General features: G+C 63.6%; 48 protein-coding genes, 1 tRNA gene and 1 pseudogene (1 of these 50 only partly in view). 22 read left to right on the forward strand and 28 right to left on the reverse strand.

From position 1 onward, the window contains the following. Positions 1-127, reverse strand: the 5' portion of a protein-coding gene (locus tag IVA82_RS08065; protein WP_247388995.1) for an acyl-CoA dehydrogenase C-terminal domain-containing protein. Its footprint begins 1,664 nt before the window's first position; the window shows 127 of its 1,791 coding nt (coding positions 1-127); the start codon lies at positions 125-127; its stop codon lies beyond the left edge, outside the window. Positions 128-167: 40 nt separating this feature from the next. Continuing rightward, the gene (locus tag IVA82_RS08070; protein ID WP_247388996.1) at positions 168-551 is read right to left on the reverse strand and encodes a nuclear transport factor 2 family protein; all 384 of its coding nucleotides are present in this window, start codon (positions 549-551) and stop codon (positions 168-170) included. Positions 552-755: 204 nt separating this feature from the next. Between IVA82_RS08070 and IVA82_RS08075 the strand changes: the two genes are divergently transcribed. The 4 genes from IVA82_RS08075 to IVA82_RS08090 all read left to right on the forward strand — a co-directional run bounded on the left by IVA82_RS08075 (position 756) and on the right by IVA82_RS08090 (position 7,289). Next, positions 756-1,346: a PadR family transcriptional regulator gene (locus tag IVA82_RS08075; RefSeq protein ID WP_247388997.1), complete on the forward strand. Its 591-nt coding sequence runs from the start codon at positions 756-758 to the stop codon at positions 1,344-1,346. A gap of 361 nt (positions 1,347-1,707) precedes the next feature. After that, positions 1,708-5,100 carry a tetratricopeptide repeat protein gene (locus tag IVA82_RS08080; protein ID WP_247388998.1) on the forward strand — a complete coding sequence of 1,131 codons (3,393 nt, stop codon included), beginning with the start codon at positions 1,708-1,710 and terminating at the stop codon, positions 5,098-5,100. A 504-nt stretch (positions 5,101-5,604) separates the two neighbouring features. After that, entirely contained in the window at positions 5,605-6,522 is a 918-nt protein-coding gene (locus IVA82_RS08085) for a sulfite exporter TauE/SafE family protein (protein ID WP_247388999.1), read from the forward strand. After that, positions 6,519-7,289 (forward strand): TIGR02186 family protein, encoded by a 771-nt coding sequence (locus IVA82_RS08090; protein WP_247389000.1) that lies wholly within the window; start codon positions 6,519-6,521, stop codon positions 7,287-7,289. The genes IVA82_RS08085 and IVA82_RS08090 overlap by 4 nt, the downstream gene beginning before the upstream one ends. A 213-nt stretch (positions 7,290-7,502) precedes the next feature. Here the strand turns inward: IVA82_RS08090 and IVA82_RS08095 are convergent, their stop codons facing one another. Together IVA82_RS08095 and IVA82_RS08100 are read right to left on the reverse strand one after the other, a co-directional pair. Then, the gene (locus IVA82_RS08095; RefSeq protein WP_247389001.1) at positions 7,503-8,276 is read right to left on the reverse strand and encodes an MBL fold metallo-hydrolase; all 774 of its coding nucleotides are present in this window, start codon (positions 8,274-8,276) and stop codon (positions 7,503-7,505) included. A 12-nt stretch (positions 8,277-8,288) separates the two neighbouring features. Next, a complete protein-coding gene (locus tag IVA82_RS08100) occupies positions 8,289-9,203 on the reverse strand; it encodes a DMT family transporter (protein ID WP_247389002.1) in 915 nt (304 codons plus the stop codon). A 99-nt stretch (positions 9,204-9,302) separates the two neighbouring features. On the opposite strand from IVA82_RS08100, the gene IVA82_RS08105 reads away from it, so the two are divergent. After that, positions 9,303-10,166: a LysR substrate-binding domain-containing protein gene (locus IVA82_RS08105; RefSeq protein ID WP_247389003.1), complete on the forward strand. Its 864-nt coding sequence runs from the start codon at positions 9,303-9,305 to the stop codon at positions 10,164-10,166. Between the two features lie 133 nt (positions 10,167-10,299). Here IVA82_RS08105 and pdeM read toward each other — a convergent pair whose 3' ends face one another. The 4 genes from pdeM to IVA82_RS08125 all read right to left on the reverse strand — a co-directional run bounded on the left by pdeM (position 10,300) and on the right by IVA82_RS08125 (position 16,206). Then, positions 10,300-10,998 carry a ligase-associated DNA damage response endonuclease PdeM gene (pdeM, locus tag IVA82_RS08110; protein ID WP_247389004.1) on the reverse strand — a complete coding sequence of 233 codons (699 nt, stop codon included), beginning with the start codon at positions 10,996-10,998 and terminating at the stop codon, positions 10,300-10,302. Between the two features lie 149 nt (positions 10,999-11,147). Next, on the reverse strand, positions 11,148-13,712 hold the full coding sequence (locus tag IVA82_RS08115; RefSeq protein ID WP_247389005.1) for a ligase-associated DNA damage response DEXH box helicase: 2,565 nt from the start codon (positions 13,710-13,712) through the stop codon (positions 11,148-11,150). A 222-nt stretch (positions 13,713-13,934) separates the two neighbouring features. Continuing rightward, positions 13,935-15,164: an ABC transporter substrate-binding protein gene (locus IVA82_RS08120; RefSeq protein ID WP_247389006.1), complete on the reverse strand. Its 1,230-nt coding sequence runs from the start codon at positions 15,162-15,164 to the stop codon at positions 13,935-13,937. 115 nt (positions 15,165-15,279) lie between these two features. Beyond that, positions 15,280-16,206, reverse strand: a complete 927-nt coding sequence (locus IVA82_RS08125; RefSeq protein ID WP_247389007.1) for a methyltransferase domain-containing protein — start codon at positions 16,204-16,206, stop codon at positions 15,280-15,282. Positions 16,207-16,336: 130 nt separating this feature from the next. Here IVA82_RS08125 and IVA82_RS08130 point away from each other — a divergent pair, with 130 nt between their 5' ends. The 5 genes and pseudogenes from IVA82_RS08130 (at position 16,337) to IVA82_RS08150 (ending at position 22,236) form a co-directional block, all read left to right on the forward strand. Then, positions 16,337-17,374 (forward strand): ligase-associated DNA damage response exonuclease, encoded by a 1,038-nt coding sequence (locus IVA82_RS08130; RefSeq protein WP_247389036.1) that lies wholly within the window; start codon positions 16,337-16,339, stop codon positions 17,372-17,374. Continuing rightward, positions 17,371-19,251, forward strand: coding sequence for a cisplatin damage response ATP-dependent DNA ligase (locus tag IVA82_RS08135; RefSeq protein ID WP_247493233.1), 1,881 nt, complete (start codon positions 17,371-17,373; stop codon positions 19,249-19,251). Before IVA82_RS08130 ends, IVA82_RS08135 begins: the two co-directional genes overlap by 4 nt. A 611-nt stretch (positions 19,252-19,862) precedes the next feature. After that, complete coding sequence (locus IVA82_RS08140) at positions 19,863-20,168, forward strand: DUF6460 domain-containing protein (RefSeq protein ID WP_247389009.1); 306 nt, start codon at positions 19,863-19,865, stop codon at positions 20,166-20,168. Between the two features lie 19 nt (positions 20,169-20,187). Then, positions 20,188-20,922 (forward strand): MBL fold metallo-hydrolase, encoded by a 735-nt coding sequence (locus IVA82_RS08145; protein WP_247389010.1) that lies wholly within the window; start codon positions 20,188-20,190, stop codon positions 20,920-20,922. A gap of 1 nt (position 20,923) precedes the next feature. Next, positions 20,924-22,236: pseudogene (locus IVA82_RS08150) on the forward strand (MATE family efflux transporter). Positions 22,237-22,353: 117 nt separating this feature from the next. Here the strand turns inward: IVA82_RS08150 and IVA82_RS08155 are convergent. Both IVA82_RS08155 and IVA82_RS08160 read right to left on the reverse strand, forming a co-directional pair. Next, positions 22,354-23,451 (reverse strand): quinone-dependent dihydroorotate dehydrogenase, encoded by a 1,098-nt coding sequence (locus tag IVA82_RS08155; RefSeq protein WP_148745466.1) that lies wholly within the window; start codon positions 23,449-23,451, stop codon positions 22,354-22,356. Further along, positions 23,448-23,792, reverse strand: a complete 345-nt coding sequence (locus IVA82_RS08160; RefSeq protein ID WP_247389011.1) for a DUF952 domain-containing protein — start codon at positions 23,790-23,792, stop codon at positions 23,448-23,450. The genes IVA82_RS08155 and IVA82_RS08160 overlap by 4 nt, the downstream gene beginning before the upstream one ends. Positions 23,793-23,996: 204 nt before the next feature. On the opposite strand from IVA82_RS08160, the gene IVA82_RS08165 reads away from it, so the two are divergent. Beyond that, on the forward strand, positions 23,997-24,650 hold the full coding sequence (locus IVA82_RS08165; RefSeq protein WP_247389012.1) for a helix-turn-helix transcriptional regulator: 654 nt from the start codon (positions 23,997-23,999) through the stop codon (positions 24,648-24,650). Positions 24,651-24,797: 147 nt separating this feature from the next. Further along, positions 24,798-25,550, forward strand: coding sequence for a carbonic anhydrase family protein (locus tag IVA82_RS08170; protein WP_247389013.1), 753 nt, complete (start codon positions 24,798-24,800; stop codon positions 25,548-25,550). A gap of 300 nt (positions 25,551-25,850) precedes the next feature. Here the strand turns inward: IVA82_RS08170 and IVA82_RS08175 are convergent, their stop codons facing one another. Both IVA82_RS08175 and IVA82_RS08180 read right to left on the reverse strand, forming a co-directional pair. After that, on the reverse strand, positions 25,851-27,494 hold the full coding sequence (locus IVA82_RS08175) for a lysine--tRNA ligase (protein WP_247389014.1): 1,644 nt from the start codon (positions 27,492-27,494) through the stop codon (positions 25,851-25,853). Positions 27,495-27,678: 184 nt separating this feature from the next. Then, positions 27,679-28,614, reverse strand: a complete 936-nt coding sequence (locus IVA82_RS08180; RefSeq protein WP_148740124.1) for a transporter substrate-binding domain-containing protein — start codon at positions 28,612-28,614, stop codon at positions 27,679-27,681. A 202-nt stretch (positions 28,615-28,816) separates the two neighbouring features. Between IVA82_RS08180 and IVA82_RS08185 the strand changes: the two genes are divergently transcribed. Continuing rightward, a protein-coding gene (locus IVA82_RS08185) for an IS3 family transposase (protein ID WP_247389015.1) occupies positions 28,817-29,994 on the forward strand; the annotation gives its coding sequence in 2 pieces (ribosomal slippage) (positions 28,817-29,128 and positions 29,131-29,994; 1,176 coding nt in all). 147 nt (positions 29,995-30,141) lie between these two features. On the opposite strand, the gene IVA82_RS08190 is transcribed toward IVA82_RS08185, so the two are convergent. From IVA82_RS08190 to IVA82_RS08200, 3 genes are all read right to left on the reverse strand, one after another. Then, positions 30,142-30,732: an SCO family protein gene (locus IVA82_RS08190; protein ID WP_247389016.1), complete on the reverse strand. Its 591-nt coding sequence runs from the start codon at positions 30,730-30,732 to the stop codon at positions 30,142-30,144. Positions 30,733-30,755: 23 nt separating this feature from the next. Further along, a complete protein-coding gene (locus IVA82_RS08195) occupies positions 30,756-30,950 on the reverse strand; it encodes a hypothetical protein (protein ID WP_247389017.1) in 195 nt (64 codons plus the stop codon). Positions 30,951-31,054: 104 nt separating this feature from the next. Continuing rightward, positions 31,055-31,576, reverse strand: a complete 522-nt coding sequence (locus IVA82_RS08200; RefSeq protein WP_247389018.1) for a hypothetical protein — start codon at positions 31,574-31,576, stop codon at positions 31,055-31,057. Between the two features lie 264 nt (positions 31,577-31,840). Here IVA82_RS08200 and IVA82_RS08205 point away from each other — a divergent pair, with 264 nt between their 5' ends. From IVA82_RS08205 to IVA82_RS08220, 4 genes are all read left to right on the forward strand, one after another. After that, on the forward strand, positions 31,841-33,499 hold the full coding sequence (locus IVA82_RS08205) for an FAD-binding dehydrogenase (protein ID WP_247493234.1): 1,659 nt from the start codon (positions 31,841-31,843) through the stop codon (positions 33,497-33,499). A gap of 11 nt (positions 33,500-33,510) precedes the next feature. Next, positions 33,511-34,416: a PHB depolymerase family esterase gene (locus IVA82_RS08210; protein WP_247389020.1), complete on the forward strand. Its 906-nt coding sequence runs from the start codon at positions 33,511-33,513 to the stop codon at positions 34,414-34,416. A 111-nt stretch (positions 34,417-34,527) separates the two neighbouring features. Then, positions 34,528-34,881, forward strand: a complete 354-nt coding sequence (locus IVA82_RS08215) for a RidA family protein (protein ID WP_148740113.1) — start codon at positions 34,528-34,530, stop codon at positions 34,879-34,881. A gap of 227 nt (positions 34,882-35,108) precedes the next feature. After that, positions 35,109-35,474, forward strand: coding sequence for a nuclear transport factor 2 family protein (locus IVA82_RS08220; protein ID WP_247389037.1), 366 nt, complete (start codon positions 35,109-35,111; stop codon positions 35,472-35,474). Positions 35,475-35,675: 201 nt separating this feature from the next. Here the strand turns inward: IVA82_RS08220 and IVA82_RS08225 are convergent, their stop codons facing one another. The 11 genes from IVA82_RS08225 to IVA82_RS08275 form a co-directional block, all read right to left on the reverse strand. After that, positions 35,676-36,524 (reverse strand): amidohydrolase family protein, encoded by an 849-nt coding sequence (locus tag IVA82_RS08225; protein WP_247389021.1) that lies wholly within the window; start codon positions 36,522-36,524, stop codon positions 35,676-35,678. Between the two features lie 3 nt (positions 36,525-36,527). Beyond that, complete coding sequence (locus IVA82_RS08230) at positions 36,528-37,505, reverse strand: aldo/keto reductase (RefSeq protein ID WP_247389022.1); 978 nt, start codon at positions 37,503-37,505, stop codon at positions 36,528-36,530. A gap of 90 nt (positions 37,506-37,595) precedes the next feature. Continuing rightward, positions 37,596-38,528: a sugar-binding protein gene (locus IVA82_RS08235; RefSeq protein WP_148740105.1), complete on the reverse strand. Its 933-nt coding sequence runs from the start codon at positions 38,526-38,528 to the stop codon at positions 37,596-37,598. A 94-nt stretch (positions 38,529-38,622) separates the two neighbouring features. Continuing rightward, complete coding sequence (locus IVA82_RS08240; protein WP_247389023.1) at positions 38,623-39,693, reverse strand: ABC transporter permease; 1,071 nt, start codon at positions 39,691-39,693, stop codon at positions 38,623-38,625. Then, positions 39,693-40,451, reverse strand: coding sequence for an ATP-binding cassette domain-containing protein (locus IVA82_RS08245; RefSeq protein WP_247389024.1), 759 nt, complete (start codon positions 40,449-40,451; stop codon positions 39,693-39,695). Before IVA82_RS08245 ends, IVA82_RS08240 begins: the two co-directional genes overlap by 1 nt. Positions 40,452-40,464: 13 nt before the next feature. Then, positions 40,465-41,787: a xylose isomerase gene (gene xylA, locus IVA82_RS08250; protein WP_247389025.1), complete on the reverse strand. Its 1,323-nt coding sequence runs from the start codon at positions 41,785-41,787 to the stop codon at positions 40,465-40,467. After that, positions 41,788-43,242: a xylulokinase gene (gene xylB, locus IVA82_RS08255; protein ID WP_247389026.1), complete on the reverse strand. Its 1,455-nt coding sequence runs from the start codon at positions 43,240-43,242 to the stop codon at positions 41,788-41,790. It abuts the gene before it with no gap. Between the two features lie 80 nt (positions 43,243-43,322). Next, positions 43,323-44,369: a LacI family DNA-binding transcriptional regulator gene (locus IVA82_RS08260; RefSeq protein WP_247389027.1), complete on the reverse strand. Its 1,047-nt coding sequence runs from the start codon at positions 44,367-44,369 to the stop codon at positions 43,323-43,325. A 96-nt stretch (positions 44,370-44,465) separates the two neighbouring features. Beyond that, positions 44,466-44,930, reverse strand: coding sequence for a GNAT family N-acetyltransferase (locus tag IVA82_RS08265; protein ID WP_247389028.1), 465 nt, complete (start codon positions 44,928-44,930; stop codon positions 44,466-44,468). A gap of 10 nt (positions 44,931-44,940) precedes the next feature. After that, positions 44,941-45,522, reverse strand: coding sequence for an XRE family transcriptional regulator (locus tag IVA82_RS08270; RefSeq protein WP_148740093.1), 582 nt, complete (start codon positions 45,520-45,522; stop codon positions 44,941-44,943). A gap of 235 nt (positions 45,523-45,757) precedes the next feature. Then, positions 45,758-45,831 (reverse strand) — tRNA-Gly (locus tag IVA82_RS08275). 227 nt (positions 45,832-46,058) lie between these two features. Here IVA82_RS08275 and IVA82_RS08280 point away from each other — a divergent pair. From IVA82_RS08280 to IVA82_RS08300, 5 genes are all read left to right on the forward strand, one after another. Next, positions 46,059-46,427, forward strand: a complete 369-nt coding sequence (locus IVA82_RS08280) for a hypothetical protein (protein ID WP_247389030.1) — start codon at positions 46,059-46,061, stop codon at positions 46,425-46,427. Positions 46,428-46,442: 15 nt separating this feature from the next. Then, on the forward strand, positions 46,443-47,396 hold the full coding sequence (locus IVA82_RS08285) for a caspase family protein (protein ID WP_247493235.1): 954 nt from the start codon (positions 46,443-46,445) through the stop codon (positions 47,394-47,396). 14 nt (positions 47,397-47,410) lie between these two features. Then, complete coding sequence (locus tag IVA82_RS08290; RefSeq protein WP_247389032.1) at positions 47,411-47,668, forward strand: hypothetical protein; 258 nt, start codon at positions 47,411-47,413, stop codon at positions 47,666-47,668. A gap of 238 nt (positions 47,669-47,906) precedes the next feature. After that, positions 47,907-48,116 (forward strand): hypothetical protein, encoded by a 210-nt coding sequence (locus tag IVA82_RS08295; protein ID WP_247389033.1) that lies wholly within the window; start codon positions 47,907-47,909, stop codon positions 48,114-48,116. A 139-nt stretch (positions 48,117-48,255) separates the two neighbouring features. Beyond that, positions 48,256-49,593, forward strand: coding sequence for a nuclease-related domain-containing protein (locus IVA82_RS08300; RefSeq protein WP_247389034.1), 1,338 nt, complete (start codon positions 48,256-48,258; stop codon positions 49,591-49,593). Between the two features lie 395 nt (positions 49,594-49,988). Here IVA82_RS08300 and IVA82_RS08305 read toward each other — a convergent pair whose 3' ends face one another. Beyond that, positions 49,989-50,609, reverse strand: coding sequence for a hypothetical protein (locus IVA82_RS08305; RefSeq protein ID WP_247389035.1), 621 nt, complete (start codon positions 50,607-50,609; stop codon positions 49,989-49,991). Positions 50,610-50,935: 326 nt separating this feature from the next. After that, a complete protein-coding gene (locus IVA82_RS48495) occupies positions 50,936-51,058 on the reverse strand; it encodes a hypothetical protein (protein ID WP_256469630.1) in 123 nt (40 codons plus the stop codon). Between the last annotated feature and the right edge of the window lie 1,534 nt (positions 51,059-52,592).

The raw sequence follows: 52,592 nt of genomic DNA on the forward strand, positions 1-52,592 counted from the left end.
CCAAAATCGCCTCGCGCACGTCACTGGAGGCATCGCTGAAGCCGGGCAGATTGTCGTAGCGGTCGATCTGGAAGACGTCGTTGAGCAGGAAGTTCATGTCTTCGACGGGGGCTTTGTAGATCGGCATGGCGTTCTCCCGGCATGGGGCGTTGAAGTAGTGGAAGTTACTACACTTGTGCGGCGAGTTGCTCCGCCATCCGGCGATGCAGCATGTTGATGGCCTTGAGCGGACGCACCATCACCTTGAAATGCGTGATGCGGCCGTCAGTGTCGAAGCTGATGATGTCGACGCCGTTGATCTCGATACCGTCGATCATGGTCTTGAATTCGAGCACGGCGCCGCTCTCGCTGGTCCACTCCCCGACATAGGTGAAGCCCGGGCCACCGAGCACCTTCTCGGCGCTGGATAGATATTTGAAGGTGATGTCGCGGCCGCGCTGGGGCGAGTGCACGACGGGACTTTCGAAGATGGCGTCGGGATGGAGCAGGTCCCAGAGCGCTGCGCGGTCATGAGACCTCATGTAGCCGTACCAGGAATCGAGGCCGGTCATTCTCAGGTGCCTCCCTAACTAAAGGCCTGGACAAAAAGACGCGAAGACAACCCCATGCACAGTAGCGAAAAGGTTGATTTCGCTGGATCTTTGGGACGGGTCTTTGGCCCGCCTCTAAGCCGCTTTATATGCACATTGACGCATATGCGCCGATACGCATAAAGTCAAGCCGATTGTTAACATCCAAGACGAGAGGCCGATGCCATGGCGCTGGGCGACGCGATCCTCGCATGCCTGACCGAACGTCCGATGACGGGCTATGAGCTCGCCAAGACGTTCGACTCCTCGATCGGCTTCTTCTGGAAGGCCGACCACCAGCAGATCTACCGCGAACTCTCCAAGTTGCGCGACCGGGGCTACATCCTGGGGCGCGAAGTCGTGCAATCAGGCAAACCCAATAAACTCGTCTATACGCTCACTCCCGAGGGCCGAACAGCGCTGCGGCACTGGGCCGCGCGGCCGAGCACGCCGCCCTCGATCAAGGACGACCTCCTGGTGCGGCTGCATGCGCTGGACAGCATCGACATCGAGCCGCTGCGCACCGACCTGATGGCCCGGCTCGAGCACCATCGCGACCGCCACGAGAACTACGAGCGCATCCTGAAGAAGCGCTTTCCGGAAGGAACGGCCTCGGGCGTGGTCGACCTTGGTAATTTGCTCCTGCTCCGCCTCGGCGCCCGGCACGAGCAGATGGTGGCGGACTTCTGCGAGGAGGCGCTCGAGGCGCTGTCGGCCATGAGCGGCACGGGCACGGTGGTGCCGCTGGAGGACGGCAAGCGCGAGGGGAAGAGTTGAGGCGTCGCGGTGCTCGTCACCTCTCCCGCTTGCGGGAGAGGTCGCGCCGAAGGCGCGGGTGAGGGCTTTCTCCTCTGGGGGGTCCTCGATTGCAGAAGCACCCTCTCCCCACCCCTCCCCCGCGCGCGGGGGAGGGAGCGCACCGATCACGTGGCGAAAGCTCAAAGCCAAGCCCACCGAGTTCCCGCCGCCCAACTTTAAGACACCGTCAACGCGTTCCTTAACCCGTTATTTACCGTAACAGACAAAAGTCGGTTTTCGAGGCAGACGACCCGCGCCAAATTCGATTGTCTTGCAACCGGCACGCGTGGGGAGGCTGGAGGCGCCGGGTGGGGCGCCGGAGTCGGGACCGGACAGAGTCATGAATTCGCGCGTATCGTGGAGTGTTGACGGCATCGATCCATCCGTCCGGGAGCGGGCCGAAGCTGCTGCGCGTCGCGCCGGGATGTCACTCAACGATTGGCTGAACTCCACGCTTGGCGAAGCTGCCCCGCCGAACTTTCGCGGACCTTACGAGCAGCGTCCGCAAGCAGCCCACGTCCCGAGCCAGGAAAGCCGCGAAGTCGCCGACATCCACCAGCGGCTCGACGCGATCACCCAGCAGATCGAACGGATTTCCAAGCCGGCGCCGCGCCAAAACTCTTCGCGCGAACAAGACTCTTCGCGCGAAAAAGAGGTCTCGCGCGAGCAGGGCGTTGCGCGCCAGCTGAACGATGCGATCTCGCGGCTCGATGCCCGGCTGTCGCAAATCGCAAAGCCGCAACAGCCTCCGCCGCCGCGGCAGGCCCCAGTCGAACCGCGCCAGCGCCAGGCCGATGCGGTCGAGCGCGCGGCCGCGCAGGTTTATCGCAGCTCACCCCCGCTGAGCCCCGCTTCATTCGACGTCGCGGTCGCCGAGATCACCGCACGCCAGAGCGAGCTCGACGCCTTCGTGCCGCGGCAGATGCCGCCGCGCGCGGCGCCATCGATCGCACCCACGGCCACGCCCTTGCCGCCGATGGCGCCGCCCGCATCCGCCTACGCGCCGCCGCCATCGCAGCCGGGACCGGATTTCTCGTCGCTCGAACGGCACCTGCTCAAGATCACCAGCCAGATCGAGGCGCTCCAGCGCCCCGACAATTCCGAGCAGGCGATCAACGCCTTCCGCAGCGAGCTCGCGGAAATCCGCCACGCCATCACCGAGGCGATGCCGCGCCGCGCGATCGAATCGATCGAGAACGAGATCCGCTCGCTGCACCGTCGCATCGACGAAACCCGCTCCACCGGCACCGACGGCCAGGCGCTCGCCGGCGTCGAGCGCGCGCTGTCTGAGATCAAGCAGGTGCTGCGCACGCTGACGCCAGCCGAGCAGCTCACCGGCTATGACGAGGCGATCCGCAATCTCGGCGCCAAGCTCGATTTGATCCTGCGCGCCAATGACGATCCCTCCACGGTACGGCAGCTCGAAGGCGCGATCTCGGCGCTGCGCGGCATCGTCTCCAACGTCGCCTCCAACGAGGCGCTGGCCCGGCTTTCCGACGACGTGCAGCTGCTGTCGTCCAAGATCGACCAGATCACCCGCGCGTCCGGCCCCAGCGACAGCTTTGCCGTGCTGGAGCAGCGCATCGCGGCGCTGACGGCCGCGCTGGAAACGCGCGAGCGGCCGGCACCGTCCGAAAGCACCGAACATCTGGAAAGCGCCATCCGCGCGCTGTCGGACCGTTTCGACCGCATGCAGGTCGGCAGCGACTCGGCCTCGACATTTGCGCATCTGGAACAGCGCGTCTCCTACCTGCTCGAGCGGATCGAAGCCGCCTCCGATCCGCGCGGCGGAAATCTGAGCCGCGTCGAGGACGGGCTGCACGACATCCTGCGGCACCTTGAGCGACAACAGGCGACCTATTCGGCGCTCGCCGAGAGCCGCAATTCGGCGCAGCCTGCCGATTCCGGCGTGGTCGACCTCGTCAAGCGCGAGCTCTCCGACATCCGCTTCAATCAGGCCGAGACCAACCGGAGCACCCAGGATTCGCTGGAGGCCGTGCACAACACGCTAGGCCATGTCGTCGATCGCCTCTCGATGATCGAGGGCGACCTGCGCGCCGTGCGCACCGCGCCACCGGCCCCTGCGCCGCAGCCGATGCCGGCCGCACTCTCCCTGCCGATCGAGCCCGCGCCGATGGCGCGCGAGCAGCGGCCGCCGCAGCCGCAGCCGAAATACGACCCCAAGCCCGAGCTGCCCAATCCCGCCGCCGCGCAAGCGGCGCAGGCCACCTTCGTGGCTGCGCCGCGCGAATTCCATGCGGCCGCACCGCCGCCAATGTCGATGGCGCCCGTTCCGCCGCGCGCGATCAGCGAAATCCTCGAGCCGCATACGGCGCCCGCACGCGCCGCCATTGCGCCCGAGCTGCCGCCGGATCATCCGCTCGAGCCGGGCACACGGCCGGGCGGACGCATTGCCACGCCGTCGGAGCGCATTGCCGCGTCCGAAAGTGCAATCAGCGAAATTCCTGCCGCGCCGAAGGAGCCGGTGTCGTCGTCGAGCTTCATCGCAGCCGCGCGCCGCGCTGCGCAAGCCGCAGCCGCGCAGCCCGAGAAGCCCGGCCGCGGCGCCAAGGCGGCGAGCGCCGGCCGCAAGGACAAAGGCCAGGAAGGCGGCTCGACCATCACCTCGAAGATCCGCTCGCTGCTGGTCGGCGCGAGCGTGGTCGTGATCGTGCTCGGCACCTTCAAGATGGCAATGAATCTCCTCGAAGGCGGCAGTGCGCCGCCGCCGCAGGCGATGGAGAATTCCAGCGAGCCTGCGCCGCAGGCTCCGCCGCCGGTCGAGAACAAGCCCGCCACGCCGGAGCAGGTCACGCCGTCGATGACCTCGCCGACGCCGATGGGCCGGCAATCTCAGAACAATTCTGCGCCGGCTCCCGCCAGCCCCGGTGGTACGGCTTCGGTCGAAATCCCGCCGCCTGCTACTGTGGCACCACCCTCGCCCGCGGGCGGCGATATCACCGGCGCGCTTTCGGGCACGAGCCGCGCGAGGCTCGGTCAGGTCCAGGTGCCGTCGGGCGAGAAGCTGCCTGGCGGCATCGGCGGCCCGGTGCTGCGCGCCGCCGCCATGAAGGGCGATGCGGCCGCGGCCTACGAGATCGGCGTGCGCTTTGCCGAAGGCAAAGGCGCACCTGCGAATTACGACGAAGCCGCCAAATGGTACGACCGCGCGGCGCAGGCCGGCGTGGTGCCCGCGACCTTCCGGCTCGGCACGCTGTACGAAAAGGGACTCGGCGTGCAGAAGGACGCCGACATCGCCCGCCGCTACTACACGCAGGCGGCAGAGCGCGGCAACGCCAAGGCGATGCACAATCTCGCAGTGCTCGATGCCGACGGTGGCGGACGCGGCGCCAACTACAAGAGCGCGGCGCAGTGGTTCCGCAAGGCCGCCGATCGCGGCGTCGCCGATAGCCAGTTCAACCTCGGCATCCTCTACGCCCGCGGCATCGGCGTGGAGCAGAACCTCGCCGAGTCCTACAAATGGTTCACCCTCGCGGCAGCCCAGGGCGACGCGGATGCGGCAGGCAAGCGCGACGACATCGCAAAACGCCTCGACGCGCAGTCACTCGCCGCCGCCAAGCTCGCGATCCAGACCTTCAGCGCCGAGCCGCAGCCCGACGACGCCGTCAATGTGACGGCGCCCGCTGGCGGCTGGGACAGCGCAGCGCAGACGAGCGCAAAGCCCGCACCGAAGCCGGTCGCGACCAAGCGCTCGGCCTCGGCTGCGCGTTAGAGCCCAATAGCTCTAGGTTAAATCGATCTGGCCGCTGGCTCGGTGCACCTCTCCCGCTTGCGGGGGAGGTCGACGCGCGAAGCGCGGCGGGTGGGGGTTCTCTCCACATTGGGATTGTCGATTGAGGAGATACCCCCAGCCCTCACCCGCAAACGCAAACGCAGGGCAATCGCATATGGAGTGCACGATGCGGCGACATCGGCACTGGGCTCCCTCTCCCGCTTGCGGGGGAGGGCTGGGGTGGGGGTGTCTCCGCGTCGGGATTTTTGAGGATTGCGGAGGACATCCCTGCGTGGCGAGAGCCCTCACCCGCCGCGCTCTTCGAGCGCGTCGGCCTCTCCCGCATGCGGGAGAGGCGGAGCAAGCCCGCGGCCTTCGTTCACCACACCCAAAATTCCTAATCCCTCACGGCGGCGAATTCGGCTATTGAGGGGCGCGGCAATCGTTCCGTCTTCCTGCGAGCATTCCGCGAAATCGATCCGTCTCGCCGGAGCGTGGTCCCCGATGCAGCTCTACCTCCCGATCGCCGATCTTCCGGTCAACGTGTTTCTCGTGCTGGCGATGGGCGCCGCGGTCGGCTTCGTCTCCGGCATGTTCGGGATCGGCGGCGGGTTTCTGATGACGCCGCTCCTGATCTTCATCGGGATCACGCCGGCGGTCGCGGTCGCCTCGGTCGCGAGCCACATTGCCGCCTCGTCCTTTTCCGGTGCGCTCTCCTATTGGCGGCGGCGCGCGATCGATCCGGCGCTTGCGAGCGTCTTGCTCTGCGGCGGCGTGACCGGCACCGCGCTCGGCGTGTGGACGTTTACGCAGCTTCGCGCACTCGGGCAGCTCGACCTGATGATCGCGCTGTCCTATGTCGTGCTGCTCAGCACGGTCGGCAGCGTGATGTTCTCCGAGGGCCTGCGCGCCCTGATGCGAACCCGGCGCGGCACTGTCCCACCGCGGCGCACACACAACTGGATCCACGGCCTGCCGCTGAAGATGCGGTTCAAGCGCTCGAAAATCTATCTGTCGGTGATTCCCGTGGTGATCGTCGGCATCCTGATCGGCTTCATCGGCGCTATCATGGGCATCGGCGGCGGCTTCATCCTGGTGCCGATCATGATCTATCTGCTGCGGGTGCCGACCTCGACGGTGATCGGGACCTCGATGATCCTGACGCTGGTCACCATGTTGTTCGCGACCTTGCTGCATGCCGTGACCAATCATCTGGTCGATGCGGTTCTGGCGCTGATCCTGATGGTCGGCGGCGTCACTGGTGCGCAGTTCGGCGCACGCGCGGGCCAGAAGATCCGCGGCGAGCAGTTGCGGCTGCTGCTGGGCCTTTTGATCCTCTCGGTCGGCGTCCGCTTCGCCGTCGAGCTCGTGATCCGGCCGGAGGATCTCTTTACGATCCGCGAGCTGGGAGTGAGCGGATGATGCGCGCACTTGTTGCAGCTCTTCTCGTCCTGTTGCTGAGCGGCGCCGCGCGCGCCGAGCGGCTGATCGTGTCGGTCTCCAACCACCGCGTCACAGTGACGCCGAACTATTCCGGCGAGGAGCTGGTGCTGTTCGGCTCAGTCGAGAAGGACGCCTCGACGCCCGCCGACCGCACGACTTACGATCTGGTGGTGACCGTGATGGGTCCGCGTGCCGACATGGTGACGCGGCGCAAGGAGCACACGTTCGGCATCTGGATCAACACCGACTACCGGCAGTTCCTGCAGGTACCGAGCTATCTGGCGCTGTTCGCCAACCGCTCCTTCGAGGCGATCACCTCGCCCGAGATCGCGCGGCGGCAGCAGATCGGGCTCAACAACGTGCTGTTGATGCAGCGCGTCAGCGGCGACTATGCCGACGTGGTGCCGAACGACGCGTTCCGTTCAGCCTTCATCCGCCTGCGCACCCAGCGCGGGCTCTATCGCGAGGACGCCGCCGCGGTGACGTTCCTGACGCCGACTCTGTTCCGCACCGGCATTCCGTTGCCGGCGGAGGTGCCGATCGGGACCTATGAGGTCGAGATAAAACTGTTCGCGAACGGCGCGTTCATCGGCAAGACCGACACCGCCTTCGAGATCGTCAAGGTCGGCTTTGAACAGTTCGTCGCGACAAATGCTCGACAGAACGGCTTGGTCTACGGCCTCGTCACGGCAGCGATGGCGCTAATGACGGGGTGGATGGCGTCGATCGTGTTTCGCAAGGATTGAGGGGTGCATTCGTTGTTAGCGAAAGCGGACAATCGTTTCTCCGAGTCGTCCTGGCGAAAGCCGGGACCCATTGCCACAGGCCATAGTTGTTACAGAACTCTTTTGGCTACAGCTTGCCGCAACAAGAACCAGTCGGGGTAATGGGTCCTGGCTTTCGCCAGGACGACGTTGGGGAAGCAGCTTGTATTCACTTCTCGCAGCGACAGCTGCCGATCACGGCGCCTCCACCACCGTCGGCACGCCCGGCTCCAGCAGCCGCAACCGCGGCCCGAAGCCCAGCATGTCAAAGGTCTTACGCAGATCCTCGCTGTTCTGTCGGAAATGCGCCCACCCCTCCGTGTGCACGGGAACGATCATCGCATCCGGGAAGGCGCGCGCGGTCTCGATCGCGTCGTTGGTATCCATGGTGAGGTGGAACGGCCCGCGCGTTTGCGCGGCGCCGGCGAACGGCATCACCACGCCGCATTTGAAGCGGCGCGCGACCTCGGCGACGCCGTCGAACCAGGTGGTGTCGCCGCTGATATAGACCGGGCTGGTGTCCTTCCTGCTCGACGACACCACGAAGCCGATGACATCGCCCGACAGCGGCTCGATGCCGGCCGGACCGTGACGCGCAGGTGTCGCGGTGATGGTGAGTGAGTTGCCGTCGCGATCTTTCACATGCGCGGTGCCCCAAGGCGCGAGGCCTTCGACGTGGCCGCCGAGGCGCTTGGCGCCCGCTTCTGTCGTCAGCACGCGCTCCACGCTTTTGAGCAAGTCGCGGCCGGAATTGTCGAGATTGTCCGAATGCTGGTCGTGGCTGAGCAGAACGGCATCGACCGGCCCGATCGCGTCGGCTTTCAAGGCAGGTCCGATCGTCTTCTCGAGCTTCACATGCGGCAATTGGTAGGCGCCAGGTGCATCAAAGGTGGGGTCGGTGAGCAGGCGAAAGCCGTCGATGTCGATCAGCGCGGTGGGGCCGCCGATCAGGGTGATGGAAATGGGCATAGTCAACTCCTCTTACGAAACTGGCTTCGCGGCGGGCCGCGTCACCAGATAAATGCCGAGCGCGACCGGGATGATGCCGAAGAGGTCGCGCGCCTCGACATGCTCGCCGAGCACCAGGAAGGCGAACAGCATGCCGAGCGGCGGCATCAGGAAATGATAGGCACTGGCCGCGGTGGCGCCACACACTTTCAGGAGATGAAACCAGAGCCAGTAGGCGAGAATCGAGCCGCCCAGCACGAGGAACGCGAAGGCGCCGATCAGGCTCGCCGTGACATCGATCGCATGGACGTCGGCGAAAGTGAGCGCAACCGGCGTCAGCACGATGCCGGCGGCGAGATTTTGGACGCCGTTGCCGATCCACAGGCTGCCCTTCGGCGAAAGCAGCTTGAACAGGATCGTGCCGGCGACGATGGAGGCGAGCGAGGCCAGCGTGAACATGATGCCGTGAAATGAGTCGGTGCCGACCGACAGCCGGTGCCAGACGATCGCCGTCACGCCGATGACGCCGAGCAGCAGGCCGCTCGCCTTGCGCCAGGTCATGCCTTCGCCGAGCAGGAGCGCGGCGAGACCCGCCGTGAACACCGGATTTGCCGAGACGATCAGGCCGCCAAGACCGGCGGAGACCGATTGCAGGCCGGTATAGCCAAGCCCGAGATAGAGCGCGTTGTTGGCGATGCCGATCACGGTGAAGATTGCGGCGTCGCGCCAGGACAGCGACCAACCGTCGCCGCGGATCAGCGTGGCGCTGACGATCAATATGCCGGCGAGCGAGAAGCGCGCGGCGAGCAGGATCAGCGGCGGGCAATGGGTGACGCCAATCTTGCCGGCGACGAAGGCATAGCTCCAGAGCAGGCAGAACAGGCCGATAGCGAGCGGCAGCGTGTTGAAGCGGCTGCGGGGAACCGAAATCGAGGGGGCGAGCGACATGGGGGACATTCTCCTTTGCCGTCGATCTAGGGACGTCCCTTGTCATTTGGAAATTAAATGATTAACTTTTGATCAGTGGATTTTCGAATGGAGGCGGCCATGCTCGATCTCGAGCTGCTGCGCAGCTTCGTCTCGGTGGTCGATGCCGGCGGTTTCACCCGTGCCGGCGAGCGCGTCCACCGCACACAATCGACCGTCAGCCAGCAGATCAAGCGGCTCGAGGAGGACGTCGGCCAGGTGCTGCTGCATCGTGACGGCAAGGACGTGCGCCCGACCGAAGCCGGCGAGCGGCTGCTGTCCTACGCGCGGCGGCTTTTGTCGCTCGCCGAGGAGGCGCGCGACGTGCTGCGCCAGCCGGACAGCGAAGGCGCGATCCGGCTCGGCATCCCCGAGGATTTCGCGGCGTACCGGCTGACAAAACTGCTGGCTGCGTTCTCGCGCTCCCATCCCGGCCTGCGGCTCGACGTACGCGCCGACCAGAGCAAGAACCTGGCGCGCGATCTCGAACGCAGCGAGCTTGATCTTGCGCTCTTCAAGCGCGCGGCCGGCGGGAAGGATGCGATTGCGGTGTGGCCGGAGCGGGTGCACTGGGTCACCAGCAAGCGCCATCCGATTGACGCGGACGCCGCTTCCGTTCCGCTGATCGGCTTCCCGCTCGGCTGCCTCTACCGCGCCGGCGCGATCCACGCGCTCGAAAGCGCCGGCCGGCCCTGGCACATGGCCTACACCTCATCGAGCCTCGCCGGCATCCAGGCCGCTGTTGCCGCCGGCATGGGCCTGAGCATCTTGTCGGAGATGGCGATCCAGTCCGATCACCGCGTGCTGACCGCCAAGGACGGCTTTGCGCCGATCGACAAGACCGAGGTCGCGTTGATGGCGTCGCCTGGCGCCAGCCCGGCGACGCTGCGGCTGGCGGATCGGCTCGCCGAGTTCTGCGATGATGTGCAGGCGAAGGCGGCTTAATGAGACTGCGTAGGGTGGGTTAGCTCTGCGGCTGCGCGAAGCACAGTCCGCCGGCGTACCCACCACTGTTTGTCGCCGCGGCAGCAAAAGAGGTGGGTTACGCTTCGCTAACCCACCCTACGAAGTGCGCATCTCAATAGCACCGGGAGGCGGCGATGGCATGGACGCGGCGGTCGCCGAGCAAGTGCGCGACGAAGCCGTTGTTCGGAAAGATCTTTGCGAACGCCGCGTCGCGGATGCTGAGGCCGCCGGCATAGGCGCCGAAGGCGGGCATCACGGCGCGTATCCCGTCGCAGGCGAAGCAGCGGCGCTCCATCGAGCGGCCGCGCGTCGAGACGCGCGCCTTGGGATGCAGATGGCCGGCGATTTCGCCGCGCGCGCCGGTCGGCTCATGGCGGAAGGTGATCGGGCCGATTGCGACTTCGTCTGCGACGGTGCCGCCGAGATCGCGCGGCAGCGCCGGATCATGATTGCCGGAGATCCAGATCCAGTCGCGACCGGACTGCAGCGCGCTGACGGCATCGCGATCATCCGCCGACAGGCGTCCATGCGCGGTGCGATCGTGAAAACTGTCGCCAAGCGCGATGACGATGCGCGGATCATGGCGGGAGATGACCGCAGCGAGCCGGCCGAGCGTTGCGACCGTGTCGTAAGGCGGCAGCAGCACGCCGCGCGTGGCATAACTGGAGCCTTTTTCCAGGTGCAGGTCGGAGACGACGAGCAGGCGCTGCTCTTCCCAGAACAAGGCGCCGGAGAGATCGGCGTGAAGTGAAATACTTGCGACATCGACGCTGCGCGTCGTCGTCACTGAAAAGGCCACGTGCTCCGTCATGGCCGGGCTTGTCCCGGCCATCCACGTTCTTGCCGCGGCAAGAAAGACGTGGATGCCCGGGTCCCGGCTACGCCAAGGCTTCGCCGGGCGAGCAAGCCCGGGCATGACGATGTGGATAGAGTTGCGACCCAAAGAACCATTGTTGCCGTTTACGACATCGCCTCTTTGACGAGCTCGTCGGCAGCTTCCGCCAACAGCTCGTCTCCAGCTTCGCCATAAACTGACTCGCGGCCGATTTCCAGCATCACGGGGACGGCGAGCGGAGAGACGTGGTCGAGTTCCCGATGGGTGATGCGGCCCTGGATACGGGTCAGCATGTCGCTGAGACGGCGCAGATCGAGCAGGCCGGAGGCGGCATCCGCGCGCCCGGCACGCAGCAGGACGTGATCGGCCTGGTGCTTGCGCAGCACATCGTAGACGAGATCGGTCGAGAACAGCACCTGGCGGCGGCTTTTCTCCTCGCCGGTGTGACGGCGCGCGATCAGCCCGGAGATGATTGCGCAGTTGCGGAAGGTGCGCTTCATCAATGCGGATTCGGCGAGCCACGCTTCAAGGTCGTCGCCGAGCATATCAGGGTCGAACAGCGCGTTAAGATCGATCCTGCCGTTGCGGATCATGAAAGACATGTCGCCGAGCGTCCAGACCGCGATCGCATATTCGTTGGCGACGAAGCCGAGCGGCCGGGCGCGGGCACGCTCCAGCCGGCGCGTCAGCAGCATGCCGAGCGTCTGATGCGCGAGGCGCCCTTCGAAGGGATAGCAGACCAGATAATGCTTGTTCGCGCGCGGAAAACTCTCGACCAGCAGCTCGCGCACCGCGGGCACGCGCGAGACATCTTTTTGCTGCGACAGCCAGTCGCGCACCTGCTCGGGCAAGGCACCCCAGGCGCGCCCGTCATCGAGCAGGCGGCGCACGCGTTCGGCGAGATAGGTCGAGAGCGGAAACTTGCCGCCCATGTAGGACGGCACTTTCGGGTCCTTGTCGTTGGCACGCGAGACATAGACCTGGTCCTCCACCAGCGCCTCGTAGCGCACCACCTCGCCGCTGAACACGAAGGTGTCGGCGGGCGCGAGGCCCTCGATGAAGGCTTCCTCGATCTCGCCGAGCAGCCTGCCGCTGCGCGCGATCACCCCCGTCGAGCCCGCACCGCCGCTGCGCGAGCGCACCAGCCGCACCTTCAGCATGTCGTCCGCGACGATGGTGCCGACATTCATGCGGTAGCTCTGCCGCACCTTTGGATTGGCGACACGCCAGCGGCCTTGCTTGTCCTGCTTGATGCGGGCGAAACGCTCGTAGGTCTTCAGCGCGTAGCCGCCGGTGGCGACGAAATCGACGACGTCGTCGAAATCCTGCCGCGTGAGATCGGCGTAGGGCGCGGCGGTGCGGACCTCGTCATAGAGCTCGCCCGAGAGAAACGGCTCGCCGCAGGCGCAGCCGAGCACGTGCTGGGCCAGCACGTCGAGCGCCCCTAGGCGCAGCGACGGCGTGTCCTGCGCATTCTCTGCGATGGCGTCGATTGCGACGCGGCACTCCAGCACCTCGAAACGATTCGCCGGCACCAGCACCGCGCGCGAGGCCTCGTCGAGGCGGTGATTGGCGCGGCCGATTCGCTGCATCAGCCGCGAGGCGCCCTTGGGCGCGCCGATATTGACGACCAGATCGACGTCGCCCCAATCGACGCCGAGGTCGAGCGAAGAAGTACAGACCACGCCGTGCAGTTTTCCTGCGGACATGGCGTCCTCGACCTTGCGGCGCTGCGCGACATCGAGCGAGCCGTGATGCAGCGCGATCGCAAGGTTGTCGTCGTTCATGCGCCAGAGCTGCTGGAACAGCATCTCGGCCTGGCTGCGGGTGTTGACGAAGACCAGCGTCGTCTTGTTCGCCTTGATCAGATCGTAGAGCTCGGGAAGCGCGTGGCGGGCGCTGTGGCCGGCCCAGGGCAGCCGCTCGCGGGTGTCGAGCATCTCGACCAGCGGCGGCGCTGCGCCGCCGGCGACGACGATGTCGGCGGCCTCCGGCTTTTCCTTGGGTTGCGGCACCAGGAAGCGCGCCAGCGATTCCGGCTCGGCCACCGTCGCCGACAGGCCGATCGCGCGCATTTGCGGCGCCAAGCGCCATAGCCGCGCCAGCCCGAGCGACAAGAGATCGCCGCGCTTGGAGGTCACCAGCGCGTGCAGCTCATCGAGCACGATGCGCTTGAGCGATGAGAACAGGAACGGCGCGTCGTCGGACGACAGCAGCAGCGCAAGCTGCTCGGGCGTCGTCAGCAGCACGTCGGGCGGATAGCGCCGCTGCCGCTGCCGCCGCGACACCGGCGTGTCGCCGGTGCGGGTCTCGATCTTGATCGGCAGCCCCATCTCCGCGACCGGCCGTTCCAGATTGCGCGCGATGTCGACGGCGAGCGCCTTCAGCGGCGAGATGTAGAGCGTGTGCAGGCCGCCGCTGCGCTGCAGGCTGCGGCCGGTGGAGACCACCGATTTCGCGGGAGCTGCGGGCGCAGAACTCAGCTCAACCAGCGTCGGCAGAAATCCCGCGAGCGTCTTGCCGGCTCCGGTCGGCGCGATCAGCAGCGCGGAGCGATCTTCGCGCGCCTTTTCCAGCAGCGCCAATTGGTGCGCCCGCGGCGCCCAGCCACGCGCCGCGAACCATTGCTGGAAGCGATCGGGCAGCAATGCGGCCGGCTCGGCCGATGCGGTGAGGATGCGGGGCGGCACGGCATCACAGGTAAGCCGTGGGGGCGGGTTCGTCGAGGGGGTGGCGTGGATGAGCGAGGTGCCGCTGTCCCCTCTCCCCTTGTGGGAGAGGGTGGCTTCGATGCGTAGCATCGAAGACGGGTGAATTTCTCCGCGCGCGTCAATGCTTATCGAATTCGCGGAAAGAATCCCTCATCCGGCGCTTCGCGCCACCTTCTCCCACAAGGGGAGAAGGGAAGAAAGCTACTCCGTCACGGGCTTATCAGAGACCTGCCAGTCCTTGCCATTGAAGGTCGAGATGAACAGCGTCTTCATCGGCGTGTAATCGTCGGGCGTGTAGCTATAGTCGACGCCGTCGAGGAAGAACGGCGAATGGAAGCCGTTGAGGTTTGCGGCCTGCTTGAGCACGTTTTCGCGGGTGAGCTCGCCGCCGCAGCGGCGCAGGATCTCGCCCATGCTCACGGCCTGGCCGTAACCGGCATAGGCGATGGTGTTGTCGGGATCGATGTTCGGCAGATAGTTCTTGCGCAGCGTGTCGAACGCGATCACGTCCTTGTCGTTCTCCCACGGTCCGGGGCCCGAATCCTTGGAATAGCGGATCGCGACGATGCCGGATGCGTTCTCGGATCCGGCGGCACTGAGGATGGACTTTCCGGTCGAGCCGGCGGAGAGCAATTGCAGCGGCTTCCAGCCGAGCTCCGCCACCTTCCGGATCGACTGCGACGACGCCTTGCCGGTGGAGATGTTGTAGAACACGTCGGCGCCCGACTTGGAGAGATTGATGAGCTGGGAATCGACGGTCGGATCGGTCAGATCGTAGGTTTGCTCCATGATCACCTGCGCGGTGCCGCCGGCATCGGCCAGAACCTTCTTGAACGGACCAAGGAAGTCGCGGCCGAAATCGTCGTTCTGGTAGAGGATGCCGATCTTGGCGTTCGGCTTCACGCTGACGACGTGGCGGGCCAGGATGCGCGCCTCGGTCGGATACAGCGGCAGGCCCGCCATGGTCCATTTGAACTCCTTGGGATTATTCCACTTGGATGCGCCGGTGTTGAGCAGGAGCTGCGGCACGCCCTTGGAGTTCAGGTATTTGTGCACGGCGGTCTGCGGCGCGGTGCCGAGCGAGCCGTAGAGCGCAAGCACTTCCTCCTGCTCGACCAGACGCCGCGTCGCCTCGACGCATTTCGGCGCGCTGTAGGCGTCGTCCATAGTCAGGAACTTGACCTTGCGGCCGTTGATGCCGCCCTTCTCGTTCAGCATCTGGAAATAGGCTTCGCCGACGCGGCCGAGCACGCCATAGAGCGAGCCGGGGCCGGAATGCGGCACGGTCTGGCCGATCTTGACCTCGGTGTCGCTGGCGCCTGCATCGTATTTCTTGTCCGCGGCCCAGACATAAGGCGCGGGCAAAGTGGATGAGGCTATGGTGGCGAGCGCGGCGGCGCTGAAATCGCGCCGCGATGGATTCTTCGTCATTATCGTTTTCTCCCTGGTGCGCGCATTGTGCTGGCATTGCTGCACGCCTCGCAAGCGAGAAGTCGCCGCTTTGCGGCGCAAGACGCTCAAATCGGTACGGCCGTAGCGCCTAGACTCAAGTTTTCTCGGCGACCACGACGATACCGCGCACCGGCTCGGTGTTCTCGATCCGCGGCGAGCCGGACGCCAGAGTCAAGAACTTGAGCCCGGCCCGGACGATCGCACCGCGTACATATTCCGCTGCGTGGGCATAGCGCAGGCCTGCGCCAAGAACGACGCCGCCGCTGTCATGCGTCTCCAGTGTGAAGGCGAGCACGCCGCCGGATGCAAGCACGCGCCTGGCTTCGCCCAGCACCGGGACAAGGTCGGAGAGATAGACGAACGCATCCGCCGCCACGACGAGGTTCGCGCCGGCATCGCTCTTGCCGCGCAGGCCCTCGATCATGTCGGCGACTTCGAGCTCGGCGTAGAGATTTGTCGCGCGCGCTTGCTTGATCATGCCGGGCGACAGATCGATCCCGGTGAAATGATCGACCTGCTTGGCGAACGCAGCTGCCGCCAGCCCGGTGCCGCAACCGAGATCGATGGCGCGCTTGAAGAACGCCGGCTTCTTCGCCGCGACGCGCGCGGCCAGCACCGCCTTGAAGATCAGGGACGGGGCGCGATAGCCGAGATCGTTGATCAGCACGTGCTCGAAGCGCGGCGCATATTGATCGAACAAGGCCTGCACATAGGCTTTTGGCATTTCGGACAATTGCTCGTCGCCGAGGCGGATCAGATGCAGGTGCGCGCCATGCTGATCGCTCGGGTCGCACTCCCGCGATTTTCGAAACGCCGCGATGGCCTTGTCGCGCCCGCCGAGCTGGCTGCGGATTTCGCCGAGCGTGAACCAGGCCGAAGTGAAATTCGGAGCGAGCTCGATCGCCTGCTCGATGAGGTCGGCGGCGGCAGGCAGATCGCCCTTGAGCTGGAGGTCGCGCGCGAATTCGAAGCGGCGGTCGGCCATCAGGTCGCCGGAGGAGTGGAATAGGCGCAGGGGCATGGAACTCGGCTCATCATCGCCGGGCGCCCGGCAATCCATCAAAAAAAGCACTGTTTAAGAGGATGGATGCGCGGGTCAAGCCCGCGCATGACGGGTGAATTTTGTGACCGGCACTCCCTATATCACCCAGATGCGTCCGCGCGATATCCTAATGCCTGTGGCCGCCGGCCTGTGCTGCAAGCCCGGCGGCTTCCATATCGACCCCGTACGCCCGGTCGAGCGGGCCGTGATCACCCACGGCCACTCCGACCACGCCCGCGCCGGCCATGGCGCGGTGCTAGCGACGCAGGAAACGCTGGACATGATGCGGCTGCGCTATGGCGAGAATTTCGCCGGCTCGACGCAAGCGATCGGGTACGGCGAGGACATCAGGCTCGGCGACGTCCGCGTGAAATTCCATCCGGCCGGCCATGTGCTCGGCTCAGCGCAAATTGCCGTGACCTGCAAAGATACCTGCATTGTCGCCTCCGGCGACTACAAGGACGCGCCCGATCCGACCTGCGCGCCGTTCGAGCTGGTGCCCTGCGACGTCTTCATCACCGAGGCGACGTTCGGGCTGCCGGTGTTTCGGCATGGCGATGCAGCCGACGAAGTGAGGAAGTTGCTGGCCTCCGTCGCACTGTTTCCGGAACGCGCGCATCTGGTCGGCGCCTATTCGCTCGGCAAGGCGCAGCGCGTGATCGCGCTGCTGCGGCAGGCCGGCTATGACGCGCCGATCTATCTGCATGGCGCGATGGAGAATATCACGCATTACTACCAGAGCCGCGGGATTGCGCTCGGCGAGCTGCGGCCGGTCAAGGGCGTGAAGAAGGCGGCGCGCGCCGGCACCATCACGCTAGCGCCACCGTCGGCGACCTCGGATCTCTGGACCCGGCGGTTTCCAGATCCGGTCACCGCCTTCGCTTCCGGCTGGATGCGGGTGCGCGCCCGCGCGCGACAACGGGGGATCGAGCTGCCGCTGGTGATTTCCGATCACGCCGATTGGGATGGCCTCACAGCCACCATCGCCGCGACCGGCGCCGGCGAGGTCTGGGTCACCCATGGCCAGGAGGATGCGCTGGTGCATTGGTGCAAGAGCTGCGGCCTGCAGGCACAGCCACTCGATCTCGTCGGCTATGGCGACGAGGAGGAGAGCGAGACGCCGCTTGCCGACGAGGCCGAGGCATGAACCGCTTCGCCGAACTTCTGGACCGCCTCGCCTACGAGCCTGGCCGCAACAACAAGCTGCGGTTGATCACCAGCTATTTTCGCGAGGTCGGCGATCCCGACCGCGGCTATGCGCTGGCGGCGCTGACCGGCGCGCTGAGCTTCAAGCACGCCAAGCCCGCGCTGATCCGCGAGCTGATCGCGGCGCGCACCGATCCGGTGCTGTTCGGGTTGTCCTGGGATTATGTCGGCGATCTCTCGGAGACGGTGGCGTTGATGTGGCCGAAGGCGGCCGTGCTAGATAACGAGCAGTCTTTTCCGAGCCACCCCTCTCCCCCGCCCTCCCCCACAAGGGGGGAGGGAGCGCAGCAGAGCGAACGGCAACCGCCGAGCACAACAGCTGATAGCAATTCCCAAGATGATGGACGCGCAGCTTTCTCCTTTCCCTCCCCCCTTGTGGGGGAGGGTCAGGGAGGGGGATGCTCAGGGGAAGATGCCGATGAGTCCTCCCACGCCCGCAACCACAACAACCCACCGCCTCCAACCCTTACCGACGTCGTCACCACACTGCGCACGCTCGGCAAGACCGAGTTGCCAAGACAGCTCGAGCGCTGGCTCGACGAGCTCGACGAGACCGGGCGCTGGGCGCTGTTGAAGCTCGTGACCGGCGCCTTGCGGATCGGCATCTCCGCGCGGCTGGCAAAAACTGCGGCCGCGGCGCTCGGCGACAAGGATCCGCATGACATCGAGCTGATCTGGCCCGGCCTCTCTCCGCCCTATCTCGACCTGTTCGCCTGGCTGGAAGGCCGCGGCGACAAGCCGGTCAACCGCGATCCCGCGCCGTTCCGCCCGGTGATGCTGGCGCATGCGATCGAGGACACGGATTTCCAAAACCTCGATCCCGCCGACTACATCGCCGAGTGGAAATGGGACGGCATCCGCGTGCAGGCGGTCGCCGGCCGCGACGATCGCGGCCACATCACCGCGCGGCTCTATTCGCGCACCGGCGAGGACATCACGGGCAGCTTTCCGGATCTCGTGCCATCGCTGCGCCTGCCCGGCGCGATCGACGGCGAGCTTCTAATCCTGCGCGAGGGCCGCGTGCAGAGCTTCAACGTTCTGCAGCAGCGCCTCAACCGCAAGGTCGTCTCGCCAAAGCTGATCAAGGAGTTTCCGATCCATCTGCGCGCCTATGACCTGCTCGGCGATGACGAGAACGATCTGCGCGAATTACCCTTTGCCGAGCGGCGCGAACGGCTGGAGGCGTTCATCGAGAAGCTCGACGATCCCCGCATCGATCTGTCGCCGACCGTCCCCTTCGCGAATTGGGACGCGCTCACGGCGGCGCGCGCCAATCCGGCCAGCGTCGGTGCGGGTGAGGATGCGGACGCCGTCGAAGGGGTGATGCTGAAGCGGCGCGATGCGCCCTATCTGCCGGGACGGCCGAAGGGGCAGTGGTGGAAGTGGAAGCGCGATCCCCACATCATCGACGCCGTGCTGATGTACGCGCAGCGCGGCCACGGCAAGCGCTCGTCCTATTATTCCGACTACACGTTCGGCGTCTGGACCGAGGGCGAGGCCAGCGACGAGCTGGTGCCGGTCGGAAAGGCCTATTTCGGTTTCACCGACGAGGAGCTGCTGCAGATCGACCGCTTCGTCCGCCGTAACACCACGGAAAAATTCGGTCCTGTCCGGCATGTCGTGCATGAGCCCGACAAGGGGCTGGTGCTGGAAGTTGCCTTCGAGGGTCTGCAGCGCTCGCCGCGGCACAAATCCGGCGTCGCCATGCGCTTTCCCCGCATCAGCCGATTGCGCTGGGACAAGCCGCCGCGGGAGGCGGACCGGCTGGAAACGCTGGAAAAGATGCTGAAGGCGGACGCTGCGGAACTTGAGGCCTGAAAGCATTCGATTGCGGCCAGGAAAGCGGTGCGCCCCCTCTCCCGCTTGCGGGAGAGGACGACGCGCCCAGATCTGAAGCGTGCTGGGATGAGACTCGATTATCGCCAAGGCGGAGGTGCGCTCCCTCGCCCGCTTGCGGGAGAGGGCTGGGGTGAGGGTGTCTCCGCATTGGGATTCCCCAAGAGGATTGGGATTCCCCAAGAGGAGAGAGCCCTCACCCGCGCCTTCGGCGCGACCTCTCCCGCAAGCGGGAGAGGTTAAGCAGCCGGCCACCGACGACGCGCCCAGATCTGAAGCGTGCTGAGATGAGACTCGATTATCGCCAAGGCGGAGGTGCGCTCCCTCGCCCGCTTGCGGGAGAGGGCTGGGGTGAGGGTTTCTCCGCATTGGGATTCCCCAAGAGGAGAGAGCCCTCACCCGCGCCTTCGGCGCGACCCCTCCCGCAAGCGGGAGAGGTTAAGGAGCCGGCCGCCGACGACGCGGTCCCAAATCGAAGCTCTGTCGCGCTGCCCGAATTAAACTCCTGTAAGCGGATTGACGCCCCGTTCCGGGTTCCCCATCTGCCTCGCCGTGCCCTATAATGGGGTCGAATCCGCCCAAGGAGTTTTGCGATGGCCCACGACGTCAGAGATTTGCCGGCCGGCCGCAGTGATGGCCTGAACCGCTTTCTCGGCGGCTCGCCGCTGGCGGTCGCGTTTCGCCTGGTCCTGCTCTCGATCCTGGTCGGCGTCGTGCTGGCGGCGATCGGTTTCGATCCCTGGAACATCATCTACAGCATCCGCCTCCTGTTCCAGCGTCTCTGGGATCTCGGCTTCGACGCGGTGAACTGGCTGTGGCGCTACTTCCTGCTCGGCGCCGTCATCGTGGTCCCGATCTGGCTGTTGATGCGCGTGTTCGGCACGCCGCGCGGCCGCTGAACTCTTTAGGGAGCAGCCGATGCAACTGCGTTTCGTCGGCTGCGGCGACGCCTTCGGCTCGGGCGGCAGGCTCAACACCTGCTTCCACGTTTGGGGAAGCGAGGCCAATTTCCTGATCGATTGCGGCGCGTCGGCTCTGCCCGCGCTGAAGCGGCTCGGTATCGACCCCGACGCGATCGACCTGATCCTGATCACGCACTTCCATGGCGACCATTTTGCCGGCCTGCCGTTCCTCCTGCTCGACGCACAATTCTCGCGGCGGACGCGGCCGCTGACCATCGCGGGCCCGCAAGGTATCGAGACGCGGCTGCGTGAGGTGATGGAGGCGCTGTTCGAGCACTCCTCCAAAACCAAGCCGCGCTTCGACCTCTCCGTCATTGAACTGGCGCCGAAACAGAGCCGCAATTTCGGCGCGGTGACCGTGACGCCCTACCCGGTCGTGCACGGCGAATCCGGCGGGCCGTTCCTGGCCTACCGTGTCGAAGCCGAGGGCCGCACGCTGGCCTACAGCGCCGATACCGAATGGACGGAAACGCTCATTCCGCTGGCGCATGGCGCGGACCTTTTCATCGCCGAGGCCTATATGTACGAGAAAGTGGTCAAGAACCATCTCAGCCTGAAGACCTTGGAACAGCATTTGCCAGCAATCGGGGCAAAACGCCTCGTCCTCACCCATATGAGCGACGACGTTCTGTCGCGCCTGGGCGCCATCCATCATCTCACCGCCGAAGACGGCATGGTGCTCGCGGTCTGACATGCACGCGCCCGTTCATCCCAGGGTCGGCAGCCGCGAGGTGTTCGCCATCGCGGGTCCCGCGATGGTCGCGAACCTCACCACGCCGCTGATCGGCGTGGTCTCGACCACCGCGATTGGGCGGCTTGACGACGCCGCACTGCTCGGCGGCGTCGCGATGGCCTCCGTCATCTTCGACTGCCTGTTCTGGCTGTTCGGCTTTCTGCGCATGAGCACGCTCGCCTTCACCGCGCAGGCGCTGGGCGCGGGCCAGACGCAGGAGTTGAACGCCATTCTCGTGCGCGGCTTCATCGTCGCAGGCCTGATCGGCGCCGCGCTGATCGTGCTGCAATTGCCGCTGGCCGCCGTGCTGTTCGACCTGATGGGCGGCAGCGAGGGGGTCACGCAGGCCGCAAAAACCTATTTCGTGATCCGGATCTGGTCGTCGCCATTCGCCTTCGCCAACTACGTCATCCTCGGCTGGCTGGTCGGACAAGCCCGGGCCAATCCGGCGCTGCTGCTCCAGGTCGCGATCAACCTCATCAACATGGTGGCGACCATCCTGCTCGTGCTGGTCCACGACACCGGGATTGCGGGCGCGGCGGTGGCAGCACTGCTGTCCGAGGCGGTCGGGTTCGCGCTCGGCGCGATCGTCTGCCACCGCTACACCGACGCTGGCTTTGCCGTTGCTCGCGCGCGCCTGTTCGACCGCGAGAAACTGATGCGGCTGCTGGCGGTGAACTCCGACATCATGATCCGCACCGCGGCGCTGATCGCCGTATTTCTGTTCTTCACCGCCAAGGGCGCGCGGGCCGGCGACGTCACGCTCGCCGCGAATTCCGTGCTCAACAACTTTTTGCTGGTCAGCGCCTTCTTCCTCGACGGCCTAGCGAATGCAGCCCAGCAGCTCTGCGGCCGCACCTTTGGCGGGCGCGATGGACGCGGCTTTGCCGATTCGACCCGTGGGGGCTCGGCTTCGCACTTGTCGTCTCGGTGCTGTTCGCGCTGTTCGGCTCAAACCTGATCCACTTCATGACGGCAAGCGAAGACGTCCGCCGGGCAGCGCGCGATTTCCTGCCGTTCATCGTGCTCGCGCCGGTGCCGGGCGTGTTCGCCTTCGGCTTCGACGGCATCTATGTCGGCGCCACCTGGGCGCGCGAAATGCGCAACCTGATGCTGGCCTCGCTCGGGATTTTTCTCGTCACATGGTGGGCGCTGCAAGCGTTCGGCAATGTCGGGCTGTGGTGCGCGCTGATCGCGTTCTACGTCGCACGCGGCGGCTTGCAGGGTGCGCGCTATCCGGCGCTGTTCAGGCTAACGTTTCCGAGATCGTAGCCCGGATTGCGCGCCAGCGTAATCCGGGACGTTCGTATTCGCGGACGGATTCCCGGATTGCGCTGCCTCCATCCGGGTTACGGGGATTCCCGCCCGCGGGGAGAGACGAAGTGCGCCTCACATCCCCGGCCAGTCTTCTGCCGTCAGCGTTGCGGCATCGGCGCCGACGATCTCGGACAGCGAATCCCGGCCCGTGCGGAGCAGCGTCGAGGTGAGGTCGCGCTTGATCTCGTCGACGAGGCCGAGGCCCTTGTAGATCAGCGACGAATAAAGCTGGATCAGGCTCGCGCCGGCACGGATCTTCGTCAACGCTGCGCCGCCCGAATCCACCCCGCCAACGCCGATCAGCGGGAACGCGCCCTCGACGCGCACATAGGTCTCCGCGACCATGCGGGTCGACAGGCGGAACAGCGGCCGTCCGGACAGGCCGCCCTGCTCCTTCGCGCGCATCTCCTCGCGCAGCGTGCTCGGCCGTGCGATGGTCGTGTTCGACACGATCATGCCGTCGACCCGGCGCGAACGGGCGACCTGCACGACGTCGTCGAGCTGGGCGAGGCTCAGGTCCGGCGCGATCTTCAGCAGCACCGGCGTGTCGCCGGCCTTCTGGCGCACCCGCTCGCGCGCATCGATGACTTTTGCGAGGAGGTCGTCGAGCAGCGCGCCCTCCTGCAGATTGCGCAGGCCTGGCGTGTTGGGCGATGACACGTTGACGGTGAAATAGCTCGCCACCGGCGCGAAAGTCTCGATCAGCTTGACGTAATCGGCGACGCGGTCCGGCGAATCCTTGTTGGCGCCGACATTGACGCCGACGATGCCGCCGTGCTGTGCGCGCGCGGCAAGCCGTCGAAGCGCCGTCTCCGCGCCGTCATTGTTGAAGCCCATGCGATTGATGACGGCCTCGTCGCGCTCGAGGCGAAACAGTCGCGGCCGCGGATTGCCAGCTTGCGGCTTCGGCGTCACCGAGCCGATCTCGACAAAGCCGAAGCCGAGCCGCAGCAGTGCATCCGGCACCTCCGCGCTCTTGTCGAAGCCGGCGGCCATGCCGATCGGATTGGGAAAGTTTAGCCCGAAGGCCCGCACCGCGAGCTTGGGATCGTCCGGCCGCGGCTTGCCGGGCGGCAGGAAGCGCAGGCCTTGGATCGCGAGCCGATGCGCGTCCTCCGGGTCGAGCCAGCGCAGCACCGGCAATGAAAAGGCATCGAAAGCCCGGATCACGGCAGAAGCTCCGGAATGTCGTGGCTGCCGTCGGCGCGCATGTTGAGGTTCGTCACGGCGATCACCGCGCCGAGGTCAAGTTCGCCATACAGATGCGGAAACAGCTCGCCATTGCGCGAACGCTCCCAGCGCAAGCCGGCTCCAAGCACCTCGTCATCGACCTCGACCAGGAACAGCGCTCGCTGGCCAAGGAAATGCTTTCGCAGGGTCTCGGGAACCTGGGCCGCGGTCGAGAAATGGATGAACCCATCGCGCGTGTCATCCGCGCTGCCCCGATACACGCCCTGCCGTTCCGCCTCGCGCCAGGCCGAGGCCGGACAGATTTTATAGATCTTGACCACCGCTTGCGGAGCCCTGTTTGCCCGTTGAGTCAGCTCATTGAGTCTTTTGGGGTTTTTCGTCTCTGACGGGTCTTCAAATCCCGCGCGCGACCGTAAAGGCCACACCTCGCGAACTCAAGACTTAGCCACACCCCTTGCGCGAAAAACGGAAAACCGGTTGATTTGAGGACAGTTTTCCTGAGTTGCGACGGGCTGGACCTTTTCATGGTCAGGCAGGCCAAAGCGCAGAGGATGCTAACCCACGATCAGATCTGGGGGGCGCTGGATCGACTGGCGGCGCGCGCCGGCCTGTCGCCGTCCGGACTTGCCAAGCGCGCCGGGCTCGATCCCACCACCTTCAACAAGTCCAAGCGCGTCACCGCCGACGGCCGCGAGCGCTGGCCCTCGACCGAATCGATCGCCAAGGCGCTCGCCGCGGCCGAATCGTCCATTGAGACTTTCGTGAAACTGATCGGCCACGACGCTGGTGAGCGCCGCTGTGTGCCGCTGCTCGCCTTCGCACAGGCCGGCGCGACCGCTTCTTTCGACGAATCCGGCTTTCCCAGCGGCAAGGGCTGGGCCGAGATCGCGCTTCCCGCCGCCGAGAACCGCCACACCTTTGCGCTGGAGATTTCCGGCGATGCGCTACAGCCTGCCTACCGCGACGGCGACGTCATCCTGGTTTCGCCGGGCACGCCGGTCCGCAACGGCGACCGCGTGGTGGTGAAGACCAGAGACGGCGAGGTGACGGTCGCGACGCTGAAGCGCCGCACGGCAAAGGTGCTGGAATTGCAGCCGCTCGATGCGGCGCAGGCCGAGCGGACGATGGCGGCGGGCGATATCGCCTGGATCGCGCGAATCGCGTGGGCGAGCCAGTAGATTCCGGCGCGATAGATTCGCGTTAGATTCGCGTTAGAGTCTTGGCGCAATCGCCATTGCGACACACCCCCCTTTCGCCTAGGTTGCGCCGATATTGAGAAACCAAGCCGATATTGAGAAACCAAAATGCATCTCAGGAGGAATATGATGAATCGCCGTCATGCATTGAAGGTGCTCGCGGGGCTTGCCCTTTGTCCACTGTGTAAGCCGGCCTTCGCCGCCGAAGGCGCGCATTGGAGCTATGAAGGCGTCGGCGGCCCGGCCAAATGGGGCGATCTCGACGCAGCCAACACGGCCTGCGCGGCCGGCCTGCAACAATCGCCGATCGACATTGAGGGGACGATCAAATCGCAACTGCCGACGCTGAAGCTGAACTGGGGCAGGAGCGCTGACACCATCGTCAACAACGGGCATACGATCCAGCTCAATTTCGCGGAGGGAAGCACGCTGACGCTCGGCAACGTCAAGTACAAGCTGCTGCAAGTGCACTTCCACCGGCCGAGCGAGCACATGATCGGCGGCAAGAATTTTCCGATGGAGGCGCACTTCGTCCACCGCAACGATGCCGGCGGGCTCGCCGTGGTCGGCGTGCTGATGGCCGAAGGCAGGCCGAATGCGAGCTTCAACACGATCGTCAAGACCATGCCGGCTGCGGAAGGACCTGCGGTGAAGGCCGACGGCGGCATCCATCCGGGCGCCATGCTGCCGCAAAAGCTCAACTACTTCCGCTATTCCGGCTCGCTGACGACGCCGCCCTGCTCGGAAGTGGTGGAATGGCTGCTGCTCACCGATCCCATCCAGGTGTCGGCCGCAGACATCGCCGCCTTCGCGAAACTTTATCCCATGAACGCGCGGCCGGTACAGAAGGACAATCGGCGTTACGTGTTGCGATCGATTTGAAGCGCGGCACGGCAAAGGCGCTGGAATTGCAGCCAGTCGATGCGGACGATGACGGCGGGCGATATTGCCTGAATGGCACGGATGGTGTTGGCGAGCCAGCGATGAGGTAAGTGCAGTGGTCCCACTCTCGGTGTCGTCCCGGCGAAGGCCGGGACCCATAACCACAGGGAGAAGTTTGGCGGAGGACGAGAGTTACGCTTACTCCGGTACAAAGCCCGCCATTCCTCGATAGATCACGCGGTATGGGTCCCGGCCTTCGCCGGGACGACGATGAGGAAACGTCGCGCTCATGCAGTGTGGTTACGCACTCCGTGCCAGCGCGCCGTCGATCATGTTGATCGCGTTCTGGATGCCGTAGACGGCAACGAAGGAGCCGAAGCGCGGGCCTTTTTCCTGGCCGAGCAGGACCTGGTAGAGCATGTTGAACCAGTCGAGCGTGACGCCGGGGCGGCCGTCCTTGCCCTTCTTGACAGGATCGAGGAACGGCTCGCGGCGGCCGATCTCGTAGACGACGTTCTGGATGTCTTCGGCGGAGGCGTCTTGCGGCAGCTGCGACAGCGCATCGCGCAGATCCTGCAATGCGGCGCGCTCGGTGTCGGTCGGTTCGCGGAACTGCTTGGTCGGCGCCACGAAGTCGCGATAATAGTTGATGGCATAGCCGACCATTGCGTCGAGCTTGGGATGCGTCTGCGGCGACACGCCGGGGCGGTAGCGACCGATGAAGCCCCACAGCGTTTCGGCGTTCTCCGCATTTGACGACGACACCAGCGTCAGCAGCAGCTGGAAGGTGACGGGCATGTCGCCCTTCGGCGGATGGCCGCTGTGGATGTGCCAGACCGGATTGCCGAGCTGCTGCTTTCCATCCTGCTTGGCAAAGCCGTCGATGAACTGCTGGTAGTCGTCGACATTGCGCGGGATGACGTCGAAATACAGCCGCTTCGCCGCCTTCGGCTCGCGGTACATGAACAGCGACAGCGATTCCGGCGAGGCGTAGCGCAGCCATTCGTCGATGGTGAGGCCGTTGCCCTTCGACTTCGAGATCTTCTGGCCTTTCTCGTCGAGAAAGAGCTCGTAATTGAAGCCTTCAGGCGGAGTGCCGCCGAGGGCCTTCGTGATCGCGCCGGACAGCTTCACGGAGTCGATGAGGTCCTTGCCGGCCATCTCGTAGTCGACGCCGAGCGCGACCCAGCGCATCGCCCAGTCGGCCTTCCACTGGCACTTGACGTTGCCGCCGGTGACGGGCGTTTCGACTTCCCGGTTGGTATCGGGATCGACATAGGTGATCGTGCCGGCGGCGACGTCGCGGCGGATCATCGGCACCTGGAGCACGATGCCGGAGGTCTTGCTGATCGGGAGGAACGGCGAATAGGTCGCGCGGCGGTCCGGCCCCAGCGTCGGCAGGATGATGGCCATCACCTGGTCGTAGGCGGCCAGCATCTTCAGCAGCGTCGCGTCGAAGCGGCCTGATTTGTAATAATCAGTCGAGCTCGCGAATTCGTAGTCGAAGCCGAAATGATCGAGGAAGGCGCGCAGGCGTGCGTTGTTGGCGGCGCCGAACGAGGGATGTTCGTTCGAGAACGGGTCCGGCACCGCGGTCAGCGGCTTGCCGAGATATTGCGCCAGCATGTCCTTGTTCGGCACGTTGTCCGGCACCTTGCGCAGGCCGTCCATGTCGTCGGAGAAGGCGAGCAGGCGCGTCTTGATCTTGTCCTCGGTCAGCACGCGGAAGGCGTGGCGCACCATCGAGGTGCGCGCGACCTCGCCGAAGGTGCCGATATGCGGCAGGCCCGAGGGGCCGTAGCCAGTCTCGAACAGCACCTCGTCCTTGGGCGATTTTTTGAGGCGCGCGACAATTGCCTTCGCCTGCTCGAACGGCCAGGCGTTGGATTGTTCGGCGAGCGCACGCAGATCGCTCGGGCTTGCGGCGAGATCGATGACAGACATTAAGGGCCTCCGGGCCGCGGAAAATAGCGATTTCCCGGCAGAATGCAATTTTGTGGGATGATGCCGCCGCACACACCGTCATTGCGAGCGAAGCGAAGCAATCCAGAATCTTTCCGCAGAAGCACTCTGGATTACTTCGTCGCAAGAGCTCCTCGCAATGACGGCGGAGGGAGCAGCGACCGACTCAGAACGGGCTCACCGAAAAATACCGCAGCCACAAATCGGTATAGCGGCCTTTTTCCCAGACGCGGAACATCGCCCAGTTCAGGGCCTGGCGCAGCACATCGTTGCCCTTGCGCACGGCAATGCCGATGCCTTCCCCGAAGAAGCGGCTCTCGACGAAGGGACCGCCGGAGAAGGCGCAGCAATCGCCGGAATCGGTGCCGTTGATCCAGAACGCCAGCGAGATGGCATCACCGAAGATGAAATCGACCTCGCCCTTGCGCAAAGCGCTGCGCATGGCGTCGTCATTGGGATAGGGATGCAGCTCGGCGTCGGTGAACATCGCCTTCAGATACGCCTCATGCGCCGAGCCCGCGATGGCGCCGACCTTCTTGCCTTCGAGGTATTCGGGGCGGATCTCCGGCATCACCGCATCCTTGCGCGAGGCGAAGCGCGCCGGCACACGGTAGTAGGGATCGGTGAAATCGACGCGGGCGCGGAGCTGCGGGCTCACCGCCATCGAGGCGATGATGGCATCGCCCCGGTTGGAGGCGAGCGCGTCGACCAGCGTCTCGAAGCGGCGCATCTGCACCGTGCAGGTGACCTTGATCTCCTCGCACAGCGCGCGAGCGAAATCGACGTTGAATCCGGCCGGATTGCCATCGGCTCCGGTGTAGTTGAACGGCGGATAGTCGGTCTCGGTCAGGAAGCGGATCACGGTCAGGCGCGACAGGTCCGGCCGCTCGGGACGCCGCCGCGGGTCCCAGAAGCCCGGCACCGCCTGGGGGGCGGCTTGAGGACCGACCCGCGGCGTGGCTTGAGGCGCAGCCGGGGCCGGCTTGGCCGGGATCTGGGCCTTCGCGCCTGGCAAACCGGCGAGCAAGCAAGCGCCAGCCGCCAGCCCCAACAGGACCCGGCGCACGATTTGGAGCGATTTTACCTGTCGCGATGCGGCCATCGGCGGGAAATGAACGGATTTCGTTGGGATCGGAGGGCCTTATAGACCATCCCAGCGGGAACGCGAGCGGGGATTGCCGCCGGGACAAAGGTGCGCCCCCTCTCCCGCTTGCGCCCGCTTGCGGGAGAGGGTCGGGGAGAGGGTGAGCCTCCTCCGAATTAGTGGACACCTGTAGTAGGCTCGCAGAGCCAAGAGGTGTCGAATGCAACGAAATGAACGTCGGTCGTTTACGGACGATTATAAGCGGCAAGCGGTCGATCTGGTGGGTTCAAGCGGCCGGTCGATCGGCTCGGTGGCCAAGGAGCTTGGCCTGCGTGATTCCGTATTGCGTCGCTGGGTCCAGCGACGTGGGGCTGGGCGCGAGCCGACGGCAGCGCCGCGGCTCCCCACACAGCAGGCGGTGCTGTCGTCGGCGGACCAGGCTGCGGAGATTGCCCGTTTGCAGCAGGAGAATGAGCGGCTCCGGATGGAACGCGACATTTTAAAAAAGTCGATCGCGATCTTTGCTGGAGTCCGGACATGAGGTTCCGCTTCATCGAAGATCACCGCGCCGATTACCCGGTGAGGATCATGTGCGGCGCGCTCGAGGTCTCGCCCGCCGGCTATTATGCCTGGCGCTCGCGCCCGGAGAGCCGTCGATCCGCCGCCAATCGTGACCTGCTTGATCATATCACGCAGGTTCATCGCGACACCCGCGGACGCTATGGCAGTCCGCGTATCCATGTCGAGCTGAGGGCCCAGGGCCGCGGAGTGAGCCGCGGCCGGATCGAGCGGTTGATGCGCCGGCACGGTATCCGCGCCATCATGGCCCGGCCGCGACGGGTGCGGACCACCGACAGCCGTCACGACCTCCCGATCGCTCCGAATCTGCTCAATCGGAACTTCAGCGCGGCGGCGCCGAACCGGATCTGGCTTACCGATATCACCTATGTGGAAACCGATCAGGGATGGCTATATCTGGCCGCCGTCATGGACCTTTACAGCCGCAGGATCGTCGGCTGGGCGATGGATGATCATTTGCGCACCGAACTGCCATTGGCGGCCCTGAACATGGCCATCTCAACCCGACGGCCTGGCGTCAACCTGATCCACCACTCCGATAGAGGCGTCCAGTACGCATCAGCCGATTACCGCACCGCGCTTCACTCCGCCGGCATGCAGGCCTCGATGAGCCGCAGGGCCGACTGCTACGACAATGCACCGATGGAAAGCTTCTTCCACACGCTCAAAACCGAGCAGGTCCATCACCAGCAATACGCAACTCGCGACCAAGCCAAATCCGATATCTTTGCCTACATCGAAGGCTTCTATAATCGAACACGCCGTCATTCCTCGATCGGATATAACACTCCGATCCAGATCGAGCTAAAAGCAGCTTAACCCTGTCCACTTTTTTGGGGGAAGATCAGGGTGCTTCCACAACGGGGCAATCCCCAAGTGGAGAGAACCCTCACCCGGCGCTTCGCGCCGACCTCTCCCGCAAGCGGGAGAGGTTGCACCGACGCCTGAGGCGCGATCGAGCTCTCCTCAAAGATACCGCTTCAACTCGGTCGCCGCCTCTTCGGGGCTCCGCTTCAGATTGAACGGCGAGACGAAGCGGCCAGCGCGGTCCATCAGATAGACCAGCGCGGTGTGATCCATGGTGTAGTCGCCGTCCTTGGTCGGGACCTTCTTGGCGTAGACCCGGTAGGACGTGATCACCTTGGCGATCTCGGCGGGATCGCCGCTCAAGCCCTCAAGATGCGGGTCGAAGCTCGACAGATAATCCTTCATCGCGGCTTGCGTATCGCGCTCGGGATCGACCGAGATGAAGATGGCGTTGACCTTGTCGGCATCCTTGCCCATCGCGCGCAGCACTTCCGAGATCTCAAACAGCGAGGTCGGGCAGACGTCGGGGCAATGGGTGTAGCCGAAGAAGATCAGGGTCGGCTTGCCCTTGAGGTTCTGGTCGGTGACGACCTTGCCATTCTGGTCGGTGAGTTGGAACGGGCCGCCGATTGCCGCCGGCTGCGCCACCTTGCTCACCCCGCCCATGGCCCAGAACATGATCAGGAGCCCGACAAGGAGGCTTGCTGCGAAGGCGGTCGCAATCACCAGCGGGCGGGTGGCGGAGCTCATGGGCGAAGACTTCCTGTCGCGGATCAGAAGCAGGCGGCAAAGCCGGCCCTGATCATTTCGAAGAACATTTGGGTGCCGTAGTGGAACCACAATGCGAGCGCACCGGTCACGGCAAGCCCACCGATCACAGCAACGGCGAACAGCAGCACGGACGGCGTCCGGCCGGCAGTGGGCGAATTGTCCTGTAGCGGATGGGCGGGGTGCAGAGGTTGAGCCATGACAACGATTGGGCCAAAAGCGCCCGTTCCCTGGCTCTCAAATAGGCATTGACCCGCCGACGGGCAAGCGCCGCGGGCGGGCCAAGATCACGTCGCTGATAGGTTCAGTGCAGCAGCTGCCCGCGGGCCGACTCCAACTCTTCCGCTGGCTGAGCAGATCGGCGCAAAGGCCTGTTGGCCGAGGCCTGCGCGTCGAGGTAGCAGGGCTTGTACATGGCCTGGAGCTGCTTGCCCCGGAGGAAGAGCATGTGCGGGGTGAGGCCGCCGCGCTGCATGATCCAGCGCTTCACCTGCGACGGATACATCGCGTAGAGCATCTGGGTCGCTTCGGCATTGGTGATGGCCCGGCCGTTACTGCCGAAATCCCAGGCGGCGTGGAAGCCGAGCGTGGCGTGCGAGGTCACGCAGATGCGGTCGCGCGGGATGGCGCCGAGGACGATGGTACAGGCGGATGCGCAGAGGCCGTCGATGATGACGGTGTCACCGGATTGCCGCAGGTCCTGGTACCTGTCGACATAAGTTCCAATCCGGCCGCCGCGGTCATCCGCGATCCGAACCACCGCGTGAGAAGCCCCCATGCTCGCGATCAGGAGGGCCGTCGCGAGCAACCCCGTCAGAAACTTCATTGTCCCCCGCCCCAGTCGAGTTCGAATCTGCGTGTCAGGTGGTGATGCACCGCTAGCGTCGGTCGTAACCGTGGTTTTGTCTAGGCACGCCGGCTCGCTCAAAACAAATTCAAGTCCAGTGTTGCGTCCGCGCTGCACTCGGCGGTGTTGGTCGCAAAGGCGTTGGGTCCCAAACTGGAACAAGTTAATGATGTCTTACGCGACAGCCCCTTGATCTCAGTTGCAGCCGCTGGCTTCAATCCGGACAACTACAGGGGGGAACTCATGACTGAGCAGGCGGACGTCATCGTCGTCGGCGGCGGACTATCGGGCCTGGTGGCCGCGACCGAGATTGCCGATGCCGGCAAGCGCGTGATCGTGATCGACCAGGAGGGCGAGCAGTCGCTCGGCGGCCAGGCATTCTGGTCGTTCGGCGGATTGTTCCTGGTCGATTCGCCAGAGCAGCGCCGGCTCGGCATCAAGGACTCCTTCGATCTTGCCATGCAGGACTGGCTCGGCACCGCCGGCTTCGACCGTGACGAGGATTTCTGGCCAAGGCAATGGGCGGAAGCCTATGTGGCGTTTGCCGCCGGCGAAAAGCGCGGCTGGCTGCGCGCGATGGGCCATCGCATCTTCCCCGTGGTCGGCTGGGCCGAGCGCGGCGGCTATGACGCGATGGGCCATGGCAATTCGGTACCACGCTTTCACGTCACCTGGGGCACCGGCCCAGGCATCGTCGAGCCGTTCGAGCGCCGCGCGCGCGAAGCTGTCAACAGCGGCCGGCTGACCTTCAAGTTCCGCCACCGCGTCGATGCGCTCTCCGTCACCAACGGGACGGTGGACGGCGTCAGCGGCGTCATTCTCGCAGCCGATCAGGTCGAACGCGGCAAGAGCTCTTCGCGCGACGTGGTCGGCGAGTTTGCGTTGAAAGCGCAGGCCGTGATCGTCGCCTCCGGCGGCATCGGCGGCAATCACGATCTGGTGCGGCAGAACTGGCCGAAGCGGCTTGGCGAGCCGCCGAAATTCATGATCTCCGGCGTGCCCGAACATGTCGACGGCCGCATGATCGGGATCACGGAGGCGACCGGCGCGCGGCTGATCAACCGCGACCGCATGTGGCATTATGTCGAAGGCATCCAGAACTGGTCGCTGATCTGGCCGCGCCACGGCATACGCATCCTGCCGGGCCCATCCTCGATGTGGCTCGATGCGACCGGCACGCGGTTGCCGGCGCCGCTGTTTCCCGGCTCGGACACGCTCGGCCAGCTCCAATACATCATGTCGACCGGCTACGATTATTCCTGGTTCATCCTGACGCAGAGCATCATCAAGAAGGAATTCGCGCTGTCGGGCTCGGAACAGAATCCCGACCTCACCGGCAAGAGCTGGCGCATGACCTTGCGCCGCGCCACCAACAAGGGCGCACCGGCGCCGGTGGAGGCATTCAAGCGCCACGGTGCTGACTTCATCGTACGCGACAAGCTTGAGGATCTCGTTGCCGCGATGAACAAGCTCGCTGGCAACGACCTGCTCAGGCTTGACGAGGTGAGGATGCAGATCGAGGCGCGCGACCGCGAGATCGCCAACCCTTACGTCAAAGATGCGCAAGTGATGAACATCCACAATGCACGGCGCTACATCGGAGACAGACTGATCCGCACCGCCTCCCCGCACCGCATCCTCGATCCCGCGCACGGGCCACTGATCGCAGTCAAGCTCAACATCCTCACCCGCAAGACGCTCGGCGGCTTCGAGACTGATCTCGACTCGCGCGTGTTCGGCGAGGAGGGCAAGGTCATCCCCGGGCTCTACGCGGTCGGTGAAGCCGCTGGCTTCGGCGGCGGCGGCGTGCATGGCTATCGCTCGTTGGAAGGCACCTTCCTCGGCGGCTGCCTGTTCTCGGGCCGCAATGCGGGCCGCGCCGCGGCGAAAGCGGCGGTCTAGTGCGGACTTGGATGCGCATTGCGGCACTGGTTGCGGTATTGGCTGCCGCCCCGCCTGCATTCGCCGACACGATCGACGTCGGCGGCGTGAAGCGCTCTTACAGCGCGCAACTGCCGGCGCAAAAGCTGGCACCGCTCGTGGTCGTGCTGCACGGCACGACCCAGCGCGGCGCCGATATGGTGGCGCGAACGGCATGGCCGCAGGTCGCAAAGCGCGAAGGCCTGGCCGTGGTGTTTCCGGACGGGCTCAACAATGCCTGGGCCGATGCCAGAACGAAGGCGGGACCTGCGCTGCGCGGACCGCCTCCCGGCACCGACGACATCGCGTTCATCGCCAAGCTCGTCGAAAAGCTGGTGGCCGACGGCACGGCCGATGCCAAGCGCGTCTACGTCACCGGCGTTTCCAATGGCGGCGCCATGGCGATGACGCTCGTTTGCGCCCGCGCCGATCTGTTCGCGGCCGGCGCGAGCGTGATCATGAATCTCACCGACGAAGCCGCCGTTACCTGCCATCCGTCGCGGCCGCTGCCGATGCTGCTCATGAACGGCACGGCAGACCCGCTAATCCCCTACGAGGGTGGACGCGGATCGAGCTACTATGCCGCAGACGGGTTCTGGTCGACCGAAGAGACGCTGGCGTTCTGGCGCAAGCTCAATGGCTGCGAGACCGATGACGCCGGCGCGACCGACCTGCCCGACAAGGCGCCCGCGGACCAGTCCACCGTCACGCGGATTTCCTCGCGCTGTCCCAGCGGGCACGACGTCGTGCTCTATCGCATCAACCATGGCGGCCACCGCATGCCCGGTTCCTCTGCGGATGCCCGTTTCCCGAAGATCGCGGCACGCCTGCTCGGGCCGCAGAACAACGACATCGACGGCGCCGAAACGATCTGGACGTTCTTCAGCCGGTTTCCGTAAAGGCCGCACATGCGTGCCCGGCAACGCATGCGTGCCCGGCAACGCATGCGTGCCCGGGGTGGCACAGCGCATGGCACTGCTAGACAGGGCCGCCATTCAGAGGAGATCCCAATGAGCATTCAACGTCTTGAAACCGGTCCGCGCATGAGCCAGGTCGTCGTTCACGGCAACACCGTCTATCTCGCCGGCGTCGTCGCCAATAACGCCGCCGGCGAAAGCGTGACGAAGCAGACCCAGGACATCCTGGCGACGATCGACGGCCATCTCGCCAAGGCCGGCACCGACAAGTCGAAATTGCTCTCGGCGACCATCTACATCACCGACATGAAGACGTTCCAGGAGATGAACGCGGTGTGGGACGCCTGGGTCTCGCCCGGCAACACCCCGGCGCGCGCCACCGTCGAAGCCAAGCTCGCAGCGCCGCAATACACCGTCGAGATCATGGTCGTCGCGGCGAAATCATAGCCGCGTAAGATTTGCGATCGCCTGAAGCGCGATGAAAGCATCATCGCGCTTCAGTTCTTTGTTGGCACATGATCTCCGCGCAAACGCGTTCCGCGTTTGTCGCGAGGAAAAACCGCTTCACACTTTTCCGGATCATGCGCATGACCTCAGAGGTAATCGATCGGCGCGCGCAAACCTTCGATAGTCAGGGACAGCCGAACGAGACGGCGCCATCGAAGGAGAACACCATGACCGACCACACCGCCATCGCCCGCCGCTATATCGATCTCTGGAACGAGCGCACGGCAAGCCGTCGCCGCGAGCTGCTCAGCGAGAACTGGACGGCGGATGCAAGCTACGTCGATCCCCTGATGCAGGGCGGCGGCCATGACGGCGTCGATGCAATGATCGCCGGCGTGCAGCAGCGTTTCCCCGAATTCAAGTTCAAGCTGATCGGCGAGCCCAACGGCTACGGCGACCACCTTCGTTTTTCGTGGGGGCTTGGTCCTGACGGTGTCGACAGCCCGATCAAAGGCACCGATTTCGCGGTGCTCAGCGACGGCCGCATCATGAGCGTGACAGGATTTCTGGATCAGGTGCCAGCCGGGGCGTGAGAAGCGAGCGCTGCCCGCTATTGTGCCCTCTCCCCTTGTGGGAGAGGGCGGCGACGCCGGTAGACACAGGCTCACTGGGGCCAGGGGTTCTCTCCGCGCATGACCCTCGCGCATTTGAGCTTGCGGAGAGCAACCCCTCATCCGGCGCTTCGCGCCACCTTCTCCCACAAGGGGAGAAGGAAGAAGACAGCGCAGCTATTCTCAACCAATCGAAAGTCGATACGCAGCCTTCGCATTCACCCCAAACGCCTTCTCCCGCACCTGCGGCCCGAGCTTCGCCAGGCACGCTTCCAGCGCGCTCTTGATCTCGCCGTAACTCCCCGCGAGCAAGCACACCGGCCAGTCGGAGCCGAAGATCAGTCGGTCCTCGCCAAAACAGTTCGCGGCGTGCTCGACGAACGGAAACAGCCGCTCCGCGTCCCAGTCGTTCCAAACCGCTTCGGTCGCGAGCCCTGAGATCTTGCACCAGACATTGCCGCAGGCGGCGAGCGCGGCGATGCGGTCGGCCCATTCCGCGCTCCAGCCATCGGCGATCGGCGGCTTGGCGGCGTGATCGAGCACGAAACGCGCGTGCGGAAACGCCTGCGCGGTCGCGATCGCGGCGGGCAGCTCAGGGGTGCGGACCAGGAAATCGTAGGCGAGATCATGGGCGAACACTGCGGTGAGGCCACGCTGGACGTCCTCGCGCAACAGCCAATCAGGATCGGGCTCGTCGTGGACCTGGTGACGGATGCCGATCAGCTTGTTCCCGCCGGGAGAAGCACGCAGACGGTCCAGCGTTTCGCCAAGCCAACCGTCAGTCAGATCAACCCAGCCGACGACGCTAACGACGAAAGGGCTGTCGCGCGCGATGCGTAAAAACTCCTCGGTCTCCTCCAGCGCGGAGCGGCACTGCACCACAATGCTGGCGTCGATACCGTTCGCTTTCAAGAGCGGCGCGAGATCGGCGGGGGCGAAGGCGCGGCGGATCGGCGTCAGCTCAGGCGCGGCCATCCAGGGATAGTCGGCGCGCACGGGATCCCAGAAATGCTGATGAGCGTCGATGATCATGGCTTACGCTCCGTCCGGCAACGGGGCCCGCGCATCGACCAGCTTTCGCGCGCGCAGCTCCTGCCAGAAGGCCGGCGGCACCACGCTCTGTGACATCGCGATGTTGTCGGCCACTTCGGCAGCGTTGCGCGCGCCCAGCACGGCGACTGTCACTGCCGGATGGGCGATGCAGAACTGCAGCGCGGCAGCCTTCAGCTCGGTGCCGTGCTTGCGGCAGAGCTCGTCGAGTTCGCGCGCCCGCGCGATCAGAGTCGCATCGGCGTCCTGATAGTTGAACTTCGCACCGGCACTGGGATTGGCGAGAATGCCGCTGTTGTAGATGCCGCCAAGCAGGATACCGATGTTTTTCGTGGCGCAGACCGGAAACAGCGCATCCAACGCGCCCTGGTCGAGCAGGGTGTAGCGGCCGGCGAGCAAGAAGCAATCGACCGGCACGGCCTCGGCGAACCGCACCAGCAGCTCCGACTGGTTCATGCCGGCGCCGATCGCCTTGACCGCGCCGTCGGAACGCAGGCGCTGGAGTGCACGGAAGGCACCTGCGACAGCGGCGTCGTAGTGATCGTCCGGATCATGCACCAGGAGGACATCGACGCGGTCGAGTCCGAGGCGCACCAGGCTCTCCTCCACCGACCGCATCACGCCGTCATGGCTGAAGTCGAACATCGGCCGCTCGCGCGGCGTGCCCTTGTAATGGTCATCCTCGGCCGCCGGGCCGTCCGGCGCGCGCAGCAGCCGGCCGACCTTGGTGGAGACGGCGTAGGAACCGCGGGGCTGTTGCCGCAGGAACGCGCCGAGCCGCCGCTCGGCCAGGCCAAAACCATAGAGCGGCGCGGTATCATAGAAACGGATTCCGGCCGACCAGGCCCGTTCGATCGTCGCTTCGGCGTCGGCATCGCTGACGGGGGCGAACAGTCCGCCGAGAGGTGCCGTGCCGAGACCGATTGATGTCACTTCAAACGTGCCGAGCCGCGACCGTTTCATTCCCATTCCTTCCAGCTTCCGATTCATCTCTCCCGCTTGCGAAATCCGCAAGCGGGAGAGGTAGGCAGGCGCGCGGGGCTGGCGGCGCTCCTACTTTAACAGTTGAGCGACGTTGTCCTTCGTCACCAGGTCGAGGCCGGTATAGATCACTTCCGGAACCTTCTGGCCCTTCTTGATCGCCAGCAAGGTGTCCATCGACTTCTCGCCCATTTCGAAGGGACGCTGGCCGGTGAGCGCGTTGGAGTAACCGTCACGCAGCAGCTCGAGTTGCATCTTCAGCGTGTCGGCGACGACGAGCGTGAACTTGCCGGCGTCGATATCCTTCTTGTTCTTGTTGACGAAGGCCTTGTAGCCTTCGGGCGCGAACATCGGCCAGCCGCCGATCGGCACGATGGCGCCGAGATCCGGCGTCGCCGTGCGCAGGTCCGACATCTGCTGAATCGCAAGCGCGGAATCGTCGTTGCAGAAGGTCGGCGAACCCTGGACCTCGACCCACTTCGTGCCCTTCAGCGACTCACGGACGCCGTCGACGCGCTCGGCGAGGTTCTTGGCGCCGGGACCGCCGGAAACGATCGCATATTTGCCGCCTTCGGGCCTGAGCTGGGCCAATTGCTTGCCGAGCGCGAGACCGAAGTCCTTGTTGTTGGTGCCGATATAAGCGATGCGCTTGGAGCCCGGCGCATCCGCGTCGAACGTGATCACCGGAATGCCGGCGGCGGTCGCTGCGTCGATCGACTTGGTCATCGCCGCGACGTCGGCAACCGAGATTGCCAACCCATCCACCTTCTGGGTGATGAAGTCCTGGATGATCTGCGCCTGCGTCGCCGGCTCGTGTTCGATCGGCCCCTTATATATGCACTCGACGTTGCCGAGTTCCTTGGCGCGCTTCAGGCAGCCATCACGCGCCACGTCGAAGAACGGGTTGTTCATCGCCTTGGGCACGACGGCGAACTTGTAGGTCTGGGCAAATGCCGGGGTTGCCATCATCGCGATGGTCACGCCGGCCAACAGAAGCTTCTTCATTGCTTTCCCTCCACACTTTGATGCCTATCCATTTGTGATGTGATGCTCCGACAGGCGGATAGACGATCTTTCGTTGTCCTTCCGGAGTAACTCGTTAAGTCATGCGCGAGCGGATGCGGTCCACCAGCACGGCAAGGATGATGATCACGCCCACCAGCGTCTGCTGCCAGTAGGAGTTGACCTGCGCGAGTACGAGACCATTGCGGATCACCTCCAGCAGCACGCAGCCGACGATGGCGCCCAACGGGCCGCCGAGCCCGCCCGCGAGGTTGGCGCCGCCGATGACCGCGGCGGCGATGACGTTGAGCTCGTAGGACGTCGCCATGTTCGCGGGCGCGGATCCCAGCCAGCCGGAGATGATGATGCCCTGGAGACCTGCCGCGAGCGCGCAGATTACATAGACCTCGATCTTCACCCGCACGACGGGGATGCCAGTCAATTCCGCCGCCTTCTCGTTGCCGCCGAGCGCGAAGACGTGGCGGCCGAAACTCGTGTGATGCAGCACGACCGCCATCACAACCGCGAGTATCACCAGATAGATGAAGGGCGCGGGCACGCCGAGCACATCGCCTGAGGTGAGCGCGTAGAAATAATCGGCGTCGGGGCCGCCCGGAAAGCTGCCACGGCCGTTCGAGACGACATAGGCGAGCCCACGCACGATCGAGAGCATGCCGAGCGTGGTGACGAAGGGCGACAACCCGAGCATCGCAATGCAGAAGCCGTTGACGAGCCCGACGATGAACGCCGTGCACAGCCCCGCAAGCACCGAGATCAGAAGGATCAATCCGGGCACATTGGCGACGACCGTCTTGCCATCGGCGGCCAAATGGACGAAGTGCGATCCCGGCGCCGACAGCTCGACCATGACCATGGAGGTGATCATCGCGGAAAAACACATCATCGAGCCGACGGAGAGATCAATACCGCCGGTGATGATGACGAAAGTGATTCCGAGCGTGGCAATGGCGATGAAAGAAAAGTTCTTCGCCACGTTCTGCATGTTGCCCTCGGTGAAGAAATAGGGGCTGGCAAAATGCATCACGATCATCAGCACCACGAGCGCCAGCAGGACGTAGCCGGTCTGCGACGCGAAGATGCCGCGCTGCCACCATCTGATGCGGCCGATATTGGTGAAGCTGATCGGATTTTCCAAGGGCAAGGTCATCACGCCGCCTCCTTCGCGCCGGTGATCAGGGCGGTGACTTCCTCGGGACTGGTGTCGCGGATCGGCTTGTCCGCGCGCTTCTCGCCGCGCCGCATCACGATGACACGGTCGCACACCGCGAACACGTCGGGCATGCGGTGCGAGATCAGCATGACGGCAACGCCCTGCTCCTTCAGGCGGTGGATCAGGCTCAGCACCTGCTCGACCTGGCGTACCGAGATCGCCGCCGTCGGCTCGTCCATCATCACGAGCTTTGCGTTGGAAAGCCGCGTCCGCGCGATCGCGACGGCCTGACGCTGGCCGCCGGACATCTGCTTGACCAGATCATCCGGCCGCGTCTCCGATCGCAATTCGCCGAACAGCTTCAGCGCGCGCGACGCCATCGCCTTGTGATCGAGCAGCGCGATCGGCCCGAACTTGCGCGTGAGCTCGCGGCCCAGGAACACGTTGGCCGCGGCCGTGAGGTTATCGGCGAGCGCGAGATCCTGATAGACGACCTCGATCCCGACCGCGCGGGCATCGATGGGCCGGTAGAAATGGACCGCGTTGCCATCGAAACGGACCTCGCCATGGGTGGGGCGAAAATTTCCGGCGATGATCTTCACCAGCGTCGACTTGCCGGCGCCGTTGTCGCCCATCAGGCCGACCACTTCGCCGGGGTGCACGTGCATGTCGACGCCGTGCAGCGCGCGGATCGCGCCGAATTCCTTGCCGATGCCGGTCAGTTCCAGGACCGGGGTTGCTCCAGTACTTGCCATCAGCGGCCTTTCCTCAGACATAGCGGTTGACCAGGGATTCCAGATATTCCTGCCGGCCCGAGCGCGGCTGCGGATCGAAGCCCGGGCTGAGCGCGCGGTCGGCGAGATCGGCAAGCGAACGTTGCCCGCCGAGAATGGCGCGGCCTTCAGGGCCCGCCCATCCGCCATAGCGCTCGGCGAGCGGCGCGGTGAGGGCGCCGGCATCGAGCATGTCGGCCGCGGCAAGGAAGGCGCGCGCGCAGGCGTCCATCGAGCCGACATGGGCATGGATCAAGTCATCGGGGTCGATCGACTGCCGCCGGATCTTGGCGTCGAAATTGAGCCCGCCCGAGGAGAAGCCGCCGCGATTCAGGAGCTCGTGGAATACCAACGCGAGCTCGGGCACGTTCATCGCGAACTGGTCGGTGTCCCAGCCGAGCAGGTCGTCGCCGCGGTTGATGTCGAGCGAGCCGAAGACGCCGAGCGCCTCGGCGAGCGCGACCTCGTGATGGAAGGAGTGGCCGGCAAGGATGGCGTGGTTCTGCTCGATGTTGAGCTTGACGTCGTTCAGCAGATCGTAGCGCTCAAGGAAGCCGTAGCAGGTGGCGACGTCGAAGTCGTATTGATGCTTGGTCGGCTCCTTCGGCTTGGGCTCGATCAGGATCGGGCCCTTGAAGCCGATCTTGTGCTTATGCTCGACCACCAGCGCGACGAAGCGGCCGAGCTGGTCGAGCTCGCGCTTGAGATCGGTGTTGAGCAGGGTCTCATAGCCTTCGCGCCCGCCCCACATCACGTAGTTCTGACCACCGAGCCGGTGCGTCACCTCCAGCGCGGCGCGGACCTGGCCGGCGGCATAGGCGAAGACGTCGGGATCCGGATTTGTCGCGGCGCCCGCCATGTAGCGGCGATGCGTGAACAGGTTTGCGGTGCCCCAGAGCAGTCGCACTTTGCTTTGCGCCATCTTCTGTTCGAACAGATCGGCAATCGCGTTGAGGTTGGCGACGGACTCCGCAAGTGAGGCGCCTTCCGGCGCCGCGTCGACGTCGTGGAAGGTAAAGAAGGGCACATCGAGCAGGCGGAACAGCTCGAAGGCGATGTCGGCCTTCGCCCGCGCCATCGCCATCGGATCGGTGCCGTGATGCCAGGGTCGCAAGAATGTCTCGCCGCCGAACGGATCGCCGCCGGGCCAGCACAGCGAATGCCAATAGCAGACCGCAAAGCGCAAATGATCCTCGAGCCGCCGGCCATGCACGATACGGTCCTTGTCGTACCAGCGGAAGGCGAGCGGGCTCTTGGCATCCTTGCCGCCGAAGGCGACAGGTTGGGTTGCATCGAAGAATTTGGCTGGCGCGTTCACTTAAATCGGCTCCTTCAACGCGGGGTAGAGATTGCGCCAGCGGCGATAGGCATCGTCGTAGGCGGAGGTGACGGACGCGCGCGGCGCGAAACTCGCGAGCCGCCGCGGGCGAACACAGACCTGGGCCGGGTCTTCGCCGGTCGCAGCGATGCGGCCGAGTCGGGCGGCGCCGAGCGCGGCCCCCACCTCGCCTTCCTCGACGCGGTGGACGGGAATGCCGAGCACGTCGGCACAGATCTGCGCCCATAGAGGCGAGCGCGAGCCGCCGCCGACCAGATCGACTTCCGCGATCGGCCCGCTCGCCGCGCTCAGCGCCGCCAGATTGTCGCGCGCGGCGAAGGCTACGCCTTCGAGCACGGCCTGGACCATCTGTCCGCGCCCGGTCGCGCCGCGCAGGCCGACGAAGGCGCCGCTGGCGGCAGCGTCGTTGTGCGGCGTGCGCTCGCCGTCGAGATACGGCAGGAACTTGACCGGACCGGGTCCATCGACGCGTTCGCCGAGTGGCGCCAGCAGCGCGGCGGCCGGCGTTTCCATCACGCCCGCGAGCCAGGCGAGCGAAGCCGCCGCCGACAGCATCACACCCATCTGGTGCCAGAGGCCGGGCAGCGCGTGGCAGAACGCATGCACGGCGGAGGCCGGCGCCGGTACGAAGCGATCGGTGACGCGGAACACCACGCCGGACGTTCCCAGCGACAGGAACGCATCGCCCGGTGCGATCGCCCCGAGCCCGATCGCGCTCGCCGCGCAATCGCCGGCGCCGCCGGCGACCACGACATTTTTCGTCATGCCCCAGCGCTGCGCGAATCTCGATGCGAGCATCGCGCTGGCCGCGCTGCCCTCGACGAGCCGCGGCATGTGATGCAGATCGAGCCCGGTGGCATGCAGCAGAAGCGCGGACCAGCGGCGCTGGCCGACATCGAGCCACAGCGTGCCTGCGGCGTCCGACATGTCCTCGACCATCTCGCCGGTCAGGCGGTAGCGAACATAGGCCTTGGGCAACAGCACTTTTGCGACGCGCTCGAAGATGTCGGGCTCGTGGCGCGCGACCCATAACAACTTCGGCGCGGTGAATCCGGGCATCGCCAGATTGCCGGCGATCGCATGCAGCGACGGACAACGCCGTTCGAGCCGCTCGCATTCGGCCTGCGAGCGGCCGTCATTCCACAGGATCGCCGGGCGCAGCGGACGACCATCCTCGCCGAGCAGCGTCGCGCCATGCATCTGGCCGGACAGCCCGATGCCGCGGACCTGCGCGACCTCGCGCGGATGATGGGCTGCAAGATCGTCGACGGCGCCGATCGCCGCATCGACCCAGGCGTCGGGATCCTGCTCGGACCACAGCGGCGCTGGGTGCGACAGCGCGAGCTCGCGCGCCGCCGTCGCGACAATCGCGCCGGCTTCGCTCACGAGCACCGCTTTCACACCGGACGTGCCGATGTCCATTCCGAGATACACGCCTCGTCCTCCCGTGCTGACCCGGTTGGCGATCTCCGTCGCCTGTTCCGCGGGCCGTCCTCACAAATCCACGCTGCCGCCTAGGGCAGATTGTCCCGCATTACGATGTCGATCCTGATCTTCTCCTGTTCGCGCAGGATCGGCTCGCCGCGCGCGAGCGCCAGCAACACGCGCACGGCGGCGCGCGCTTCGTGTCCCGGGTTCTGCGAGATCGCGGCATCCATCACGCCCTGCAACAACAGCCGGCGCGTCAACGCCGTGACGTCGTGTCCGACGAACACCACCTGCTTGTCGCGGCCAGCATCGCCCAACGCTTTGGCGACGCCTTGCGTGCCGGCGCCGACGTTATAAAGGCCGACAATGTCAGCATGCTTGCCGAACATCCGCGCCAAAACCTGTTCCGAGCGATCGTCCTCGTCACGCCCCTCGAGCACCGGCAGCACGGCGAGCTCGGGAAACTCCGAGGCCATCACCTGGGTGAAGCCGAAGATGCGCTCGGCGTGGTCGCGCAGGCCCTGCGAGCCAGCGAGGATCGCGACCTTGCCGGAGCTTTGGCCGGCAAGCCGCCCGACCAGCGCGCCGGCGGTGCGGCCGGCCGCGATGTTGTCGATGCCGACATAGTGGTGGCGGCGCGACGAGGGCACGTCCGACACCAGCGTCACCACCTTGGTGCCGGCATCGACCAGATCGTTGATCGCGGCGCGGACGCCCGGATGATCCAGCGCCACCACCGCGACGCCGTCATAGTCTCCCGCCAGCGCCTCCAGCGACGCGGCAAGGACGGACGGGTCGAACACGTCGGTCGCGATCATCTCGACGCCGAGGCGGCGGGCCGCAAGCCAGCCCGACATCTCGCCGAGATAGGCCTCGATCTGCTGCATGAACGGGTTCGGCCCCGACGGCATCACGAAGGCGAAGCGGCGGGCGCGGCCGCGGGCGAGCTCGGCGGCGGCGACATGCGGCTGGAACGCGTTGCGCGCGATCGCCTCCTGGACTCGCCGCATCGTATCCGGCCGCACGCCGGGGCGGTTGTGTAGGACGCGGTCGACCGTCGCCAGGCTGACACCGGCCTGGCGGGCGATGTCTTTCAGCGTCAGCGCGGCGGCGGTGAGAGTGTCCTCGGCCATCCTTGAAGGCTAGCAGAGGTTTTCTGAGGTACGCAACTCATTTTGAGGGAAGCGCCGGAATTTCGAGTTGCGAGTGTCTTGGGGCGCCGGCCGGGCTCAGCCGCCGCTCAACTCGAGCGTCAGGAACAGGCTGTTGGGATCCTCGACATAGCCCTCGAACGGACCACACGGGACAAAGCCGTGCGCGCGGTAGAGCACGTGCGCGGGCTTGAAATAGTCCCATGAGCCGGTCTCGAGGCTGAGGCGAGTCATGCCGCGCGCGCGGGCTTCCGCGATGATGTGGCGCAGCATCCGGCCGCCAAAGCCGCGCTGGCGTGCGGCCCGGGCCGTGTGCATCGACTTCACCTCGCCATGATCGACTGAGAGCGCCTTCAGCGCGCCGGTGGCGACCAGCATCTCGCCGTCCCAGCCGGTCCAGAACGCGACATCAGCGGCGCGCAGCCCTGCAAGGTCGAGCGCATGGGCACTGCCCGGCGCGGTCTGCGCCCGCGCGGCCGTAATGTGATGGTCGAACAGCGCGACTACGCGGGGATCAAAGGTGTCGCCGGTGCGGATCTGCATCGTCAGGGTCTCACATCTTTCCATAAGAGGTGCCGCGCCGCGTGATGATGACGTAGCGCGCGTCCTGTCTGGTTTCGTTCTCGAAGGTCACCGCGCGCATCACATCGAAATCCAGGCAGTCGCCCTCGCGCAGGCGAACCGCCTTGGCGTCGATGTGCACGGCGATCGCACCCTCCAGCATCAGGAGCTGCTGGGTGAAGGCGTTGCGGCCCCACGGGCTGTACGGCACCCGCGCGCCGGCCGGCAGGTCGACGACGATGACCTCGATGCCGCTCGCCGCATCCGTCGGCGAGGCGTGGCGCCGGCGGTAGCCGCTGTCGGGATCGCGCCAGTGCGGCTGGTCGGCGAGCCGCACCAGCCGCTCCGGCGGTTTTTCGGCGAGCGCCACAACATCGCTCAGCGACACGTCGAGCGCGGCGCAAAGCTTATTGAGCAGCGAAGCCGTGGCGCTGCTTTGCGCCCGCTCCACCCGCCCGATCATCGCCCGGCTGACGCCGGAACGCGCAGCCAATTCGTTCAGCGTCATGCCGGCCTGCGTCCTCACAGTCTTCAATCGGCGACCGATCGCGCGGTCGAGCTTTTGCTGGTCCATTTTTGTAGGTCCATGGCTTTCATCCGAACATCGGCGGCGACCGGACCGCATCCGCCAGGGCGAAAGCAGATTAACGCGGGCGGACGCGAACGCCGGGAGCGGGAGGCTAATATATTGGAATCTTTGCGCGGCATGCGACCGAGAACATCGGTTCTCCACTGAAGCTTCGAAGGACATCCTGTTTGGCGCTGGCGAAATATCAAAGTCCTGCGAAGCGCCTCGGCGCGAAGCAGGATGGAGCGGGCGAAGGGAATCGAACCCTCGTATGCAGCTTGGGAAGCTGCCGTTCTACCATTGAACTACGCCCGCAAGCAGCTGATATAGCTACCTTATTCCGAATGACAGCAAATTACGTGGCACGCTTTTGGCACGGTGTCGGCGGTCTTTGCTGACTGGGATATAGCACAAGTTTCGACGGAGCGTTCAAGCCCTCGGAGGCCCCTTATCCAGTGCAGCTCTCAGTCTTCCCTCCCTGAATAGAATCGCGCTAGTAGAGCAACCATACTCATGGAATCATTGGTTGTAGGAGCACCACCGTGACCGACAAAGTCATTTTCGTCGCATTCGCCATCGAAGACGTGAAAATCCGCGATCTGATTAAAGGTCAAGCGCTGCATACCAAGACGCCTTTTTCGTACACCGATATGTCGGTGAAAGAAGCATACGACGAAGAATGGAAGAAAAAGGTCCGTACGCGCATTCAACGATCAGACGGCGTGCTCGTGATCGTTAGCAAAGACTCGCTCGCTTCAAGCGGTCAAAAATGGGAAATCAAGTGCGCCAAAGACGAGAAGAGAAAGGTTCGCGGCATTTGGGCGTACAAAGATGACCGCACTAATATTGAAGGCGTGAACACGATGGTGTGGACCTGGGACAACATCAAGGACTGGATTGATACTCTCTGATCGCCGGAGCGAAGTATGCGCAAGGCGTTAATAGTTGGCATCGACCACTACGAGCACATTCGCAACTTGGGTGGGTGCGTGAACGATGCGCACGAAGTAAAAGCGATGCTCGATCGCCACGCGGACCGATCGGTAAACTTCGGCACCAAAATCGTTGTCGGAACCGGGCCAAAAGACGTGGTGACGCGCGGCGAGCTCAAGGACGCAGTGCGCGAGCTATTCGCTGACGACACGGATGTGAGTCTGTTCTACTTCGCCGGTCATGGTTACATCGAATCAACGGGCGGCTATCTCTGTGCGGGCGACTGCAAGACCGGCGACGACGGCCTCCCGCTGTCGGACATCATGTCGCTCGCGAACGACAGCCCGGCAAGAAACAAAATCGTCATTCTCGATAGTTGTCACAGTGGTGCACTCGGTGACAGCCACACGAATAAGCAAATCTCGGAAATAGCTGAGGGCATGACGATCCTCGCGGCCTCGACGAAGGGGCAGTATGCGGCCGAGAAGAATGGCGGCGGTTTGTTCACGGGCCTTCTGGTTGATGCGCTCGGCGGGGCTGCTGCGAACTTGGTAGGCGAGGTCACACCGGGAAGTGTGTACGCGCATGTCGATCAGTCTCTCGGTAGTTGGAGCCAACGCCCTGTTTTCAAGACCAATGTAAAAACGTTCGTGTCCCTCCGGAAAGTGCAGCCGCCCCTGCCTTTGGCCGACCTGCGCCGCATCGCTGAGTTTTTCCCTCAGCCCGGTCACGAATTTCAACTCGATCCCGGTTACGAACCGGAACATCCAGGTGCGGACCCGCTGAAGACACCAATTTTCACCATCTTGCAGAAGTACAATCGTGTGAATCTGGCAGTGCCTGTCGGAGCACCACACCCGTATCACGCGGCGATCGAGAGCAAGACGATGAAACTGACCGCGCTTGGAGAGCACTATCGCCGTCTCGTGGACTCTGGCCTGCTATGAGATCCGAGGAAGCGGTGAAGCTCCTCGATGGGCTGATCGAGCGCCTGGCGGAGATCGAACACGAGCGGTGGTCGCACTGGCAACGATACATGCACAGCAAAGCGGTTAAGCAGCCGAATGGGACGCTTCTGATACCATCCGAGCTTGTGCAACAGTGGGAGCGACAACTGGAAACGCCCTACCGCGAATTGTCTGAGAAGGAAAAAGAGAGCGACCGGGAGCAGGTCAAAAAATACCTTCCGATCATTGCAGAAATACTCTCCAAAAATTAGCGTTTTCACTGTTTTCGAACTCGGATCGATCCGTGGTATGGCACACTATATGACCACCATGCGATGGCGCGTGGAAATGTCCCTGCCCATGAATCTCCGATGCGCCCTCTTTGACCGCTTCGTCGATGCACGCTGAATTCGACAGAACGCTCATGTGTGGTATACTATTCGCAGGCAAGATCTCGCGCTCGAATAACAGCTTCCGACGTTCGGAGGCTGTTATCGAGCGGGAGGTTGAATGTCGTGCCAACCAACTTTTTCAGAAACTCACCTCAAAGAGATTGCAGCTGACATCTCTCTAGAGGTGTCTTGGGCAATCCAAGCAATTTTCCGTGCCCACGGCATCGGCACATATGAGGTCGACACATTCCACAAGCCGACGTTGAAAGCGCTCGGCAGGAAGGTACTTAAACTAGCTGAGGCTGAATTCAACGCGTTGTTCAAATGAGCCTCATGACCCTCGATGAATGTCGGGGGTCTTTCCTTGCATAAAACGTACAGTCTGGGCGCACGTATGAGGGTTAGCTAGTTGTTGCGACCGCAGACGAACTTCTCGGCAGAACTGCCCTTTCAAGGAAGGTGACTTCATGGCCATTCATATATCTTGTGGGATGCCAAAACCCAATGAAGTTGATGCCATCAGGACACTGAGCGAGCACCTGTTTGAAGACGAGTGGGCACTCCTAACCAATGTTCCACGAACCGTCGTGCCCAGAGAAATTGACGCGTGCCTGCTCGGACCAAAAGGAATGATCGTTATCGAGCTAAAGAACCATCAAGGTGAGATCAGGTGTCACGGCATAGGTTCGTGGGAGGGGATTCCTGACTCCGAAGCGAATCCGTTAGAACAGGCAGAGGAATGTGCCCAGAAACTGAAGGGCTGGCTCACATATCGTGATCCGTCGCTGCGCGAAAAGGTTTACGTCGACAGTATTGTTGTGATGACACACCCAGAGTGTCGGCTGGAGATTGGTCAGGAAATTGCAGATCGTGTCGGATGTTTGCCGGACACTCAAGGTCTAGTAGAAATTCGTATTAGGAAAGGATTAGAAGTTGGGATTCCCGAGCGTATTTTTAAGCTCATAACAGGAAAGGACCCGCCGCCCGAGTTGATTGAGCGCTGGCATACGGCGAAACGAATCGTTGGAAAACAAGCGCCGCCTCCAAAGGAAAAGGCGTCCGTAAATAAGACAGTCGATACCTTGAGGCGCGTCAAAGCACGTGCAAATGAACTCGAGAGAACCGATGCCTTCCCTGATCACGCTACAGAAGTTGGGACACTGATAAAGCGATTTAACCAGCTCAGCTTGGCCAACTGTGCGAACAGAGAGTTTATCCCTTCTGTTGACGGATTTCTCGGGGCCACTCTTTACATTCTAAATTTTCTGCCTGCATCAGAGAAGGATTTTGACGAATTCAAACGGATCCAAATGGAGCATGAGCATGGGTCGCAGAAACTTCGCGATCCTGACGCAAGACAGGATTACAATCGAGAGTTCGCTCTTCGGCTAAATAAACTTCATGGTCTCGGTACTAGATGGCATTCCTACCAAATAGAGGAAATCCATCGATTCGGCCTCGGTGACCTCAAGCCTGACGATCGTTTTTCGCTTATTAATTTGGCCGGTTCCTATTTTGATAGATATGCTGTGCTTTACGATCAGGCTCTCGCGGTCTTCGAGGACGTCGCCAAGCGGCATGATCGAATCCAAGCATTTCAGGCGCATTACAAAAGGTTGACAGCACCGTCAAACGACAAAGCGAATGATCTCCCGCCGGAATGGGTGCGAGGGTGGTACAGGGGGTGGCCAGGTTTCCAATGGGCAGCTGGACCGGTCCTGATTGTGGACCACACCAAGAACAGGCTGAGAATAATGTCAGACCTTCTAACTAGAGAAAAGGAACTGCTAGAGTTGTGTGAATGACCTTTACAAATTGCGCTGAAGCGGCTTCTCGCAGATGCCACGCGGGACAATGCGACCTTGAAGGATCTCCTTGGAAAGAAGAGGTGACGCCAGCGAAGAATCCCACCTACCTGGGGTGCTGGCCGGATGCGTACGATAAAAGAGAACCTGAGCATTCTTCGTCAGCACAATCCCAGCATCAAATTCGATCGCAAGACAGAAAAACTTCTCAATTGAATGGATCGACAAACTCTCGCGCTCGTTCTCGGACTTTGCTGCGTCGCCGTCGGTGCATATATGGCGTTTGCCAAAAAACACTATTCGAGCGAAACATGAATTTGGCGCCGGGCTGCGTTCGCTCAGGTCGAAGCCAAGGAGGTGAGAGTGCGCGAAGGTGTGAGTGGCTATCGCTGATCTTAGGCCCCGCTTCTCGACGAGCTTCTGTTCGGGCCATCCGACGGTATAGGGCGCTCAATTCTCAAAAAGCGATTCCGCAGTTCTTGAAGGCTATTTTCATATCTCTTGCTAACAATGGATAGTCCATTCCGTATATCCCAATAAAACGCTTCGGGATAAGCAACGATCTTCATCTCCTGGACGGGATGATCCTTAGCAAGTAGCTGCCAATAAATCTTTTGAGACGCATAGTGGCGAAAATACTCCGTGAAGCTACTTTTAATATCAAACCCATCGATGAGGTGTATCTTCGTCTTCAATATTGAAAGTATTTCCTCGTGTACGGGGGAATACATGTCTTCCCACATAATTCTATCGATGTTTGGTCTATCCTCGATATCTGCTTTTTCTATTTCGCCTGACGCATCCGCAATCGTGTCAAGCTGTTCAACGAGCGCCAATAGCGGGGAATAAAACTCGCTCAGTTGTTTTTCCGCGTGCTCTATAGTTAGTTGAATGCGCTTCGTTCGGTCCTCCCGCCATCTCGTAAGATATTGACCGATAAATAACCCGAGAAGAGCCGATATCGCAGCAATGAGGGCACCTATCACGGTTGCCGTTCCTGCTGAGATGTTGCCCATTTTAGTATTCCAATCACCTTCGGCGCAGGATGTTCGGCATGTTTCAAATGTGAGTATTCCCGCCCGATTAGTAGATTAGGCGCGATTTTGGATGTGAGCAACTGAGGGGGTTCGCCCGCGATATCGTAATAAATGATGAGCCGCATCTGATGCGCCATGAAAGAGACGGGTACCTCGCGTCGGAAAAGCCCGCCAAAGCGCGCTTTCGAGTTCAGATCCGCACCCGAATGGAAGACTGGTTTAGCCCCCGCATACACCCCTTCACATACCCTTTGATACCGTGTCCATGCCCACGATCCAGGGGTGTTGAACAAATTCCTGAGTGTTCATAGTGCCTTGGGTCCGCCAACTTTGCAGCATTTCCAACCTGACGTAGTACCTGTTGGTTGGTTGTTGTTTCTTTTTTCTTTCAGCATGCGCTGTTCGGCCATGCCGATTACGTTGATCATGATCTGCCGCTCCGATCAGCGGTCGCCCAAGGGCCTATCGTACAGCAGAGCTGTCCGATAACCCCAAGGGCGTCTGTACCTACTCGCATAACGAACACCCGTAGGAGCTAGTCGTACACGAGCTGGCGCTCGCGTCCGATAGCTCACGGGCGTCACGTTATGCGTCGGCCCTTCGAGCCTGCTGCTATCTAATACCTTAGTGAGCCGCGCCGAATACACCGAACAAACCACTCACGCATCTACGGTCACGCAGCACTCCAGCGCTCTCCTAAAATATGGCTCACTTGCTTGCCGTTTCGGCCGCCTGGTTCAGCACCAAATCGAACGCGCGAAAAACGGCCTTCCGCGTCCCGATTATTCTCGACGCTCTTACTCCTTACCGCAGCTTCCGTAGTGCCATTCATTCTTTCGCTGTCTCCCGTGTAGCGGGCGCACATCGTTACAGGGAGGCGAACTCATTGTGTTCCTTGGTTCGTCTTTGCTACGGCTCTTCCTATAAGAATATGGGGGCATGATATGATTACGGTGTGAAGAGGCCACTTTCGATTACAGAATTTGCAAGAATGGGCGGGAATATGCGCTCACTCAAACTTTCCGCCGAACGCCGTAAACAGATCGCCTCGGCAGCAGCAAAAGCGCGTGCTACGAAACTCTCTCCCGAACGCCGCAAACACATTGCATCGCTCGCAGGAAAAACGGGCGGCAGAGGCCGAGCTCGGAAGGCGTAGACTTGACGGAACACGCTGAATATCGTCGTGTCCGATAGCTTGCTTGCAAGCAAGCATGCTTGTGAGACAATGTATGCAGATGAGAAAGCGGTTCCACAAAGCGGTACGGATTTAAGTTTACCGGAGTGCGATTGTCGAGCTGACCATCCCAGGATGGACAGTTTCGATTAAGCGTCACGATAAACACGCCGCTACTAATGGAAAGAAGTGTTCCGGAACTAGCGAGCTTAGGCGTCGTATGGAACGGCTCAAGGCGGCATACGACTGACCCGCATCACTTCATTTCATCTGTCTTTTTAGATTTCAGTTGCGTGCCAGCGGGGGAAATGCAGAGACCGCGAATATCAAATAGAGCCGTCACCGCGCATGGTTCCCCGCATGCACGCAACCACATAACGACAGTGATCCTGCATGCACTTGTCGATTACCAATTAACAAGCTCGTCATGGGAAAGTGTATTTGCTCTGGTTGCGGAAATGAGCATGACGACAATGAACGAATAAAGAAAGAAGTGACCGCGATCATACGTTAGCGATTCGCTCTCCCATGCCACTCTGCAAGAACTGCCAACACTCCGGCTCAGATCATCATTGGGGAATAGCCCGACTGCGAGGGCGCTGCCGGTATCGAGACTGCGGCTGCATCGGTTACGTTCCTGAGGTAGACAGTACGCATACGACGAAGACCGCCTGATTGACGCATGCGCGCGGGCACGGCGAGCTCTATGATGGCGTTGCGAGAAGGTCAGGCAGCCTGCTGATCGGCGGGCTTGTCGGCTCGGCGCAGGAGCTTCCATTCCCAGGGCA

Origin of the sequence: Bradyrhizobium sp. 142 (genome assembly GCF_023074015.1) — a bacterium.
Classification (GTDB): Bacteria; Pseudomonadota; Alphaproteobacteria; order Rhizobiales; family Xanthobacteraceae; genus Bradyrhizobium.

What these genes read in the sequence shown, in the direction of transcription:
- IVA82_RS08070 (WP_247388996.1), bottom strand. Translation starts at nt 551, where the DNA reads ATGACCGGCCTCGATTCCTGGTACGGCTACATGAGGTCTCATGACCGC.
- IVA82_RS08075 (WP_247388997.1), top strand. Translation starts at nt 756, where the DNA reads ATGGCGCTGGGCGACGCGATCCTCGCATGCCTGACCGAACGTCCGATG.
- IVA82_RS08080 (WP_247388998.1), top strand. Translation starts at nt 1,708, where the DNA reads ATGAATTCGCGCGTATCGTGGAGTGTTGACGGCATCGATCCATCCGTC.
- IVA82_RS08085 (WP_247388999.1), top strand. Translation starts at nt 5,605, where the DNA reads ATGCAGCTCTACCTCCCGATCGCCGATCTTCCGGTCAACGTGTTTCTC.
- IVA82_RS08090 (WP_247389000.1), top strand. Translation starts at nt 6,519, where the DNA reads ATGATGCGCGCACTTGTTGCAGCTCTTCTCGTCCTGTTGCTGAGCGGC.
- IVA82_RS08095 (WP_247389001.1), bottom strand. Translation starts at nt 8,276, where the DNA reads ATGCCCATTTCCATCACCCTGATCGGCGGCCCCACCGCGCTGATCGAC.
- IVA82_RS08100 (WP_247389002.1), bottom strand. Translation starts at nt 9,203, where the DNA reads ATGTCGCTCGCCCCCTCGATTTCGGTTCCCCGCAGCCGCTTCAACACG.
- IVA82_RS08105 (WP_247389003.1), top strand. Translation starts at nt 9,303, where the DNA reads ATGCTCGATCTCGAGCTGCTGCGCAGCTTCGTCTCGGTGGTCGATGCC.
- pdeM (WP_247389004.1), bottom strand. Translation starts at nt 10,998, where the DNA reads ATGACGGAGCACGTGGCCTTTTCAGTGACGACGACGCGCAGCGTCGAT.
- IVA82_RS08120 (WP_247389006.1), bottom strand. Translation starts at nt 15,164, where the DNA reads ATGACGAAGAATCCATCGCGGCGCGATTTCAGCGCCGCCGCGCTCGCC.
- IVA82_RS08125 (WP_247389007.1), bottom strand. Translation starts at nt 16,206, where the DNA reads ATGCCCCTGCGCCTATTCCACTCCTCCGGCGACCTGATGGCCGACCGC.
- IVA82_RS08130 (WP_247389036.1), top strand. Translation starts at nt 16,337, where the DNA reads ATGCGTCCGCGCGATATCCTAATGCCTGTGGCCGCCGGCCTGTGCTGC.
- IVA82_RS08135 (WP_247493233.1), top strand. Translation starts at nt 17,371, where the DNA reads ATGAACCGCTTCGCCGAACTTCTGGACCGCCTCGCCTACGAGCCTGGC.
- IVA82_RS08140 (WP_247389009.1), top strand. Translation starts at nt 19,863, where the DNA reads ATGGCCCACGACGTCAGAGATTTGCCGGCCGGCCGCAGTGATGGCCTG.
- IVA82_RS08145 (WP_247389010.1), top strand. Translation starts at nt 20,188, where the DNA reads ATGCAACTGCGTTTCGTCGGCTGCGGCGACGCCTTCGGCTCGGGCGGC.
- IVA82_RS08165 (WP_247389012.1), top strand. Translation starts at nt 23,997, where the DNA reads ATGGTCAGGCAGGCCAAAGCGCAGAGGATGCTAACCCACGATCAGATC.
- IVA82_RS08170 (WP_247389013.1), top strand. Translation starts at nt 24,798, where the DNA reads ATGAATCGCCGTCATGCATTGAAGGTGCTCGCGGGGCTTGCCCTTTGT.
- IVA82_RS08175 (WP_247389014.1), bottom strand. Translation starts at nt 27,494, where the DNA reads ATGTCTGTCATCGATCTCGCCGCAAGCCCGAGCGATCTGCGTGCGCTC.
- IVA82_RS08180 (WP_148740124.1), bottom strand. Translation starts at nt 28,614, where the DNA reads ATGGCCGCATCGCGACAGGTAAAATCGCTCCAAATCGTGCGCCGGGTC.
- IVA82_RS08190 (WP_247389016.1), bottom strand. Translation starts at nt 30,732, where the DNA reads ATGAGCTCCGCCACCCGCCCGCTGGTGATTGCGACCGCCTTCGCAGCA.
- IVA82_RS08195 (WP_247389017.1), bottom strand. Translation starts at nt 30,950, where the DNA reads ATGGCTCAACCTCTGCACCCCGCCCATCCGCTACAGGACAATTCGCCC.
- IVA82_RS08200 (WP_247389018.1), bottom strand. Translation starts at nt 31,576, where the DNA reads ATGAAGTTTCTGACGGGGTTGCTCGCGACGGCCCTCCTGATCGCGAGC.
- IVA82_RS08205 (WP_247493234.1), top strand. Translation starts at nt 31,841, where the DNA reads ATGACTGAGCAGGCGGACGTCATCGTCGTCGGCGGCGGACTATCGGGC.
- IVA82_RS08210 (WP_247389020.1), top strand. Translation starts at nt 33,511, where the DNA reads ATGCGCATTGCGGCACTGGTTGCGGTATTGGCTGCCGCCCCGCCTGCA.
- IVA82_RS08215 (WP_148740113.1), top strand. Translation starts at nt 34,528, where the DNA reads ATGAGCATTCAACGTCTTGAAACCGGTCCGCGCATGAGCCAGGTCGTC.
- IVA82_RS08220 (WP_247389037.1), top strand. Translation starts at nt 35,109, where the DNA reads ATGACCGACCACACCGCCATCGCCCGCCGCTATATCGATCTCTGGAAC.
- IVA82_RS08225 (WP_247389021.1), bottom strand. Translation starts at nt 36,524, where the DNA reads ATGATCATCGACGCTCATCAGCATTTCTGGGATCCCGTGCGCGCCGAC.
- IVA82_RS08230 (WP_247389022.1), bottom strand. Translation starts at nt 37,505, where the DNA reads ATGAAACGGTCGCGGCTCGGCACGTTTGAAGTGACATCAATCGGTCTC.
- IVA82_RS08235 (WP_148740105.1), bottom strand. Translation starts at nt 38,528, where the DNA reads ATGAAGAAGCTTCTGTTGGCCGGCGTGACCATCGCGATGATGGCAACC.
- IVA82_RS08240 (WP_247389023.1), bottom strand. Translation starts at nt 39,693, where the DNA reads ATGACCTTGCCCTTGGAAAATCCGATCAGCTTCACCAATATCGGCCGC.
- IVA82_RS08245 (WP_247389024.1), bottom strand. Translation starts at nt 40,451, where the DNA reads ATGGCAAGTACTGGAGCAACCCCGGTCCTGGAACTGACCGGCATCGGC.
- IVA82_RS08260 (WP_247389027.1), bottom strand. Translation starts at nt 44,369, where the DNA reads ATGGCCGAGGACACTCTCACCGCCGCCGCGCTGACGCTGAAAGACATC.
- IVA82_RS08265 (WP_247389028.1), bottom strand. Translation starts at nt 44,930, where the DNA reads ATGCAGATCCGCACCGGCGACACCTTTGATCCCCGCGTAGTCGCGCTG.
- IVA82_RS08270 (WP_148740093.1), bottom strand. Translation starts at nt 45,522, where the DNA reads ATGGACCAGCAAAAGCTCGACCGCGCGATCGGTCGCCGATTGAAGACT.
- IVA82_RS08285 (WP_247493235.1), top strand. Translation starts at nt 46,443, where the DNA reads ATGCGCAAGGCGTTAATAGTTGGCATCGACCACTACGAGCACATTCGC.
- IVA82_RS08295 (WP_247389033.1), top strand. Translation starts at nt 47,907, where the DNA reads ATGTCGTGCCAACCAACTTTTTCAGAAACTCACCTCAAAGAGATTGCA.
- IVA82_RS08300 (WP_247389034.1), top strand. Translation starts at nt 48,256, where the DNA reads ATGGCCATTCATATATCTTGTGGGATGCCAAAACCCAATGAAGTTGAT.
- IVA82_RS08305 (WP_247389035.1), bottom strand. Translation starts at nt 50,609, where the DNA reads ATGGGCAACATCTCAGCAGGAACGGCAACCGTGATAGGTGCCCTCATT.
- IVA82_RS48495 (WP_256469630.1), bottom strand. Translation starts at nt 51,058, where the DNA reads ATGATCAACGTAATCGGCATGGCCGAACAGCGCATGCTGAAAGAAAAA.